The organism is Nocardioides sp. J54 (genome assembly GCF_000519005.1).
Taxonomy (GTDB): Bacteria; Actinomycetota; Actinomycetes; order Propionibacteriales; family Nocardioidaceae; genus Nocardioides.
The window spans coordinates 1-56,372 of record NZ_JAER01000026.1 but is presented as its reverse complement, the minus strand read 5'-3'; the positions used below and the strand labels follow the sequence as shown (position 1 = coordinate 56,372).

Below are 56,372 nucleotides of genomic sequence, written 5' to 3'. Positions count from 1 at the left end.
GTGCGGGAGGCCGGCCCCGACGACGATGAACGGCAGGCCGTTCTGGCTCAGCTCGTGGCACGCGGCGCAGAGCGCGGACACGTCGGCGGCACCGAGGTCCTGCATCTCGTCGACGAAGACCGCGACGCCCTTGCCGGCGTCCGCGGCGAGCCCGCCGACGTCGGAGAACAGCTCGACGAGGTCGATCTCGATGTCGCCGGAGTCGGCGCGGCCGCGGACGGCCGGGACGTCGATGCCGGGGCTCCACCGGTCGCGCAGCTTCGCGTCCGCCCCGGCGTCACGCTGGGCGAAGGACCGGATGACGCCGAGCACCTGGGTGACGTCGTCGGCCTCGGCAGCGTCGAGCGCCGGCCGCCCGAGCTCGCGCACCGCCTGGTGCAGCGCGGACGACAGCGGCCGGCGCAGGGACTGGTCGGGCCGGGCCTCGAGCTTGCCGGTCCCCCAGCCCTTGCGGACGGCGGCCGAGCGCAGCGCGTTGAGCAGGACCGTCTTGCCGACCCCGCGCAGCCCGGTGAGCACCAGCGAGCGCTCCGGGCGGCCACGGGCGACCCGTTCCAGGACCACGTCGAACGCCGCGAGCTGCTGGTCACGGCCGGCGAGCTCGGGCGGGCGCTGGCCGGCGCCCGGCGCGTACGGGTTGCGGATCGGGTCCATGCTCCGACGCTATCCGGGTCTCTAGCGCCCGCCCTAGATTCACCTAGCGTGTCGGAGAAGCCGGGTCAGCGGTGGCGGACCGGGCCCCGGCTGCCGCGCACCAGCGCACCGCCGGCGACCACGCCGGCCACGCCGAGGCCGAGCAGCCACGGCTCGGCGCCGTTGCCGGTCGCCGGCAGCACGGCCGCCGGGCTGGCCACGGTGGCGATCCCGCCGACCTCGCCCTCCTCCTGGTCGACGACCACGTCGCCGTCGAGCAGGTCGTCACCGGTCGCCTCCTCGTAGTCCTCGTCGTCGTCGACGGCACCGTCCCCGTCGTCGCCCGCGTCATCCGCGTCGTCCGCGTCATCCGCGTCATCCGCGTCGTCTGCGTCATCCGCGTCGTCGACCGGCAGCGGGTCGCTCGGGACCACGTCGTCGTCGGAGTCGTCGGAGCCGTCGGGGTCGTCGCCGCCCTCCCCGATCACCGGCTCGCTCGGGCACGGCGTGCCGGGCACCTCGGGACTGACCAGGACCTGCTCGACCCAGGCCTGCTGGTCGACGCGGTCGTGGGCAGCGACGTCGACGACGGTGACCTCGGAGCCGGCGACCTGCGTCCAGCCCTCGCCCTCCGGGGCGGTGGCCGAGGTGCCGGTGGTCTCCTCGTGGCGGGGCGCGGCGGCGCGGGTGGCGCCGGTGGCGTCGTACCCCGCGGGGGCGGCGACGCCCTCCGGCAGCCACCGCCGGTCGACCTCGGCCGGGACGGTCTCGACGAGCTCGTCGGCGACCCAGCCGTCGCCGTCGGGCTCCTCGCCGTCGGGCAGCTCGACGGTCTCCCAGACACTGCCGGCGACGCGGGTCGCTCCGGTGGCGGTCGCGCCGGCGGGCGGCTCGTCGCCGTCGACCACCCAGGTGGTCTCGTCCCGGCGCTGCTCCGGCACCTCCGGCACGGCCGGCGAGGTGGTCACCCAGACCCGCTCGACCGTCGCCTCGGTGACGACCTCGTCGCGCACCTCGCCGGTCGGGGACCAGCCGATGCCGAGCTCACCGGCGTTCCAGCCCGGCACCTGCCAGCGCAGGGCACCGGTCCGGTGGTGGCGGTACTCCCACAGGGTGCGGACCACCGCGGGCTCGGTGACCTGCTCCTCCCAGTGGCCCTGCTCCTCCCGGCCGGGGACGTGCTCCTGCACGACCACGCTGCGCACGTGCTCGCGCTCGATCGTGTCGACCGCCCGGCCCCAGGTCCGGACGTGCTGCGCCGGGGTGACGACGCGGGCGTGCTCGACCTCGGTCACCGGCACCGTGCGTTCCCAGCGCCACTCGAGGTGGGCCTGCGCCGGCACGTGGGTCACGACAGCGGGGTGCTCGACGAGCTCGTAGCGAGCCGGGACCGTCGGCTGCCCGCACACCTCGGCGCTGGAGGCGGCGGGACCGAGGCCGACGACGGCGACGGTCGCAAGGGCGACGGGCGCGAGGACGAGGCGGGGCAGGTGGCGGCGAGACATGGAGGGGCCTTTCGACAGGGGGGTGGGCCGCGTCCCCGAGCCGCGGCACGCCTCCAACCGGGCGAGGCGCCGTCCGGTCACTGCCCGGGGCCGGAAACAGGACAAAGTCCCAGCGCTGCGCCACCGGCGCGTGACCGGCGCCACGGACCGGCCCTGTCACCGGACGTGTCTAGGCTGTCGACGTGCCCGAGCTCCCCGAAGTCGAGGCGCTGGCCCTGGACCTGCGGGGCCGGCTGGACGGCCGCGCGATCACGCGGGTCCACGTCGCCGCGTTCAGCGCCCTGAAGACCTACGACCCACCGCTGTCCGCGATCGAGGGCACCCTCGTCGACGACGTACGACGCCACGGCAAGTTCCTCGACATCGAGGCCAGTGGCCTGCACCTGGTCCTGCACCTGGCTCGCGCGGGGTGGGTGCGCTGGCGCGACGAACTGCCGTCCCTGCCGCCGCGGCCGAGCCCGAAGTCGACGCTCGCGGTGCGGGTGTTGCTCGACGAGCGCGACGACGCGACCGCCGGCCTCGACGTCACCGAGGCGGGCACGAAGAAGTCGCTCGCCCTCTACCTCGTGCGCGACCCGCAGGACGTGCCGGGCATCGCCAGCCTCGGTCCGGACCCGCTCACCGACGACTTCACCCGGGCGCGGCTGGCGGAGATCCTCGCCGAGGCCGGGCGCAAGCAGATCAAGGGCGTGCTGCGCCACCAGGGCACGGTCGCCGGCATCGGCAACGCCTACTCCGACGAGATCCTGCACGCGGCGCGGATGTCACCGTTCAAGCCGGCCGACAGCCTCGACGAGGCCGAGCTCACCACGCTGTTCTCCGCTATCCGCGACACCCTGGGCGACGCGGTCGAGCGCTCCCGGGGCCTGGCGGCCAGTGAGCTGAAGGCCGAGAAGAAGTCGAACCTCGCCGTGCACGGCCGGACCGGTGAGGCGTGCCCGGTGTGCGGCGACACCGTCCGGGAGGTGTCCTTCGCGGACTCGAGCCTGCAGTACTGCCCCACCTGCCAGACCGGCGGCAAACCGCTCGCCGACCGGCGGACCAGCAAGTTCCTGAAGTAGCGCGGCGTCGTCCTCGTCGGCGGGGGACCGCTACTCCGCGTCCCGGACCAGCGGGCTGGCCTCGGCGGCGGCCGAGTAGGCCTCGCTGGCGTAGAGCAGCCATGCGTGCATGCCGGCCGGGCCGCCGGTCGCCCACCCGCGCAGGTTGGACTCGTACTGCGGGCGCAGCGCCAGGTGCGCCGCCTCGGGCACCACGAGCGACTTCTCGTCGACGCCCTTCGCCGCGAGCAGCAGCCGCTCGGCGGCGCGGGCGACGATGCCGTTGTGGGAGCCGAAGGGGGCGGCGGTGACCAGCTCGGCGTGCACCACCGCCGCCACGGCGAGCGCCGGCGCCTGGGTGGGCGCGGTGACCAGCTCGGCGATGCCGCGCAGCCTCGACGCCGCCTCCCCGTCGCGCGGGCGGCCGAGCAGCTCGTCGGGCAGCACGCCGCGCGCGGCGAGGGTGTGCAGGCGGGCGAAGGCCTGGAGCGGCTGGCGGCGCACGACCGGCACCAGCGACAGCAGCTCGGTGGAGACGCGCACGGCGTCCGCGGCGACCTCGTCGCCCGCCCCGGCGCGGACCTCGGCCAGCGTCGACGACGACCCCTCGAGCACGGCGCTCGCGTGGGCGCCGCGCAGCAGCGACTCCCCGGTCAGCTCGGGGCTGGTGCGGCGCAGGCCGCGGTCGCGCAGCACGACGTCGATGCCGTCGCGGGCACCGGCGAAGCCGGAGGGGATGCCCTCGAGGGAGATCAGCCAGGCGTGCGGGTCGGTCGTCACCGGGCCAACGGTACTGACGGCGGCGGTGTGACCTCGGCCCGGCTCAGGCGTGCCTCCGCCACGCGGGGTCGCTGCCGCCGTACCCTCGCCGTGATGGCTACCGACGACACCACCCCACCTCCGGCCGCGCTCTGCTTCGGCGCCGTGGCCGAGGCCTACGACCGCGGTCGCCCCGGCTACCCGCGCGAGGCGGCGGCGTGGCTCACCGGCGACCAGCCCCTGACCGTCCTCGAGCTGGGCGCCGGCACCGGCAAGCTCACCGAGCACCTGGTCGAGCTCGGGCACGACGTGCACGCGACCGACCCCGACCCGCGGATGCTCGACCGGCTCGCCCTGCGGCTGCCCGAGCTCCGGGTCTCGCAGACCAGCGCCGAGGAGATCCCGGCCGCCGACGCGACCTACGACCTCGTCGTGGCCGCGGACTCCGTCGACCTCTTCGACGCCGAGAAGGCGCTGCCCGAGATCGCCCGCGTGCTCAAGCGCGGCGGCACCTTCGCGGTCATCCGCAACGTCCGCGACGAGCGGATCCCTTGGGTCAAGCGGCTCGGCAACCTGATTGGCCACCACGCCCTCGGCACCGGCATCGGCGAGGCCATCGAGTCCTCCCCCTACTTCGGGCCGGCCGAGGACGCGTCCTTCAAGCAGTGGCAGGTCATCGACCGTGCGTCGGTCCAGGACCTCGTCCGCTCCCTCGCCGAGGTCGCCACCCTCGACCGCACCAGCCAGGAGTCGCGGGTGCGCGAGGTGCTCGCGTTCTACGACGACTTCGGCCGCGGCATGGACGGCATGCAGCTGCCGTGGGTCACCGAGTGCTTCCGCGCCGTGGTGGGCATCCAGCCCAAGACCATCCGGCAGACCCCCGCGCCGCAGGAGCCCGAGGACGCCCGGGCCAGCGCGACCGAGGAGGGGGCGGACGACTACGTCGGCGAGCCGACGGTCCCCGTGGCACTCGCTCCCGCGGTCGAGCCGCCGGCCGACGACGACTCGGGCATGCTGCTCATCGACTTCCGCTGACCTCCCGCCGGCCGCCGGCCGGGACCAGGTCCAGCGCGAGGTGCCGCTCCAGGGCCCGCGCGGCCCGGTAGAGGGTCGGCTCGTCGTGATGGCGACCGACCATCATCATCCCGATGGGCAGGCCGTCACTCACGCCGCAGGGCAGGCTGAGCGCGGGGTGTCCGGTCGCGTCGAAGATCGCCGTGTTCACCAGGGTCTCGTAGGCACGCTGGACGACCAGCTCGACCGGCGCGTCGGGCGCGGGCAACGGGGTCGCCTTCATGGGGGTGGTCGGCATGACGAGCAGGTCGTGGCGCCCCAGCGCGTCGTCGTACGACGCCCGGGCGCGGCGCAGGAGGTTCTGTGCCTTGGCGTAGTACCGCCCCCGGTGCCGGGCGTGCATGTGCTGCCCGAGGAGCAGCACCGAGATCACGTTGGGCGGCATCTCGCCGGTGATCTCCCGCCATCCCCCCAGCCGGTCGAGGAAGTCGATCGGGTAGAAGCCCCGAGCCGCGGTGCCGAAGCCGTTGGTGTGGCAGATGGTGCGGAGCGCGCCCTCGGCCGTGATGGGAAGCCACACGGTCGCGCCGGTCGCCTGGACCGGGACCGACACCTCCTCCACGACCGCGCCGAGTCCGCGGAGCTCGTCGAGAGCCGCCCGCACGGCGGCGTCGACGTCCGCCTCGGACCCGGGCAGGCCGAAGCCCTCCTTGACCACGCCGATGCGGAGGCCCTCCACCCCGTCCTCGATGCCGGAGAGATAGTCCCTGACCTGCGGTGCGTGCTGGCGCGGGTCCAGCCCGTCGGAGCCGGCGAGCACGCCGAGGAGAAGGGCGTTGTCGGTGACGGTCGCCGTCATCGGGCCGGCGTGGTCCATGGTCGGGTCGATCGGCGCGATCCCCGTGTAGGGCACCAGCCCGTGGGTGGGCTTCATGCCGACGATCCCGGAGAAGCTGGCGGGGACCCGGATGGATCCGCCCTGGTCGCCGCCCACCGCCATGTCGACCTCGCCGGCGGCGACCAGCGCAGCACAGCCCGACGACGAGCCTCCGGTCGAGTGGGTCGGCCGGTGAGGGTTGCGCACCGGGCCCCACGCACTGGTGTGGCTGGCGCCGGAGCCGCTCATGAACTCGCAGTGCGCCTTGCCCACGATCCGCCCGCCGGCGTCGAGGACCCGGGTCGCGACGGTCGCGTCGCTGTCGGGCACGAAGCCGTCCATCGAGCGCATGCCGTTGAGCAGCGGGGCACCGGCGAGGCTGATGTTGTCCTTCAGGACGACCGTGCGGCCGGCCAGCGGCCCGTCCGCCGCGCCCGGGACGTCGATCCTCGAGGCCCAGGCGTTGTAGGGGTTCTCCTCGTCCTGCGGTCGGTGCGCCGCCCCGCGGGGGTACGACGGCGCGAGGATCTCGTCCTCGATGGCGTCGAGCTGCCGGTAGACGTCGAGGTTCGGCCCCATCAGTGCCCGGAAGGTCTCGAGCGCGGTGTCGTCGAGGTCGAGGGTCAGCGAGGCGGCATGGGCCCGCAGGTCGGCGAGGGTCGGGTCGGGAATGGTCATCAGCACTCCGTTCTGGGAGGCGGCGGCGCCCAGGCCGGGCGCCACCGTGCGGGTCACTTGGCGGCGCGGCGCCGGGCGACGGTGCCCACCCCGACGCCGATGATCAGCACGAGGCCCTGGAAGAAGTACTGCCAGTAGGTCTCCATCCCGAGCAGGGCGATCGCGTTGAAGCCGACGGCGACGGTGATCACGCCGATGACGGTCCCGATGATGTGGAACTGTCCGTCGCGGAGCACGGCGGAGCCGAAGAACGCTGCGGCGAAGGCCGCCAGGAGGTAGGTGTCCCCCGCGGAGACCGCAGCGCTCCCGGTCCGGGTGGCCAGCAGCACGCCGGTGAGGCCGGCCAGCGCCCCGCAGATCACGAAGCCCACGACGCGGACCCGGTCCACCCGGATGCCGGAGAGCTCGGCCGCGGTGGCGTTCCCGCCGGCGGCCTGCATCGAGCGGCCCAGCACGGTGCGGTTGAGGACCACCCAGGCCAGCAGGGCGAGCCCGGCCATGATGTAGACGGGATACGGGATGCCGAGGAAGCGGCCCAGGCTGATCTCCAGGAAGCCGTCCGGGTCGCTCAGCGAGACGGGAGTGCCCCCGGCGATGGCGTAGTTCACGCCGACGGCGAGGGTGCCGACACCCAGGGTGGCGACCAGGGCGTTGACGCCCAGCACGGTCACCACGAAGCCGTTGAGGAGGCCGATGAGGATGCCGACGAGGATCCCGGACAGGATCGCCACGGGGATCGACAGGTCGTGCCGCACGATGACCGTGCACGCGACGACCCCGGCGAGGCTGGCGGTGTTGCCGATGCTGAGGTCGAACTCCCCGGTGACGAGGGTGAAGGTGAGGCCCATCGCGATCACGGCGGACAGGGCGCTCTGGTTGAGGATGTTGACCACGTTGTTGCCGGTGGCGAAGGTGTCGGGCTTGAGCGCCGACATCACCAGCACCAGGGCGGCGAGCATCATCAGGGCGCCGTACCGGCCGAGGAGGAGCCAGAGCTGTGCCGAGCGTGGCTGCTGCACCAGCGCGGGCTGGATGGTCGTCGCGGTCATGACGTCTCCTGTTCGTCGATGGGGGTGAAGCACAGCTCGGTGAGGCGGTTCTTCGTCGCGGCGGTCCGCTCGACCGATGCGACGACGGTGCCGGCACGCACCACGACCACGCGGTGGCAGATCGCGAGCTCGTCGAAGTCGCTGGAGATGACCAGCACCGAGCAACCGGAGGCAGCGAGGTCGCCGATGATCCGGTAGATGTCGGCACGCGCGCCCACGTCGACGCCCACGGTGGGTTCGTCGAGGATCAGCACACGAGGCTCGGTGCGGACGTACTTCCCCAGCACGACCTTCTGCTGGTTGCCGCCGCTGAGCGAGTGGACCGGGTCCCTGGACGACCTGGCCTTCACGCCGAACCGCTTGATGAGCGACCTCGAGACCCTGCGCGCCGACCGAGGCCGGAAGAGGGCAGCGCCGCGCCGAGCCGCGCCCAGCTCAGCCATCTGGAGGTTGTCCTCGATGCTGTCGGACAGCACGAGCCCCTGGCTGCGGCGCTCCTCCGGGACGAGGCAGATCCCGCGCCGGATGGCCTCGTGGGGACTGCGCACGGCGTAGGGCTCCCCGTCGAGCACGACCGTGCCGCTGGTGGCGGCGTCCGCGCCGATCAGCAGTCGCGCGAGCTCGGTGCGGCCGGATCCGACGAGTCCCGCAATGCCGAGGACTTCGCCCTCGTGCAGGTCGAGGTCGATCCCGTTCACCAGGGGCGCCCGCGACAGGCCGCGCACGGCGAGCCGGACCCGCTCCCCGGGCGGGTGCGTGGGGCCCTGGCTCTCGATGGACTCGACCTCTCGCCCGGCGATGTGGCGGGTCAGGGTGTGGACGTCGAGGGTGTCGGACTCGAAGGTCCCGACCAGTCGCCCGTTGCGCAGGACGCAGATGTCGTCGGTGACCCGCAGCACCTCCTCGAGCCGGTGCGAGATGTAGAGGAGGCCCACCCCGTTACCGGTGAGCTGCTCGATGACCGCGTAGAGCCGTTCTGCCTCCTCCTCGGTGAAGGACGCGGTGGGCTCGTCGAGGGCCACCACCTTCGCCGGCCGCATCAGTCCTCGCGCCAGCGACAGCATCCACCGCTCCGCGACGGGCAGCCGGTCGACAGGCACGTCCAGCACCAGCGGGTGACCGAGCATGTCCGCGACCTCTGCGGCCCGCGCACGCACGCGTCGTTCGTCGACCAGGCCCAGTCGGCTGGCGGAGTGACCGAGCGCGAGGTTCTGCACGCCGGTGAACTTCGGCACCAGGTTGAGCTCCTGGTGGACGAAGCTCAGCCCGAGCGCGGTCGCCGCGCGCGGGCTGTCGATGCGGACCTCCCGTCCGTCGAGCAGGATCCGGCCGGAGTCGGCCTGCTCGACGCCTGCCAGGATCCGCACCAGCGTCGACTTCCCGGCGCCGTTGGCCCCGCACAGCCCGAGCACGGTGCCGGGCCGAAGGCGGACCGAGGCGTCCTCCAGCGCGACCGCGCCGCCGAAGCGCTTGGAGATCCCCTCCATCGCCAGGCTCACCCCGTGCGTCACGGGCGCGTCCGACGCGTGCCCCGGCTCGCGCACGGCGAGGTCGTGCATGCCCACCTCGCTCGTCACTGGACCGCGCCCGGGTACTTCTCGGCGAACGACGTGTAGGTCTCCGAGGTGACCAGCACCGCCGGGATGGGGATCACGCTCGGTTCGGCATCGGTGCCCTGCTCGATCACCTCGGGCGTGCGCTCGGCTGCGGTCCTCCCGGCAGCCGCGACGTCGATGAAGGACACCGCCCGGATGTCACCCGACTCGACGGCGTGCAGTGCCGCCGACGTGCCGTTGATGCCGTAGACGAGGACGTCCTGGCGCCGCTCCTGTCGCAGGGCGCTGACCGCGCCCAGTGCCGCCTCGTCCAGGCAGCCGACGACGGCCAGCGGGCCGCTGCCGGCCGGGTGCTCGGCCAGCCAGGCGTGGGTGAACTGCGTGGCCGCCTCCACGTGGCCCGGGATCGGCACCTCCTTGCGGGTGACCTCGATGCCCGTGCCCGCGACCAGCTCCATGAGCTCGGCCTCCCGTCCCATGCACGGCGGGCCCTGGTTGTTGCCGAAGAACAGCAGGTCGCCCTCTCCGTCGAGGTCCTCGAGGAGCATCTCGAAGATCTCGGTCGCGGTCGGGCGACCGGCGTCCATGTCGACGACGACACCGTCCGCGGGCCCGCCGGCGAAGGAGATGACCGGGATGCCCGCGGCACTCGCGGCACGGATCCCGGCGGTCAGGGACTCGCTGGGGAAGACGGTGGCGACGATGACGTCGACCCCCTTCTGGACGAAGTCGTTCATGGCGCTGATCGCCTTGTCGACCGAGCCCTGCGGGTCGACCTTGGTCACCTCCCAGCCCTGGTCGTCGGCGTGGTCGAGGTAGGCCCGGAGCGCTGTCTCGCTCGTCTCCTCGCTCGAGGAGAACTGGACGACGCCGATCGAGTACGCCGGGTCGTCACCCCCTCCGGTGTCCCCGCAGGCCGACGCGACGGTGGGCACCACCGCCAGCAGCGCCACTCCTCGCGCGATTCTCCGAATGATCATCGGTCCTCCTCAGGACTGGTGACGGCCGGGGCCGGTTGTCGGGTCGGCCCCGCGCAGCGGAGCCGACCGGAGGCACGCCCCGAGCACGCCGCATCGGCGCGGCGAGCACGGCGCGGGCGTCGAGCCGGCGTCGCACGCCTCGCCGTCGAGGCTGGCCGGCTTGATCAGCGGTGGGCCGGCGCTCCCTGCGTCGCCGCCGCGGTTGTGTTTCACCGCACATTAGTTGAGACTGGCGTCAACTTCAAGTAATCCTTGGGGGCATCCGAGACCGATTGCGCCGGGCAGCCAGGCGCACCCACTGACAGGGGTCCGTTGTGCCAGGTGCGCTCGACCACCAGGAGACCGTTCTCGCCGAGCGACGGGGCGCCGTCGCAGTGCTCACCCTCAACCGCCCGGCGCGGCTCAACGCGTGGACCGACGAGCTCGAGCGGCGCTACTTCGGGCTGCTCGACGAGGCGGAGGACGACCCCGACGTCCGGGCTGTCGTGGTCACCGGCGCCGGCCGCGGGTTCTGCGCCGGGGCCGACCTGGCCGACCTCACCACCGTCAGCCGGGACGGCGCGAGCGCACTGCCCGAGCCCGCCGCACCCCGGCACCGTCCCCTGCTCCTGCGCAAGCCGCTCATCGCCGCGATCAACGGCGCCGCCGCCGGCCTGGGCCTGGTCGAGGCGCTCTACTGCGACGTCCGTTTCGCCGCCCCGGACGCCAAGCTCACGACGGCGTTCGCGCGCAGGGGCCTGATCGCCGAGTACGGGATCGCCTGGTTGCTCCCCCGCATCGTCGGGCCGGGCCGCGCGCTCGACCTCCTGCTCTCCGCACGGATCGTGGACGGGCGGGAGGCCGCAGCCATCGGACTGGTCGATCGCCTCGTCGAACCGGCCCACCTGCTCGACGCCGCGGTGGACTACGCGCAGCAGCTCGCGGACCACTGTTCGCCCACCTCGATGCACCTCATCAAGACCCAGGTGCACAGGGCGCTCGACAGCGACTTCGAGTCCGCCGCGACCGAGGCCCACCGACTCATGCTCGACTCCTTCGCCGCACCCGACTGCGAGGAGGGCGTGGCCAGCCACCTCGAAGGACGACCGCCCGTCTTCCCCGGCCTGGCGCCGCTGGGCCGCTAGCACCCACCGACCCGACACCCCCGCAACCGCACGCGGTCCGGCCTCGCCGCCCTCCGCACCCATCCCGTCCCGTCCCGTCGAGGAGAGATCCGATGTCACTGCCCACGTTGCTCGAAGGCCGCCTGTCCGTCCCGGTCGTCGCCTCCCCGCTGTTCATCTGCTCCGGTCCGGAGCTGGTGGTCGCGCAGTGCAAGGCGGGGGTGGTCGGTTCCTTCCCCGCCCTGAACGCGCGCCCGGCCTCGCTGCTGGACGACTGGCTGGACCAGATCGAGGAGGAGCTCGCGGCGTACCAGCGGACCCACCCGGACGCCGTCGTCGCGCCGTACGCCGTCAACCAGATCGTGCACCGCTCCAACGACCGGCTGGAGGAGGACATGGCGCGCATCGTGGAGCACCGGGTGCCGATCGTGATCACCTCGCTCGGGGCGCGCCCGGAGATCAACGACGCCGTGCACTCCTACGGCGGGCTCGTGCTGCACGACGTGATCGACGACCGGTTCGCCCGCAAGGCGGTCGAGAAGGGTGCCGACGGCCTCATCGCCGTGGCCGCCGGCGCCGGCGGGCACGCCGGCACGTTGTCGCCGTTCGCGCTCGTGCAGGAGATCCGGCGCTGGTTCGACGGCCCGTTGCTCCTGTCCGGCGCCATCGCCCACGGCAGCTCCGTCCTCGCCGCGCAGGCGGCCGGAGCCGACCTGGCCTACGTCGGGTCCGCCTTCCTGGCCACCGACGAGGCCAACGCCCGCCCCGAGTACAAGCAGATGATCGTCGAGAGCACCGCCGCCGACATCGTCTACTCCAACCTCTTCACCGGCGTGCACGGCAACTACCTGCGCGGCAGCATCGCAGCCGCGGGCCTGGACCCGGACGACCTGCCGGTCTCCGACCCCTCCACCATGGACTGGGGCTCGGGAGGCACCACCGACGCCAAGGCATGGAAGGACATCTGGGGCTGCGGCCAGGGCATCGGCGCGGTCGACCGGACCGTGCCGGTCGCCCAGCTCGTCGAGCGCCTCGCCCGCGAGTACGACGAGGCGGCCGGCCGGCTCGCGATGCTCAGCGCCTGACCACAGCAGTCGGCGGCGACCCATTGCCCCTCACCGCGCCGCTCTCTAAACTTGGCGTCAACTTCAACTTAGGAGAGCGATGAGCACGACCGACCTCTTCACCGACCCACGACTGGCCGCCCGGCTCGCTGAGGAGCTCGCTGCGGACGCGCGCTGGCGTGCAGACGCTCGGTGGCTCGCCGGCACGATCGAGCTGCGCCACGACCACGGCAGTCTGACCGTCCGATCCATCCCCTGCGAGCCCCCGCAGGTGGCGCAGGGCGCTCCCGAGGGCGGCGCCGACTTCGTCGTCGAGGCCGGTGCCGACACATGGTCGTCGCTGCTGGCCGGCGAGGCCGACTTCCTCTCCGGCGGCCCGGCCGGCACGGTCACCACCCACGGTGATCCCGTCGCGACCATGCACGAGCTGCGCACGCTGCACAACACGCTGCTGGCCCTGCGCCGCCTGGCCGGCACACCGACGCCCGCGCCGTCCCCCGCCCCCGAGCCCACCTCGACCGAGGTCCGCGGCCGCTACGTCGACGTGGACGGCCTGCGGGTCCACGTGGAGGAGACCGGCGACGGCGTACCGGTCCTGTGCCTGCACGCCGCCGGCCAGGACACTGTGATGTACCGCCACGTGCTCACCGGGCTGGCCGACCGCTTCCGGGTGATCGCGGTCGACGCGCCGGGCCACGGCAAGTCCCTCCCCCCTCCGGGTGGGCGATTCACCAGCACCACGGAGCTCGCGGCCTTCGCCGAGCGGCTGATCGAGGTGCTCGAGCTCGATCTGCCGGTCGTCCTCGGCTGCTCGATGGCAGGGAACACCGTGCTGGAGCTGGGCGCTCGTCGCCCTGACGCCTACCGTGCGATCGTCTCGGCCGAGGGCGCGGCCCACACGCCCTCGCTGGACGAGTTCACCCTCGACATGATCACCACCCACGCCGCGGTCGTGCTCGAGCCGTTCGCGCGATCGCTCACCGGTCGCCGGACCCCGCCGGACCGCGCCGAGGAGGTCGTCTGGCAGCTGTGCCGGGCAGCGCCGTGGATCGCGCAGGGAGACCTGACCGGCTACGCCGCCTTCGACCTGCGCGACCGGCTCGCCGACATCGCCGCACCCACCCTGCTCCTGCGAGGCAGCGACGACTGGCTGGTCGATGCCGAGAAGGTGGCCGCCACCGCGGCCGGGATCGGCGACGTCGAGGTCGTCACGCTCGACGGCACCGGTCACTACCCGATGATCGAGAACCCGGTCGAGTTCAACGCGGCCGTGCGCGCCTTCCTCGACCGGGTGCTCGACCGGTGAGCACGGGCCCGCACCCGCCGGCCACCCGCGTCGAGCTGGTCGAGACCAACGGCATCCGGCTCAGCACCCTCGTCGCGGGCACCGGTCCCCCGGTCCTGCTCGCCCACGGCTTCCCGGAGCTCGGCCACTCGTGGCGCCACCAGGTCACGGCCCTCGTCGCGGCCGGCTACCAGGTGGTCGTGCCCGACATGCGCGGGTACGGCGACAGCGACCGTCCTGACGACGAGGCGGCCTACGGCGTCGAGCAGGTCGCAACCGACCTGGCCGGGCTGCTCGACGCCCTCGGGCACGAGCGGGCCGTCCTGGTCGGCCACGACTGGGGTGCCGCCGCAGCGTGGGCCACCGCGGTCCTGCACCCGGACCGGGTCCGCGCGGTCGTGGGACTGAGCGTCCCGCACGGACCGCCGGCCGCCGTACCGCCCACGGAGGTGCTGCGCCGGCGGCTGGGCGACGACTTCTACATGATCTGGTACCAGGAGCCGGGGCGGGCCGAGGGTGCGCTCTCGGCAGACCTGCGCCGCACGTTCACCGGCCTCTTCGCGGAGGCGCCCGGTTGCCTGCACGCGCGAGCCCACGACGCCGCCCTGCCCGAGTGGATCGATCCGGACGACCTCCAGGTCTACCTCGACGCCTACGAGCGCACGGGCTTCGCGGGCGGACTGCGCTACTACCGCAACATCGACCGGAACTGGGAGCTCGCCCGCGCCCGGGGCCACCACGTCCACCAGCCCGCGATGTTCGCCACCGGCGCCGACGACCTGGTCCGCCGGTTCCAGCCGGCCGACCGCCTCGCCGAGAGCTGCACCGACCTACGCGGCCACCACGTCGTCCCGCAGGCGGGGCACTGGCTCCAGCAGCAACGCCCGGACGAGGTCAACGCGCTCCTGCTGCGCTTCCTCGAGGGTCTCGACTGAGGCTGGTCCGACCTGCGCCGCAGGGGCCTGCCGCCCGGGGCGCCGCTCGGTCGACCGACGCCCCGGGGGGCTCACGAGAAGTGCCGGCGCACGTTGGCGACGAGCATCGTCTCGAGCTGGGCCTCGGTCACGCCCTTCTCGAGCAGGGCCGGCAGGACGTCACGCGGGATGTGGACGTAGTTCCAGTTCGGCAGCGCGGCAACCAGCTGGTCCTCCGGCACGAAGTCCATGAAGCAGTGCGCGTCGTGCGAGAGCACGATGCTCTCGGCATAGCCGCGCCTGACCAGCTCGACGATCACGTCGATCCGCCGCTCGGTGTCCATCCACGGGTCCAGCCCGAAGCGGTCCATCCCCAGCAGAGAGCCCGCGTCGGCGAGCTGCACGAGGTAGTCCAGGTCGTCGCTGTCACCGGAGTGACCGACGATGACCTTGCGCAGGTCGACACCCTCGTCGGCGAGCACCTTCTGGGCCACGAGACCGGACTGGGTGGCGGCGTTCGTGTGGACCGTGATCGGCGCCCCCGTCTGCACGCTCGCCTGGCCGACCGCCCGCATCACGCGCTCGACCCCGGGGGTGAGACCCGGTTCGTCGATGGCGCACTTGAGGAAGGCTGCTCGCACGCCGGTGTCCGCGATGCCCACGGTGAGGTCCTTGACGAAGAGCTCGGTCAACGGCTCGGGTCCGTCGAACATCAGGCCCGGACCGCGGTAGTGGAACTGGTGCGGCACGTCGTTGAACGTGTAGAGACCGGTCGCGGCGAGGATCTGCAGCGACGTGCGCTCGGCGATCCGCTGGATGCGAGGGATGTAGCGGCCCAGCCCGAGGACGGTCGGGTCCATGATCGTGTCGAACCCGAGGCCACGAAGCTCCTCGAGGGCGGCGACGGCGCGCTCGACCTGCTCCTCCTCGTCCCAGTCGTCCTGGTAGTTGATCCGGTACTCCTCGCCCAGCACGAACACGTGCTCGTGGACCAGCGTCCGGCCGAGGTCGTCGAGGCCGATCTCCCCGGTGATCGTCGGGATGGTGGTCATGCTTCCTCCTGCGTGGTGTGCGGTGCGCGGGGGCCGCGCCCGGTGTGGTCGTCCTTCGGCACGCCGACGGCGTTCAGCCAGAGCTGGGTGATGGTGGCGGCGACGCCATCGAGGTCCCAGTCCTCCTCCAGGGCCAGGGCCAGGTAGGCCATCCGGCTGGTCATGCCGGCCAGCGCCCGGGCCGTCATCAACGGGTCGAGCGTGGGGTCGGCGTACCCGTGGTCCTGCATCCATGCGATCCGCCGGGCGCTGCGCTCGGCGAAGGCGCGCGAGCGGGCGAGGCGGAGCTCGCGGAAGGCCGGGTCGATCGTGGCCACCTGCTCGAGCAGCTTCATCAGCCTCGCGTTGCGGCCGTAGGCGTCCAGGTAGGCGCGGTTGGCAGCGGCGATGATGGCCGCGGAGTTCCCCGGGTCGGCGTCGACGTGCGGCATGCCCGGATGCATCATGTCGTCCTGGGCCGCATGGAGGACGGCCGTGAGCGCCTCCTCCTTGCTCTCGAAGTAGGTGTAGAAGGTCCCGGTGGAGCACCGCGCCTCGCGGGTGATGTCGGAGAGGCGGGCGTCGATGAAGCCGTCCCGCTCGAAGACCCGCCGCGCGGCCGCGACCAGCGCCTCCCGGGTGCGGACCCCGCGAGCGGTGCTGGGCTGCTCGCCGACCTGGCCGTCGCCGACGAGGGGCGGTACCGCACCCTCGTCGGCGGCGTCGTCGTCGATCGTGGTGACGATCTCGCTCACTTGACCGCTTCGGGATGGGTCGTGGCGAACTCGTCGTAGGTGTCCTCGGTGACCAGGAAGGTCGGCAGCGGGACGTCACGGGCGTCGGCGCCCGGGCCGGCCTCGATCACCGCCGGCGTCTGCTCGGCGAGGTCGCGGCCGACCCCGAAGGCGTCGGCGAACGCGGTCGCCCTCATGTCGCCATCCCGGACGGCCCGCACGGCCGCCGGGGTCCCGTTGATGCCGTAGACGAGGACGTCGTCGCGATCGGCCTGGCGCAGCGCGCTGACCGCGCCGAGCGACGGGTCGTCGAAGCAGCCCCAGACCGCGAGTGGCCCGCTCCCCTTCGGCCGGTCGGCCAGCCAGCCCTGGGCGATGCGCGTGCCGGCCTCGACCTGGCCGGGGATGGGCACCTCCTCGCGGGTGACCTCGATGTCGGTCCCGTCGAGGGCGTCCATGAGCTGCTCCTCGCGGCCGACGCAAGGCAGGCCTGCGGAGTACCCGAGCACGAGGACCTCACCCGAGCCGCCGAGGTCATCGATGAGCAGGTCCGAGATCTCCTCCGCGTTGGGGCGTCCGGCGTCGGCGCTCATCGGGACGCCCTCGGCCGTGCCGCCGACGATCGAGATCACGGGGATGTCCGCAGCGCTCGCCGCCCGGACGCCCGCCGTGAGGGAGTCGCTCGGGAAGACGGAGACCACGATCGCGTCCACGCCCTTCTGCACGAAGTCGTTCATGGCGCTGATCGCCCGGTCGACCGACCCCTGCGGATCGACCTTGCTGTACTCCCAGCCCTGCTCCTCGGCGTACTCCACGTAACCGCGGATCACGGTCTCCGTCGTCTCGTCGCTCGACGAGAACTGGACAATGCCGATGGTGTAGCGCTCGTCGGCACCTTCCTCCGCCGACGATTCGCCGCCGCAGGCGGCGACGACCAGCGAGAGCGCCGTCAACGACAGGCCGGCAGCCAGCCTTCGAGACATCATGGGAACCTCCTTCTCAGCGCACGGGGCGCTGTTGTGCGTCGGGCCGCTCGGGTAGGCCCGATCACGTCGTGGACTCCTGCAGGCCGCGCGAGATCGCGTCGCGATCGATCGCCCGCTTCAGGATCTTTCCGGTGGCGCCGCGGGGCAGCTCCTCGACGAACGAGAAGAGCCGCGGCACCTTGTACGCCGAGAGCCGCTCCTTGGCCCAGGTGCGGATGTCCTCGCCGCTGACCCGCGCACCGTCCGCGCGCACCACCACCGCCGCGATCTCCTCGCCGTAGTGGCGGTCGGGCACGCCCACCACCGCGACCTCGACGATGTCGGGGTGCTCGTAGAGGACCTCCTCGACCTCGCGGGGGTAGACGTTGTAGCCCCCGCGGATGATCAGGTCCTTCGCCCGGTCGACGATCGTCAGGTAGCCGTCGGCGTCGAGGTGCCCGAGGTCGCCGGTGTCGAGCCAGCCGTCGCGGAGGTCCGCCGCCGTCGCCTCGGGCCGGTTCCAGTAGCCCTTCATCAGTGTCGGGCCGGAGAGGAAGACCCGGCCGACCTCGCCCGGCGGCACGGGGGAACCCTCGGTGTCACGCACCTCGACCCGGAGCGACGGCAGCGCGAGGCCGACGGTGCCCGGCCGGTGCGGCAGGTGGATGTCGCTGAAGGTGCCGGCTCCCGTGGTCTCGGTCAGGCCGTAGCCCTCGAGGATCGTGCAGGAGAAGCGGCCCTCGAAGGCCTTGATCACCTCGGCGGGCAGGGAGGCCCCGCCGGACCCGGCGAGGCGCAGGTCGGCGAAGTCCTCGGCACCGAGCTCGTCGCTCGCGTGCAGCATCGCGTTCCACATCGTGGGGACGCCCAGGAGCACGCTCACCCGGTCGTCGCGGGTCAGGCGCAGCATCGCAGCAGGATCGAAGGGGGAGAGCAGTGAGAGCGAGGCGCCGGTCGACAGCGTGCTGTTCATGCAGACCGCCTGCCCGAACACGTGGAACAGCGGCAGCGCGGTCGCGACGCGGTCCGCTGCCGTCAGCCCGAGGGCCGGGACGAACGCCTCGACCGTGGCGACCAGGTTGCCGGCCGTGAGCTCGGCGCCCTTGGGGCGGCCCGTCGTGCCGGAGGTGTAGAGGATCAGCGCGGTGTCGTCGGCCGAGTGCTCGTGGGGGCGGGCGACGGCGGGACCGGCCGGCGGACGGCCGGCGGGGAGCTCCCAGAGCGGCAGGTTCCGCTCGGCAGTGGCCTCCCGCGCCGCTTCCGCGCACTCGTGCCACGCGATCACGAGCGAGGCACCGGAGTCGTCGAGCACGTAGCCGATCTCGTGCCCCGTCGACATGGTGTTCATCGTGATGACGGTGATCCCTGCGGCGTGGAGGCCGTAGTAGGTCGGCACGAACTCCGGCACCGACGGCGCGATCAGGACCACCCGGTCGAGCGGCGCGAGACCCGCCTCACGGACAGCGCCGGCCACACGTGCACTGGCCTCCCGCAGCTGACCATAGGTCTGCGCCACGGGGCTGCGCACCGCCAGCCGATCGGGATCGGTGACGGCGTGGCTCCAGACAGCGGCCGCGATGTTGACCATGGGTCTCCTCCGTGTGACGTGGAACACTGGCTCGCCGCACCGTAGTTGAAACCGGACTCAAGTTCAAGGCCGTGCCTGGAATGGCCCCCGACCAGCGAGCGAGGACGTCGGGAGAAATGCGAGGAGCGCCCGCGCCCCAGCGGGGCACGGGCGCTCGGCAGCGCGACCGCGTCAGTCAGCCGCGCTCGGGCTGCTGGAGCTTCAGCGCGTTGATCCAGATCTGGGTCAGGGTGGTGGCCAGCTCATCGGCGTCCCAGTCCTCGCCGAGCACCCAATTCGTGTAGGCGGCCCGGGCCACCATGCCCGAGAGGGCACCGGCGGCGAGCAGCGGGTTGAGGGTCGGGTCGGCGAGGCCTGCCGCCTGGAGGTCCTGGATCGCCCGCGCGTTGCGGCGCATGAAGGCGTCGGCGCGACGCTTGCGCATCTCGCGGAAGTCGTCGTCGATCGTCGCGACCTGCTCGAGCAGTCGCATCAGCTGGGCGTTGCGCTGGAAGGACTCGAGGTAGGCACGATTGCTGGCCTCGATCGCGCCGATCGGGTCGTGCTCGTTCAGCTCACGCACATGGGGGTGGAGCATCTCGTCCTCGAGCTCCTCGAGCACGGCCCGGAAGATCTCTTCCTTGCTGTCGAAGTAGGTGTAGAACGACCCCGAGGCCGTACCCGCCTCGGACGTGATGTCGGCCAGCCGTGCGTCGAGGTAGCCGTCACGCTCGAACACCGTGCGCGCCGCCTGCACCAGGCGGGCGCGGGTACGCGCCCCACGGGCTGTGCGCGGGGGCACGCGTTCCGGCGCCGCAGGGCCCTTACGGGGCGATGCCTCCCGTGCCATCCGTACTCCTCGTCGGCTCGTCGTTCCCGTCGACACGCGTCTGCCGGACCGGCCCGGCGGCCGCCACTTTATCGCTCGACCAGTGTGCCAAGGCGCCGCGCCTGCGAGCCGTGCGACTCGTGGCCCACTCAGCCGACCGGCACGACCCGGGCCACCGACTCCGCGACGCACACCGGCCGGTCGCCGCCCTCGCGCTCGAAGGTCTGTCGCGACCGCAGCTGGATCCCGCCAGCGACCGCGTCCACCTCGAGCAGGCGCCAGGTCATCCGGACCCGCGACCCGACCGGCAGCGGCGCCGGGAAGCGCACCCGGTCGTAGCCGTAGTTGAGCCCGTGGGCGAAGCCTTCCAGCGAGACCAGCTCGTAGAACAGCGCCGGGCCGAGCGAGAGCGTGAACAGGCCGTGGGCGATGGTCCCGCCGAGCGGGGAGGCCGCGGCGCGCACGGGGTCGACGTGGATCCACTGCCGGTCCTCGGTCACGTCCGCGAACACCGTGACCGCCGCCTGGTCGACCGGACGCCAGCCGGTCGGCCCGATCTCCACGCCCACCAACGCCAGCAGGTCGCTGAGGTTGGCCGGTCGGAGCGGGTACGTGTGCTGCGTCATAGTTGCCTCCAACTTGAAATTGAGATTAACTTCAAGTTAGCAACCTGATCCCGCCGCCACCACCCCTGGAGTGCCGATGTCCTTCTACGAGACCTCCGAGCGCGCGAAGAAGTACCAGGAGGAGCTCCTGGACTTCATGGACGCGCACGTCTACCCCGCCGAGTCCGTCTACGAGGAGCAGATGGCGGCGTCCGGCGACCCGCACCACCACCCCCAGGTCCTGGAGGACCTGAAGGCCGAGGCCCGGCGCCGCGGGCTGTGGAACCTCTTCCACCCGGACCCCGCCTGGGGCCCCGGCCTGACCAACTTCGAGTACGCGCCGCTGGCCGAGATCATGGGGCGCTCGCCCCGTCTGGCGCCGGAGGCGTGCAACAGCAACGCACCCGACACCGGCAACATGGAGGTGCTGACCCGGTTCGGGACGCCCGAGCACCAGGAGCGGTGGCTCAAGCCACTGCTGGCCGGAGAGATCCGGTCGGCCTTCGCCATGACCGAGCCCGCCGTGGCGAGCTCCGACGCGACCAACATCGAGCTGCGCATGGTCCGCGACGGCGACGAGTACGTCCTCAACGGGCGCAAGTGGTTCGCGTCGAACGCCCTGCACAAGAACTGCCGCGTCCTGATCGTCATGGGCAAGACCGATCCCGAGGCCGCGCGCCACCGCCAGCAGTCGATGATGGTGGTGCCCATCGACGCCCCCGGCGTCACGCTGGTCCGCAGCCTGCCCGTGTTCGGCTACCACGACCGGGAGGGCCACGCCGAGATCCTCTTCGAGGACGTGCGCGTTCCGGTGACGGACCTCCTGTCCGGCGAGGGCGAGGGCTTCGCGATCAGCCAGGCCCGCCTCGGTCCCGGACGGATCCACCACTGCATGCGGGCGATCGGCACGGCCGAGCGGGCGCTCGAGCTGCTCTGCCGTCGCGCCCTGAGCCGTTCGACCTTCGGCCAGGCGGTCGCCGAACGGGCCAACATCCAGGACTGGATCGCCGAGGCTCGCATCGACATCGAGAAGTCCCGCCTGCTCACCATGAAGGCGGCGTGGATGATGGACACGGTCGGCAACCAGGCCGCCCGGATGGAGATCGCGGCGATCAAGGTCGACGCGCCGAGCATGGCGCTGCGCGTCGTCGACCGGGCGATCCAGGTCCACGGCGGGGGCGGGGTCAGCAACGACTTCCCCCTGGCGGAGTGGTGGGCGAACCTGCGCACCCTGCGCCTGGCCGACGGGCCCGACGAGGTGCACAAGCGGAGCATCGCCCACCAGGAGCTGGGCAAGCACCGCGACGCCAGCACGACCGCCGTCCGCCGGTGACCGGGCTCCGCGGCCGCGTCGCGGTGGTGACCGGGGCCTCTCGCGGCATCGGCCTGGCCACCGTCCGCGCGCTCGCCGGCGCAGGTGCCGACGTCGTCCTGACCTCCCGGACCGCCGAGACCGCCGAGGCAGCAGCCGCAGCCGTCGCGGCCGACCTGCCTCCGGGCGCCGGGACCGTGCTCGGGGTCGGTGCGCACGCCGCGGACGCCGAGGCAGCCCGAGCCTGCGTCGACCTGGTCCTCGAGAGGTTCGGGCGGCTGGACGTGCTGGTGAACAACGCCGGCACGAACCCGGCCCACGGGGCACTCGTCGGCGTCGACCACCAGCGATTCATGAAGACCGTCGATGTCAACGTCTGGGCACCGATCCTGTGGACCACCCTGGCGGTTCGGGCCTGGATGGGTGAGCACGGGGGCTCGGTCGTGCACACCGGCTCCGTGGGTGGCTTGTCCGTCACCCCCGGCCTCGGCGTCTACAACCTGACCAAGGCGGCCCTGCTCCACCTCACCCGGCAGCAGGCCGTCGAGCTCGCTCCGCGGGTCCGGGTCAACGCCGTGGCCCCCGGCGTGATCCGCACCCGCCTGTCGGAGGCGCTCTGGAAGGAGGACGAGTCCGGTGTCGGCGCCGCGACGCCCCTCGGGCGCATCGGTGAGCCGGAGGAGGTCGCCCAGGCCGTCCTCTTCCTCGCCTCCGACGCCTCGTCCTTCGTGACCGGCGAGACCCTGGTCGTCGACGGAGGCGCGCTGCTGGTCCCGAAGGCGACGGCCGATGACTAGCCGGATCCGTCCGTCCGACCCCGCCGGGGTACGCGCCTGGCTGGCTGACCTCGGCCTGGCGCCCGTCGGCGACGTGACGCTCTCGCCGCTGGGCGTCGGGCAGTCCAACCTCACCGTCCGCGTGCACGACCAGACCGGCCGCCAGTGGGTGCTGCGCATGCCGCCGGCCGGGCCCCACCTGGACTCCGCCCACGACGTCCTGCGCGAGGCGCGGATCATGGCAGCCCTCGGGCCGACCCCGGTGCCCGTGCCCCACGTGCACGGCACCCTCGAGGACCCGCCGGCGTTCCTGATGTCCTGCGTCGAGGGCGTCGTGCTCGACAGCAGGGCTGCTCTCGACGCCACCCCGCACGAGGTCCGCCGGACGATCGGGCTCTCCCTGGTGCGCACCCTGGGCGCGGTTCATGCCGTCGACCTCGACGCCACCGGCTTGAGCACGCTGGCCAGCCACGCGCCGTACGCCGAGCGACAGCTCCGGCGCTGGACACGGCAGTGGGAGGCGTCGCGCACCCGGGACCTGAGGACCCTCGACGCTCTCACCGAACGCCTGCGCGCGGCCGTACCATCCCAGCGGGAGACGACGCTGGTCCACGGCGACGGCCACGTCCTCAACGTCGTGACGGCCCCCGGGACCGGCGAGGTGGTGGCCCTGCTCGACTGGGAGCTGAGCACCCTCGGCGAGCCGCTCGCCGACCTCGGCACCCTGCTGGCCTACTGGCCGCACGCCGGTGAGCCGGCGATGCAGCACCTCGCACCCTCCCAGCACCCCGGCTTCGCGCCCCGTGACGACCTGGTCGAGGCCTATGCGACGGCCACCGGTCGGGACGTGGACGGAGTCGGCTTCTGGCACGTGCTCGGACTCTGGAAGGTCGCGATCATCGCCGAGGGAATCCTGCACCGCGCCCAGGCCGAGCCCGCACCCGCTGCGCACCACGAGTTTCCCCGCGAACGCATCGACGTCCTGGTCGAGCACGCCCACCAGGTGGCCACCGACGCGGGATTCTGAGCCGGCCACACGGGCCGGCCACGACGAAGGGAACACCCCTCATGCCCACCACTGCGCGAGTCGCGATCGTCACCGGCGGAGCCCGGGGCATCGGCGCCGCCATCGCCCGCCGACTCTCGCACGACGGCCACGCGGTCGCCGTGCTCGACCTCGACGCCACGGCGGCCCAACCGCTCGTCGACGAGATCTCCGGGACGGGCGGCAAGGCCCTCGCCGTCGGAGCCGACGTCACCGACGAGGCCGCGGTCGCCGCTGCGGTCGCCCAGGTCACCGCCGATCTCGGCGCCCCGACGGTGCTGGTCAACAACGCCGGCATCCTGCGGGACAACCTGCTGTTCAAGATGACGCTCGACGACTGGGACCAGGTGATGTCGGTCCACCTCCGCGGAGCCTTCCTGGCGACCCGCGCGGTCCAGGGCCACATGGTGGAGGCCGGGTTCGGACGGATCGTCAACCTCTCCAGCACCTCCGCCCTCGGCAACCGCGGCCAGTCCAACTACTCCGCGGCCAAGGCCGGCCTGCAGGGGTTCACCCGCACCCTCGCGATCGAGCTCGGCCGGTACGGCGTCACCGCCAACGCGGTCGCGCCCGGATTCATCGAGACCGACATGACCCGTGCCACCGCGGCCCGGATGGGGCTCGACTTCGAGGAGCTGTCCCGCACCGTCGTCGCGGGCATCCCCGTCGCCCGGGCCGGACGACCCGAGGACGTGGCCGCCGCGGTCGGCTACCTCGCCAGCGAGGAGGCCGGGTTCGTGTCCGGCCAGGTCCTGTACGTCGCCGGCGGACCGACGGCCTGAGGGGAGCCGGGACATGCGAGAAGCAGTGATCGTCTCGACGGCGCGCACCCCCATCGGCAAGGCCTACCGCGGCGCCTTCAACGACACCTCCGCCCAGACGCTCGCCGGGCACGCGATCCGGCACGCCGTCGAGCGCGCCGGCCTCGAGGGGCCCGAGGTGCAGGACGTCGTGCTCGGCGCGGCCATGCAGCAGGGAACGACCGGCTTCAACGTCGCCCGGCAGGCCGCCCTGCGCGCCGGCCTGGGCGTCGGCGTACCCGGCATGAGCGTCGACCGGCAGTGCGCGTCGGGCCTGATGGCGATCGCCACGGCGGCACGGCAGATCGTCCACGACGGCATGGAGGTCGTCGTCGGCGGGGGCGTGGAGTCCATCTCCCTGGTGCAGGACGAGCACATGAACCAGCATCGCGCCGAGGATGCGTGGCTGGTCGAGAACGTGCCCGACGTCTACCTGCCGATGCTCCGCACCGCCGAGGTCGTGGCTCGCAGGTACGCCGTGAGTCGCGAGGCCCAAGATGCCTTTGCCCTGGAGTCGCAGCGCCGCACGGCGGCCGCCCAGCTCGGCGGGCTCTTCGACGAGGAGATCGTCCCCCTTCCGACCGTGCAGCGGGTGCGCGAGGCCGACGGCAGCGTCACGATGCGCGAGGTCACCCTCGTCGCTGACGAGGGCAACCGGCCCACGACCAGCGCCGAGGGCCTGGCCGCCCTGAAGCCGGTGCTCGATGTCGGGGCCGCGTCGGTCACGGCAGGCAACTCCTCGCAGCTGTCCGACGGAGCATCGGCCTCGGTGCTGATGGAGGCCGGGGAGGCGTCGCGCCGCGGGCTGGAGCCGCTCGGTGTCTACCGCGGCATCGCCGTCGCAGGCTGCCGGCCCGACGAGATGGGCATCGGCCCGGTCTTCGCCATCCCGCGGTTGCTCGAGCAGCACGACCTCAAGGTCGACGACATCGACCTGTGGGAGCTGAACGAGGCGTTCGCCTGCCAGGTCGTCCACTGCCGCGACGAGCTCGGCATCGACCCCGACCGGCTCAACGTCAACGGGGGCGCGGTCTCCATCGGGCATCCGTACGGCATGACGGGCGCGCGCCTGGTCGGTCACGCCCTCCTGGAGGGGCGCCGCCGGGGGGCACGGCACGTGGTCGTCACGATGTGCGTCGGGGGCGGCATGGGCGCCGCCGGGCTGTTCTCGCTGCGCTGAACGAAGCCACGCCGGAACGCGGCCGGCACTCCGCTGCAGGAGTGCCGGCCGCGTGCGTCTCACCCGGCGCGCTGACGGCGCGGCTGGTGCTAGTCGACGACGGCGGTCGCCAGGATCTCCACGAGCACGTCGGGCTCGAACAGCGAGACCACCTCGATGAGGGACGCGGGGGGCGCCGTCACCCCGAGCTCCTCGGTGGCGCGGTTGATGCCGGCCATGAGGAGCTCGAACTTCTCCGCCGACCAGTCGACGACGTAGAAGGTCAGCCGGACCACGTCGGCGAAGGTCGCCCCGGCTGCCTCGAGCGCCACGGCGATGTTGCGGTACGCCTGCTCCACCTGGCCGGCGAGGTCACCGGTGGCCACCGGCGCACCCGTCGCGTCGCGAGCGATCTGCCCGGCGACGTACACGTGCCGGGTGCCGCTGGCGATCGCGACGTGGTGGTAGGCGCCGGCCGGCGGCTCGGCCAGGCCGGGCGGGTTGATGAGCGTGACGGGCATGGGATCTCCTCGTTTCAGCGGAACTTTCCTCCACTTTAGTTGAGACCGACGTCAAGTTCGACTATGGTGCAGGTCACACCCGTTCCTCTGACGACAGGAAGCGAAACGATGGTCGACGAGAACCTCCGCGACACCGGCGAGACAGACCTGCCGGTCGTCGTGTGCCTGCACTCCCTCTTCCTCGATGCGTCGTCCTTCGACGACCTGGTCGAGGCCGGTCGCGGCCGGTTCCGGTTCGTCCGGCCGACCTTCCTCGGCCAGGGCGAACGCACCGACGAGGCGACCGCGACCGTGACCATGGACGAAGCGGCCAAGGACGTCGTGGCCACCCTCGAGGCGGCGGGCCTGAGCCGGTACGCACTGCTCGGGCAGTCGATGGGCGGCGACGTCGCGGTCCGCATCGCCGCTGCCCAGCCGGACGCCGTACAGGCCCTCGTCCTCGTCGGCAGCTCCGCCCGCCACGAGCCCGACGACCAGCGCGCGGCGTTCGGCGGCGTCTGCGACCAGATCGAGGCCAGCGGCTTCGACGAGGGCCTGCAGCAGGTCGTGCTCGAGATCATGCTCGGGGCCACCACTCGCGCCGACGCCGCCAAGGCGGACCTGGTGGATGCCTTCCGCCGGCAGATCGCCTCCCTGTCCCCCGGGCTGTGCCACGCGGCACGCGGCGTCGTCGAGCGCGAGGACGCCAGCGACCTGCTCGACGGGCTGCAGGTTCCCGCACTGGTCATCAACGGCACCGACGACGTCGCCCGCCCACCCGCCTGGACGGCGGACGTCGTCCGCCGGCTCCCCGACGTGCGGCACCACCAGCTCGACGGTGTCGGGCACAGCCCCACCCAGGAGGCTCCCGAGGTGGTGCAGTCGCTGCTCTTCGACTTCCTCGACGGAGTGCTGCGCAGCTGAGCACGGACCGCGCGGACGGGCACCCCGGACGACCATCTCTGCCACCTCACGTGCCACGGCCTGCCACCTCGCACGCCGAAGCTTGACACTTCGCGTGCCAGAACCTGCCACGTCGTGCGCTTTGATGGACGGGTGAGCAGGCGGCTGTGGCGACGGGGCCACCTCGGCAGCGACGCGGACCGGGCGACCTTCCGCGCGCTGCACCAGGCCTCCCTCGCCTCGCCGGCCCTGCGTGAGGGGCTCACGACAGCCAGCGCGGAGCGGGCGATCCGGCACCTGCGGGCCCTGCTCGGCACGCCGGCGCTGGCGATCACCGACACCGAGGCGGTGCTGGCCTGGGACGGCCTGGGGTCGCACCACCGGGAGCAGGCGGCGGCCGCGGGGGTGGTGGCGATCGAGCGCGGCAGCACCCGCACCCTGGACCGCGGGCAGCTCGGGTGCACCGAGCCGGGGTGCCCGGTGCGCACCGGCGTGGTCAGCCCGCTCGTCGTGGACGGCCGGGTGCTCGGCACGGTGCAGGCGTTCTCGCCGACCCCGACGGCCGGGCTGGTGCGCGCGACCGAGGAGGTCGCCGAGTGGGTGTCGGGGCAGCTGGAGCTGGCCGAGCTCGACGCCCACCGCAACCGGCTGATCGAGGCCGAGGTGCGGGCGCTGCGGGCGCAGATCAGCCCGCACTTCGTCTACAACTCGCTCAACGCGATCGCCAGCTTCGTGCGCACCGACCCCGACCGGGCCCGCGAGCTGCTGCTGGAGTTCGCCGACTTCACCCGCTACTCCTTCCGGCGCCACGGCGAGTTCACCACGCTCGCCGAGGAGCTGAACTCCATCGAGCGCTACCTGCTGCTGGAGCAGGCCCGCTTCGGCGACCGGCTCCAGGTCACGCTCAACGTCGCGCCCGAGGTGCTGCCGGTCGTCGTACCGTTCCTGTGCATCCAGCCGCTGGTGGAGAACGCCGTGCGGCACGGCCTCGAGGGCGCCGACCAGACCGGGCAGCTGACGATCGACGCCCACGACCGAGGCCACGAGGCGGTGATCGAGGTCGAGGACAACGGCGTCGGCGAGGACCCCGAGAAGGTGCGCCGGGCCCTGGCCGGCGACGCGGCCCTCGACTCGGTGGGCCTGGGCAACGTGGACGCCCGGCTGCGCGCGACCTTCGGCGACGACTACGGTCTCGTCGTGGAGACCGCGCCGGGAGCAGGGACGAAGGTGATCGTGCGGGTGCCGAAGTTCGCGCCCGGCGTCAGCGTCAGCGGTGTCGGCGGGGTGCGCTCGTGAGCGGCCTGCGCGTCCTGGTCGTCGACGACGAACGGCCGGCGCTCGACGAGCTGACCTACCTGCTCGACGCCGACCCCCGCGTCGGCGAGGTGGTCTCCTGCCCGTCTGCGACCGACACGCTGCGCATCCTGCGCGAGCGCGAGGTCGACTGCGTCTTCCTCGACATCCAGATGCCCGGCCTGAGCGGGCTGGAGCTGGCCGAGGTGCTCGGGCGCTTCAAGCAACCGCCACCGGTCGTCTTCGTCACCGCGCACGAGCAGCACGCGGTCGAGGCCTTCGACCTGCGCGCCGTCGACTACGTCCTCAAGCCGGTCCGCCCGGAGCGGCTCGCCGAGGCGGTACGACGCGTGCTCGCGGCCGGCGCCCCGCCCGAGCCGGCTCCGGACACCCAGGTCGCCGTGGAGCGCGGTGGGGTGACCCGCTTCGTCGACCGCGGCGAGATCACCCACGTGGAGGCGCAGGGCGACTACGCCCGGCTGCACACCGCCGCCGGCGAGGCCTACCTGGTGCGCGTGCCGCTCACGACGCTCGAGGAGCAGTGGGCCGAGGCCGGCTTCCACCGGATCCACCGCTCCCTGCTCGTCGCGCTCGCGCACGTCACCGAGGTGCGCAGCGACGCCGGGCGCACGACCGTGATGGTCGGCGACACCGAGCTGCCGGTGAGCCGGCGGCACTCCCGTGCGCTGCGCGACGTGCTGGTGCGCCGTGCCCGGGCCGGGGGCCCGGCGCGATGACCGAGCGGGTCCGGGTCACCGGACCGCCCCGGCACACGGCCGCCGGGCGGGCCGCGAGCCGGCTCGGCGACGTGCACGAGCAGACCGCGCTCGGCGACGTCTACCTGCGCTCGCTGCTGCGTGAGCAGCTCGGCCTGGCGCTCGCCGTCCTGGTGGGGCTGGCGCTCACCCTCGGGCTGCTGCCGCTCGCCTTCCACCTGTGGCCCGAGCTCGACGACGTCGCCGTCGCTGGCGTGCCGCTGGCGTGGCTCCTGCTCGGCGTGGTCGTCTACCCGTTCCTGCTCCTGCTGGGGTGGCGCTACGTGCGCAGCGTGGAGCGCAACGAGCGCGACTTCGCCGACCTCGTCGAGGGCCCGGAGTGAGCCGGTGCTGAGCACCGACGCCCTGCCGGGCCTGCTCGCCGTCCTCGCCGTCACCGTGGCGACGGTGGCCATCGGCACCTGGGGGCTGCGGTTCTCGCGCACCACGAGCGACTTCTTCGTCGCCTCCCGCACCGTCCGTCCGCGGCTCAACGCCTCGGCGATCGGCGGGGAGTACCTGTCGGCCGCGTCCTTCCTGGGCATCGCCGGCCTGCTGCTGGTCGGCGGTGCGGACATGCTCTGGTACCCCGTCGGGTGGACCGCGGGCTACCTCGTGCTGCTCGTCCTCGTCGCCGCACCGCTGCGCCGCTCCGGCGCCTACACGCTGCCCGACTTCGCGGAGGCGCGGCTCGGGTCGCGGTGGGTGCGCGCCGCGTCGTCCCTGCTCGTCGTCGGTGTCGGCTGGCTCTACCTCGTGCCGCAGTTCAAGGGCGCCGGGATCACCCTGGAGTCGGCGATCGGCGCGCCGGAGTGGGTGGGCCCGGTCATCGTCGGCCTGGTCGTGGTGGTCAACGTGATGTCCGGCGGGATGCGCTCGATCACGTTCGTGCAGGCCTTCCAGTACTGGCTGAAGCTCACCGCGCTGCTGGTGCCGGCGATGGTGCTGCTGGTCGTGTGGTGGGGCGACGGGCGACCCGCGGGGCACGGGCTCGGCGGCGGGTGGTCCGACCCGGTCGCCGGCGACGGCGCGATCGGCCTCTACTCCACCTACTCGCTGATCATCGCGCTCTTCCTCGGCACGATGGGCCTGCCGCACGTGGTGGTCCGCTTCTACACCAACCCCGACGGCCGCGGCGCGCGACGCACGACGCTCGCGGTGCTGGCCCTGCTCGGGCTGTTCTACCTCTGGCCGCCGGTCTACGCCGCACTCGGCCGGGTGTACGGCGACCCGCTGGTCCGCGACGGCCGGGCGGACGTGCTCGTCCTGGAGCTGCCGCGGCTGATGCTGCAGGGCATCGGTGGCGAGCTGCTGACCGGCCTGGCCACGGCTGGCGCGTTCGCGGCCTTCCTGTCGACCGCGTCCGGGCTGGTGATCGCGGTCTCCGGGGTGCTGACCCAGGACGTGACCAGCCGCTGGGTCGGCGAGCACTCCGGTGCGGGCGGCTCCACCGGCTCCGTCGCGACGGCGTTCCGGCTCGCGGCGGCGGTGGCGGTCGTCGTACCGCTGCTGGTGACGCTGCTGGTCGGCCGGGTCGGGGTGGCCCAGTCGGTCGGCCTGGCGTTCGCGGTGGCAGCGTCGACCTTCTGCCCCCTGCTGGTGCTGGGGATCTGGTGGCGCGGGCTCACCGACGCCGGCGCGATCGCCGGCCTCGCGGCCGGTGGCCTGGGCGCCGGCGGCGCCGCGGTGCTGAACCTCTTCGGGTTCCAGGCCGACGGCTGGGCCGGCGCCCTGCTCACCCAGCCCGCCGCGTGGAGCGTGCCGCTGGCGTTCGCGGTGATGGCAGGCGTCTCGCTGGCGACCGCCGGGCGTGCGCCTGCGCACGCCCGGCGGTTCCTGGTCCGGCTGCACACGCCGGAGACCCTCGGGAGGGGGCCGCTCACTCGAGCGGAGTGACCACCCAGTCGACGTCGATGGTGGTGGAGCCGTCCTTGTGCCAGCTACCCGTGATCTCGCGCTTCGTGCGGTCCCACGGCAGGGTGTCCGGCCCGCCGTTGCTGGCTGCCCAGGCCTGGAAGTACTCGTCGGGAGTCGTCACCGTCCCGGCGCCGCAGCTCTTCGAGTAGGTGCCGAGCCCGCCGGCCACGACGTCGAGCCAGCAGAGGTCGGCGGACGGCACCAGGCCGAGGTCGCCGGTGAAGTCCGCGCCGCCGAACGACCCGACGTGCGTCCAGGCGCAGTTCTCGTCGCTGCCCTTGACGTCGAAGGAGCCGGTGACGCTCTCCTCGCGCCAGAAGGTGGTCGTCGCCGGGTCGCCTGCCCGCTTGAGCACCATCTTCACCGTCCAGCTGCGGACCTCGTACCTCGTGGTCTCGTGGCCGTGCAGCGTGGCCAGCCACCGCTCGGGCAGCTCGTCGCCCCGGCACGAGCGGGTCACCTCGGCAGTGCAGGTGTCCGGGTCGGTCGGCGAGTTCCCGGGCCCGCCGGGCGCACCGCCGTGGCAGTTGTCGGTGCCCGGGCCGCCGTCGCAGGTGTCGGTGCCGAAGCCGCCCTTGAGGTCGACGTCGTCCCCACCACCCGCGGAGATCATGTCGTTGCCGTCCCCGCCGGAGATGACGTCGGCGTACGCACCGCCGTGCAGGCGGTCGTGCCCGGGACCGCCGTCGAGCAGGGTGCCCTCCCACGACGTCTTCATCAGGTCGTTGCCCGGGCCGCCGTAGAGCGCCTGGCCGTCGTCGCCGGTGACGATCGTGTCGTTGCCGGCCTCGCCGAAGGCGAAGCCGCCCCGACCGGGCCCCGGGGTGATCTGGTCGTCGCCCCCGCCGCCGCGCAGGACGTCCGTGCCGGGACCGCCGTAGATCCGGTCGTTGCCGACACCGCCGGTGACGAAGCGGTCGGCGCCGCCGTTGGCCAGGACGTGGTCGTTGCCGGGCCCGCCGTCGATCACGTCGGGGAACCTGCTCCCCTCGATCCGGTCGTTGCCGCGGCCGCCGTCCAGCAGGGTGTCGCTCCTGCTGGTGCGCAGCACGTCGTCGCCGTCGCCGCCGTAGACCCCGATGTCGGGCGCCTGGGCGATGACCAGGTCGTGCCCGGCCTCGCCGTGGAGGAGGCCGCCGGCCCCGGCGCCCGAGCGGATGGTGTCGTTGCCGGCGCTGCCGCAGATGACGTCGGGTCCGCCCCGGCCGTCGACGACGTCGTTGCCACCGCGGGCGACGATGACGTCGCGGCCGCTGGTCCCGTTGATCTTGTCGGCCGCGTCGGTGCCGACGATGGTCGCCTTGAGGCCCGCACACCTGGGCGTGGCGGCGTCGGCGCCCTCGGCGAGGCCGACGCTCACCGGGCCGAGCAGCGCGGCGGCGAGGAGGAGGGAAAGCCTCCTGTTCACCCTCCGAGGGTCGGCGTCCCCGCTTGCAGCCGGCTTGGGACCGGCTTGCGGCTCCCCGTGCGGCCCGCTCGCGACACCCGGGACGTTGGTCCCGATGCCGGCCCGGCTGTCGTGACCCGCAACCCCGGCGCCCGTTGGACGGGCGGCCTGCCCGACCAGCACCCGGAGACCGTACACATATGTACGGTTTTGGGCTAGGGTGCGGCAGGGTCACGCAGGCGGCCGGCGATGGCAGGAGGCACGATGTCCGGAGGGGCAGCATGAGCGCGGCTGCGCGCACGGCCGTGCTGACCCGTCCCCTGGTCCCGGTCGGTGAGCTGCTCGTCTTCGCCCTCGAGGTGCTGCGCGGGATGTTCCGGCGTCCGTTCGCGTGGCGCGAGCTCTCCGACCAGGCGTGGTTCGCCACCCGGGTCTCCCTGCTCCCGGCCTGCGCGATCACGATCCCGTTCGGCGCGGTCCTGGCCCTGCAGATCGGCTCCCTCTTCGACCAGCTCGGCGCGCGGTCGTTCACCGGCGCCGTCGCCGTGGTCGGCATCGTGCAGCAGGCCGCCCCGATCGCGACGGTGGTGATCGTGGCAGGTGCCGCCGGAACAGCCGTCGCTGCCGACCTCGGCTCCCGCAAGATCCGCGAGGAGCTGGACGCGCTGGAGGTCCTCGGCCTCAACGTCGTCGACCGGCTCGTCGTGCCCCGCGTGCTGGCGATGGGCGTGGTCGCCGCGCTGCTCAACGCGATCGCCACCAGCGTCGGCATCATCGGCGCCTACGCCTTCAACGTGCTGGTGCAAGGCGGCTCCCCCGGCGCCTACCTCGCCAGCTTCAGCGCCCTCGCCCAGCTGCCCGACCTCTACGTCGGCGAGCTCAAGGCGTTCCTCTTCGGCATCCTCGCCGGCATCGTCGCGACCTACCAGGGCGTGCGCGCCAAGGGCGGCGCCCGCGGCGTGGGCGACGGCGTCAACCAGTCGGTCGTCATCGCGTTCGTCGTGCTCTTCCTCGCGAACGCGCTGCTGACGGCGCTCTACTACGAGCTCGTCCCGCCGAAGGGGCTCTGAGGTGGCACCCACGACCCGCAGCGCCGAGCGGCGCCCGCTTCCCGGCTACGCCGTCCTCGCCGACCTCGGTCGCCAGGTCGCCTTCTACGGCCAGGTCCTGCGCGGCGTCCCGCACGCCGTGCGCCACCACCGCGGCGAGGTGCTGCGCCTGCTCACCGAGGTCTCCTTCGGCCGCGGCGCCCTCGTGCTGGTCGCCGGCACCGTCGGCATCCTCGTCTTCGAGGTGGTCGCCGTCGGCAGCGTGGTCGGCCTCGTCGGCTACCAGGGCCTGCAGCAGGTCGGGATCGAGCCGTACGTCGGCTTCCTGTCGGCGTACTTCAACACCCGCGAGGTCGCGCCCCTGATCGCCGGCAACGCGCTCGTCGCCACCGTCGGCGCCGGGTTCACCGCACAGATCGGCGCGATGCGGATCAGCGAGGAGATCGACGCCCTCGAGGTGATGTCGATCCGCTCGGTCCCCTACCTGGTCACCACCCGGATGATCGCCGCGTTCGTCGCCGTCATCCCGCTCTACCTGATCGCGCTGGTCGGTACCTACGCCTCCACGCAGGCGGTCTCGGTGCACTACTACGGCCTCACCGGCGGCACCTACGACCACTACTTCAGCCTGTTCCTGCCGCCCGTCGACGTCGCCTACTCCTTCGGGAAGGTGCTCGTCTTCGCGGTCATCCTGACCCTCGTCTGCTGCTACTACGGCTACTCCGCGAGCGGCGGCCCCGCCGGCGTGGGGGTCGCGGTGGGCCGCGCGGTCCGGCTCTCCATCGTGATGATCATCGTGGCGGACTTCTTCCTCAGCCTCGCGCTGTGGGGGTCCACGACGACCGTCAGGCTGGCGGGTTAGCGACGTGCCCGCCCCCACCGCCTGGCAGCAGCACCGGCACGCCCTCCTGGGTGTCGGCTACCTCGTCGTCCTCGCGCTGCTCGTCTCGGTCAGCATCGCGGCCTACAACAAGGACCTGCCCTGGCAGCGCACCGCGCACGTCGAGGTCCTCACCACGCGCGCCGGCCTCGAGCTCAACAAGTACGCCGACGTGAAGCTGCAGGGGCGCGTCGTCGGGGAGGTCCGCGACATCCGCTCCCGCGACGGCCGCACGGTGATCGAGCTCGGCATCCAGCCCGACGAGCTGGAGCGGATCCCCGCCGACGTCGACGCGGCCATCGTGCCGAAGACCCTGTTCGGCCAGAAGTACGTCGACCTGCTCCCCCGGACCACCGGCCCCGCCGGACGGGGCGCCAGCGGCACGGCCGCCGCCAGCGCGTCCGGTCCCCGGCTCACCGACGGGGCGACGATCGAGCAGACCGCGACCGCGACCGAGATCGGCGACGTCTACGACAAGCTCGTGCCGGTGCTGCGCGCGATCGACCCCGCCCGCCTCTCGACGGTCCTGACCACGCTCGCGGCCACGCTCGAGGGCCGCGGCGGCCAGGTGCGCGACACCCTCGACAACCTCGACACCTTCCTCGCCGAGCTCGACCCCCACCTCGACACCCTCGACACCGACCTGCGGCTGCTCGCCCGCACCCTCGACGGGTACGACGCCGCCGCACCCGACGTGCTGACCAACCTCGCCAACGTCACCGCCCTCACCGAGGACCTGCTGGTGCCGGCCGAGAAACGGCTCGGCCGGTTCCTCGCCACCCTGACCGACCTGTCCGACACCGCCCGCGAGGTGCTGGCGGAGAACCGCGACGACCTGGTCCGGCTCGTGGTCCGCGGCGAGCCCCTCACCGCGCTCCTCGCGGAGTACTCCCCCATGCTCGCCTGCTCCATCGACGGCCTGCGCCGCGTCGACCTCCACGGCAACCAGACCACCGGCGCCCGCGGGCCCTACGTGCTGCTGAGCATCGACATGTTCATCGTGCGCCAGCCCTACTCCGCGCCCGCCGACCTGCCGTCCAACCCGGAGAGCGACGCCGCGCTCGACACCCTGCCGGCACCGATCCGGTCGTGGGAGCCGCACTGCCCCCGCTTCGGCCAGCAGGTCCACGAGGCCGTCGACGCGCTGCCCCGCAGCCTGCCGGCGCTGCCCAACCAGGTCATCACCAGCGAGCACGGCGACGAGCGCACCCCGCAGCCGCAGGCGGGCTCGTCGGCCCGCAGCCGCGCCGTCGACGTCGAGGGTCGTCGCCTCGCGGTCGCGACGGCACTGGCGCGCGACCTGCTCGCCCGCCTGGACGGCTCGGCCGGCGAAGACGGCGAGGGCGAGGAGCGCGGCGACGCCGAGCTCGGCGGCCTGCTCATCGCCCCGCTGCTGGGCGGCGACCCGCTGGAGGTGCCCTGATGGCTGACGTCCGCATCCCCGCGCCCGAGGTGAAGAGGCAGCCGCGGATCCCCACCTCCGCCTACAAGATGCTCGTCTTCGCGACGGTGACCATCGCGCTGTTCGGCCTGCTCGCGACGATCGTCGGCAACATCTCCTTCGCCCCGACCCGGACCTTCCACGCGAACTTCACCGACGCCACCGGCGTGACCGTGGGCGACAAGGTCCGGCTGTCCGGCGTCGAGGTCGGCCGGGTCACCGGGGTCGAGCTCGACGGCGAGCTGGACGCCCGGCACGCCCGGATCACCTTCACCGTCGACGAGGACGTGCCGCTCCACGACTCGGCGACACTGGCGCTGCGCTACGAGAACATCGTCGGCCGGCGCTACCTGGCGATCAGCCAGGAGCCCGGGGCCACCCAGCTCGAGGCCGGCACGACCATCGACGTCGGCCGGACCTCGCCGGCGCTCAACCTGACCGTGCTCTTCAACGGCTTCCAGCCGCTCTTCCGCGCGCTCGACCCCGAGCAGACCAACCGCCTCGCCGACCTGATGGTCCGCACGCTGCAGGGCGAGGGCACGACGTACGCCTCGCTGCTGCGCAGCACCGCTAGCCTCACCTCCGAGCTCGCCGACCGCGACCAGGTCATCGGCAACGTCGTCGACAACCTCGGCGCCGTCCTGTCGACGATCGCGGACCGCGACGCCCGCCTGACCCGGCTGATCGTCACCTTCCGGGACCTCATGCAGGGCCTCGCGAAGGACCGCGACGCCATCTCCACCGCCCTGCCGGACCTCTCGGACCTGCTCACCGTCTCCACCGGGCTGATCCGCGACGTGCGCGGACCGCTGCGCAAGGACGTCGCGCACCTGTCCGACATCGTCGCGGTGCTCGACAAGGACCGACCCCTGATCGAGGAGTCCCTCCAGCGCCTGCCGCGGCGCAACCGGGCCCAGACCCGCACCGGCTCCTACGGCTCGCAGTTCAACTTCTACATGTGCGGCATCGAGCTCAACGTGCGCCTCCTGGGCGGGGAGTACCTGCTGTCCTCGCCGGGGATCTCGGCCAACGAGCGCTCGACGATCTGCGCCGGCACCGAGGAGGGGAACCTGCAGTGAAGGTCCCCTCGCTCATCCGCTTCGGGCGCCGCTACCCGGTGCTGCTGGCCCTGCAGGGCATCGTGCTGTTCGTCGCCGCGACCCTGCTCGTGTTCAACCTCGACCGGGTGCCGCTGTTCGCCGGCACGCCCTACCGCGTGGTCTTCAGCGACGCGTCCGGACTCCAGGGCGGCGAGGAGGTGCGCATCTCGGGCATCAAGGTCGGCAAGGTGACCGACATCGAGCTGGTCCGCGACACCGTCGTGGTCGACCTCGAGCTCGACGACGTCGAGATCGGCGACCGCACCTCCGCGAGCATCGAGATCCGGACCCTGCTCGGGCAGCACTACGTCGCGCTCACCCCCGCCGGCACCGAGCCGCTGCGGGCCGGCGCCACCATCCCGCTCGAGCGCACCACCACGCCGATGAACATCGTGCCGACCCTCCAGCAGGCCACCGGCACGCTCGCCGGGATCGACACCGACCGGCTGGCCGAGGCGTTCGACTCGCTCGCCGAGGTGGTCGAGGCGGCCGCCCCCGAGGCGCAGGGCGCGCTGGACGGGCTCAGCCGGCTCTCCACGACGCTGGCCAGCCGGGACGCCCAGGTCCGCCGGCTGTTCCGCGACGCCGAGCAGGTCACCGAGGTGCTGGCCGCGCGCGACTCCGAGCTCGCCGAGCTGCTGGGCGACACCTCCGCGGTGCTGGAGATGCTGGACCGGCGCAAGGAGGTGGTCTCCGCGATCATCAAGGACACCAGCGCCTTCGCCACCCAGCTGCGCAGCCTGGTGACCGACAACAAGGCGGCGCTGGAGCCGACGCTCACCAGGCTGGACCGGGTGCTCGACGTGCTCCGCGAGCACGAGGAGCAGCTCGGCGAGTCCATCGAGGGCACCGTGCGCTACGGCAAGACCTTCACCAACGTCGGTGGCACCGGGCCGTGGTTCGACGGCACGATCAAGCTGCCCGCCGGGTACGCCGTGTGCGCCTCCGACGAGCGCACCATCGTCAACCAGCTGCTCGACCCGGTGCTCTCCCAGCTCAACGAGGCCCTCAACGGCAGCACCTCGCCGTGCCTGCCGCTGGGACCGGCCGCGACCTCGGCCGTGGAGGCGAAGCAGTGATGGCAGCGACGAGGCGGTCGAAGGCGGCCCGGGTGGTCCTGGGGCTCGCCGTGGTGCTCGCGGTGGTGGCCGGCGTGCTCGCGTGGGACCGCGCCAGCACCCCGCCGGACCGCACCCTGGTCGCCACCTTCCCGCGCACCACCAGCCTCTACGAGGGCGCCCCGGTCAAGGTCCTCGGCGTCCGGGTCGGCACCGTCACCGACATCGAGGTGAAGGGCACGGCGGTCGAGGTGACCATGACCTACGACCCCGACGTGCGGCTGCGCCCCGACGTGACCGCCGCGATCGTCCCGCCGTCGATCGTGGGCGACCGCTTCGTCCAGCTCGCCCCGGCCTGGGCCGGCGGCGAGGTGCTCGCCGACGGCGCCCGCATCGGCCAGGACCGCACCGCCGTGCCCCTCGAGCTCGACGAGACCTTCCAGCAGCTCGACGACCTCGCCGTGGCACTCGGCCCGGACGGTGCCGACCGGGACGGCGCCCTGTCCCGGCTCACCGCCGCCGGCGCGAAGGCACTGGAGGGCAACGGCCGTCGGCTCAACACCACCCTGCACCAGCTCTCCCGCGCGCTCGGCACGCTCGCCGAGGTCGACGGGGACGCCCAGGACGTCGTCGCCGACGCCGCCCGGCTGACCCGCACCCTCGCCGAGAACGACGACCAGGTCCGGCGCCTGGTGCTGAGCCTCGCCGAGGTCAGCGCGCAGCTCTCGGCCCAGCGCACCGACCTCACCCGCGCGGTCGAGGGACTCTCCGAGGCCCTCGGCGAGGTCCGGGAGTTCACCCGCACCAACCGCGCCACCATCACCTCCAGCATCAAGGGGCTGACCGTCGTCTCGCAGACGCTGGACGACCACCTCGACGACCTGACCGATCTGCTCGACCTGGTCCCGGTCGGCTTCGCCAACGCGATGGCGATCTACGCGCCGAACAACTGGGACCCCGAGCACCCCGAGGACAGCGTCGTCGGTGGCCGCACCGGCTCGCTGGCCCTGCGCGGCAACTTCACCGAGGACCTCGGCGTGCAGCTGTCCTACACGCTCGGTGCGGTGTGCACCCAGGCCACCGGCGCCGAGGCCGCCCGGCTGCTGCCCTTCTGCGCGGCCCTGCGCGCCGCCGGCAACAGCATCGGCACTTTGCTCACCGCCATCGCGAAGGGGCAGCAGACCGGCAGTCTCGACGGCCCGCTCGGTGACATCGTGGCCGCGGTCCAGGCGGCCCTGCGGGCGGCAGGGGGCGGGCAGTGAACCGGCGGACGTCCCCGGCCGCCGGACTGCTCGGGCTCGCGCTGGTCGCCACCGCCTGCGGCTACGAGGGCCCCCAGAGCATCCCGCTGCCCGGCGGCGCCGGTGCCGGCGGCTACGAGGTGGTGGTGACCCTCGAGGACGCCACCAACCTCGTCGCCAAGGCGACCTGCCGCTCGGGCGACACCGTCGTCGGCAGCATCGCCTCGGTCGAGCTCGACGAGAACCTCGACGCGCGCGTGGTGTGCCGCATCGACCAGGACGTCGAGCTGCCTGCGAACGCGGTCGCCACCCTGCGCGAGACCAGCCTCCTCGGCGAGCGGTACGTCGCCCTCGACCCGCCGACCGACGAGGAGCCCACCGGGCGCCTGGCCCCCGGCGCGGAGATCACCGCCAGCCGGACGGCCGCGCAGCCCGACACCGAGATGGTGCTCGGCGCGCTGTCCCTCGTGCTCAACGGCGGCTCGCTCGGCAGCATCGAGACCATCTCCCGCGAGCTCAGCACCGCCCTCGAGCAGCCCGGCGACGTCCGCACCACCACCCGGCGGCTCGAGGCGCTGGTGAGCACCCTCGACGGCCGGCGCGACAGCCTCGTGCAGGCGCTCGAGTCCCTCAGCCGGCTCAGCGCCACGCTCGCCGACCAGCGCTCGGTGATCGGTCAGGCGCTGGACGCCGTGCCCGACGGCCTGGCCGCCCTCGACCGGCAGCGGCCCGCGCTGACCCGCACCCTGCGCCGGCTCTCGCGGCTCTCGCGCACCGCCGTCCCGCTGATCCGGGACACCCGGGCGGCCACGGTGCGGGACCTGGAGAACCTCGAGCCGGTGCTCGCCCAGCTCAACCTCGCCAAGCGGGACCTGTCGCAGACCGTGGAGCGGCTGGCCTCCTTCCCGTTCTCGCGCAACGCACTGTCGACGATCAAGGGTGACTACGCCGGCATGTACGGCCAGGTGCTGATCGACGTCGACACCGTCAACGCCCTGCTTGCCTCGCTGGCCGAGCTGGCGCCCGGCGGGGCCGGCAGCCGCGGGCAGTCCCCGGCCCGCACCGGCGGCGACGCGGGCAGCCCGGCCGGCGCGGGGACGACGGACGGCGGGCGGAGGAAGCCCGCGACGGTGGCCGAGCTGCTCGAGTCGCTGGACCTGTCCACGATCGTCGGCGAGGTCACCGAGGGGCTGACCGGCGCCCTCGACCTCTCCTCCCTGCTCAAGCCGACCGGAAGCGCCGCGAAGGGTGCCCCGCCGAAGGACCTCGGCGAGCTGCTCACCGGGGGTGGCCGATGACCTCCACCATTCGGCTCAAGCTGGTCGCCTTCCTCGGCGTGATCGCGGTGACGCTCGCCTACGGCACCACCCAGTTCTTCGACGTCACGAGCCTGCTCCACGGCCCCGACCGGGTCGAGATCCAGTTCAGCGACCCGGGCGGGATCTACCGGCGCGCCGACGTCGAGCTGCTCGGCACCCGCGTCGGCTCGGTCGTCGAGGTGCTCCCCGGCCCCGGCACCGCGTCGACGGTCGTCGTCGAGCTGCGCCACGACGCCGAGGTCCCCGTCGACGTCGCCGCGGTGGTGAGCAGCAAGTCCGCCATCGGTGAGCAGTACGTCGCCCTCACGCCCGGCTCCGCCGGCGGGCCGCGGCTCGACGACGGTGACGTCGTCCCCCTCGAGCGCACCAGCGCGCCACCCGACCTGGCCGCGCTGGTCAGCAACCTCGACGCGCTCGCGGGATCGGTCGACCCCGACGACCTCGACGTCATCCTCACCGAGGCAGCTGCAGGCCTCGAGGGCGTCGGCCCCACGCTGCAGTCCGTGCTCGACGACGCCGACCAGCTCACCCGCAGCGCGGTCGAGAGCGCCGACGACCTGACCGCCCTGATCGACGGTGCCCAGCGGGTGCTGGACACCCAGGTCGACCTGCTCGGCGAGACGCGCGCCGGGCAGTCCGACCTCGCCGCGCTGACCACCCGCCTGCGCGAGCTCGACGACACCTTCGACGACGTCTTCCGCCAGGGCATCGCGGCCGGGGGCGACCTCAGCGGCCTGCTGCGCGACAACCAGGACGCCCTCCCCGTGCTGCTCGGCAACCTGGTCGCGATCACCGACATCGCGGCCGACCGGCTCCCGCACCTGCGCAAGGGGCTGGTGATCTTCCCGCACATCCTCGAGCAGAACATCCAGACGCTGCGGCACTGCGACAGCCTCGACCCCGTCACCGGCAAGGCGATCGAGTCGACCTGCCACTACGACGAGGACGGCAACCCGATCTACAGCGCACACATCGCGATCGTCCTGCCGACGGTCCCCCTCGCGCCGCCGTGCACGAAGGGCTACGAGTCGAAGAAGCGCTACAACCCCGACGGCACGCCGGTCGACGGCAAGGGCCCGAACCAGCCCGACGACGCCCCGGTCCCCGAGGACATCACGTGCACCTCGTCGCCGTACGACCCGACCGGGCCGAACGTTCGCGGCTTCCAGAACGTGCCGAGGGGCGGTGCGCCGCTCCACCGGGCCGCACCACAGTGGGGCCGTGCGATCTACAACCCGACGAGCGGCATCATGGTGACGCCCGACGGCCGCTCGACGCAGGTCACCAGCCCGACGGCGCCGACCGGGTCGGACGGGCTCGGCTGGCTCCTGACCCGCAACCTCGAGGACTGACGTGGAAGAGGACCTTCAGGAGGGCGGGACGGACCGCCGCGAGCAGCGCGACAAGGTGGTCTCCCTCGGCCTGGCCGTGGTGCTGGCCGCGCTGCTCGTCGCCGCCGGCTGGCTGTGGTGGTCGCAGCGCGACGACGGGTCCCCGGCCGGTGCGCTGAGCAGTGCCCGCACGGCCGTCACGACGTTCTTCGACATGGACCACGAGACCATCGAGGAGGACCTCGACGCGATGGCCGCGCTGAGCACCGGCGAGTTCGCGAAGGCGTACGGCGCCGAGCGCGAGAAGCTCGCCGAGCAGGTGACCACGAAGGAGCTGGTCATCACCTCGACCATCGTCGAGCAGGGCACGGCCGTGGAGTACCTCCACGAGGACCACGCGCAGGTCCTCGTCGCCGTCGACGCCACGACCGAGGACAGCGGGGGCGCGGCCGAGACGGCGCACTACCGGATGCGGGTCGTGCTCGACCGCACCGACGACACCTGGCTGGTCTCGGGCCTGGAGCAGGTCGGATGAGCCGCCGCGTCGTCGCCCTGCTCGTCGCGGTCGCCCTCGCCGCCGGCCTGGTCGGCTGGCTGGCGACCCGCCCCGACCCGCGGCCCCAGCGCCCGTCGCTGGCCGAGGACGCGTCGTACACCGCCGGCACGGTGCCGACAGCGCCCGAGGGCTCGCTGCAGGCCGTGGCGGACCTGCTCCCCACGGCGCTGTCCTACGACCACGGCGACCTCGACGCCTCCCTCGCCGCGGCCACCGCCACGATGACCTCCGCCTTCGCGAAGGACTACACGACGACCTTCGAGGCCACCGTGCGCCCGCTGGCGACGTCGAAGGGCGCCGTCTCCGAGGCGCACGTGCGGGCCGCCGGGCTGGTCCGCTCCGCCGACGACGACCAGGCGGTGGCGCTCGCCTTCGTCGACCAGGTCCTGGTCTCGAGCAAGGGCCAGGCGGCCGACCAGCCGGTCAAGGTCAGCCAGGTCCGCGTCCTCGTCGGCGTGCGCAAGGTCGACGGCGAGTGGCGCATCGACAGCGTCGACCCGGTCTGAGCCCCGTCCGGCCTGAGCCGGGCCCGGCGCCCGTCAGCGGGTGACCAGGCGGAGCAGCTCCTCGATCTCCTCGGCCGTCGGCTTGGGCAGGCCCGACTGGCCGTGGGCGAAGCCGATGCCGGCGTAGACGAGCAGGCCGGCGAGGACGCGGGCCTCTGCGGCGTCACCGCGCAGCTCGAGCAGGGCGCCCTCGACGAGCGAGAAGACGAAGCTGTCGCCCTCGGCGATCATCTCCGCGACCCGCGGCTCCGAGCGCGCCCACTCCCGCAGCGCCCGCTCCACGCCCCAGTTGGAGTCGTCGACCAGGTGCATGGTCATCGCGTGCAGCCGCTCCCGGGCAGGCAGCTGGTCGAGCTCGGCGAGCTGCTCGAGGACGGTGCGGGTCTCGGCGATCCAGCGCTCGGCCATCGCGGCGTGCAGGGCACCGAGGTCGGAGAAGTGCCAGTAGAAGCTGCCGCGGGTGACGCCGGCGTGCTTGCACACCGTGTTGATGTCGACGCCGGCGATGCCCTCGGCGACCAGCACCTCGAGCGCGGCCGCGGCCCAGTCGTCGGCGGTGAGCCGGCTGCCGCGGGAGCGGCGTACCGAGGTCGTCACGACCGCTCCTTCCTTCGTCCGTGCTGCGGTCACCGCAGCGCCGCCCGGACGAGGCCCTGGACCACGGGGTCGCGCGGCAGCGCGAAGTGGGAGGACCGGGCAGCCGGGTCGTGCTCCTGCACCACCAGCGTAGACACGCCGTCGCGCACCCCCGACGTCCAGGGCACGACCAGGCCGTCCGTGCGCGAGACGACGTCGACCTGCTGGAGGCCGGCCGGGCGCAGCCCTGCGGCCTGCAGGCCGCGCAGGAAGTCCGAGCCCTTGATGAGCTCGCGGCACGACGCGCAGGCGCCATCCATCAGCAGCTTCTCGACGCCGAGCACGAGGTCGTAGGTGCCCGCGTCGCGGCTGAGCTGCTCGAGGTCGCCGAGCCCGGCGAGGTTGGTGCCGTCCCACAGGGAGCCGACGGAGACCAGCCGGCGCACCGGCAGGCCCGGCGTGAGCTGGACCGAGCGCAGCGCGAGCAGCGACCCGGCACCGACCGCGACCACGTCGACCTCCCGCGCGGGGGCGGTGGCAGCGGTCGCGGCCACCCGGCGGGACAGGGCGGGGGCGGCCTGCTCCATCGAGGCGAGCCCGCCGGGCAGGTTCGAGACCACGGCGGGGAGCAGGTTCGAGAGCAGCGGCAGCACGGGGGCGAGGGCCGGTGCCGGACCCCACGCCTCGGCGACCACGCAGCGCCCGTCTGCGGCGAGGACCGCGGCCAGGCCCGACACCGACGCCGGGGTGCCCAGCAGGTCGTGCACCAGCACGACGGGCGGAGCGGTCGTCGTACCGCGGCAGGGGGTGGTGTCCGCGCGGGCCGCCGGCCCCGGCAGGCCGAGCACCAGCGCGGCCGCGAGCAGCACCGCCAGCAGCACCGTGAGCGGGGCCCGGGACGGGGCGCGAAGTCGGGGCACGGGAAGAAACCGTACACAAATGTACGGTTTTGGGATAGTGTCCCGGTCGTGACCTCCCTCGGCCGCCGCGCCTTCATCACCGGTGCCGGCATCGTGGGCGCCAGCTCCGTGCTGCGCTCGGCGACCGCCCGCCCGAGCGCCGCCGAGGTGTCGGCGCTGAAGTCTCCCCTCCTCTTCCACTCGCCGAAGGTCCAGCCCTTCCGCGACGTGCTGCCGGTGCCGCCCGTCATCGACAGCACGGACGTGACCCTGTCCGCGCGCACGACGCTGCACCGCTTCCACCGCGACTGGGACGCGGTGCCGAGCTTCGGGTACGGCGACCAGACCTACCTCGGGCCGACCCTGGTCAGCCACCGCGACCAGCCGTGGACCCTGCGCACGCGCAACGAGCTCGGGCTGCACCCGTTCGCCAGGGACGTCGACCACTCGCTGCATGACGTGGCGGCCGACTTCGGCACCCGTCCGCGCACGACCACCCACCTGCACGGCGGCATCACCCCGGCCTCGCAGGACGGCCACCCGCTCGACTTCGTCGTCCCGGGCGAGGAGCTGGTCTACCGGTTCCCGACCCGCCAGGAGGCGACCCACCTCTGGTACCACGACCACTCGATGGCGACGACCCGCCTCAACGTGGCCGCCGGCCTCGCCGGGATGAACATCGTCCGCGACGAGTTCGACACCGGGCGACCCGACAACCCGCTCGGCCTGCCGGCCGGCGACTTCGAGGTCCCGCTGGTGCTGCAGGAGAAGATCTTCGGCGCCGGCGGCCGGCAGAACATCCGCTCGACCTGGATCGTCCCGCAGGGCAAGTGGGAGGGCGGTGCCGTCGGCGACGTCGGCCTCGTCAACGGCGTGGTCTGGCCGGAGATGCAGGTGGCCCGCGGGCTCTACCGGTTCCGGGTGATCAACGCCGGGTCGTTCAGCGTGTGGCGGCTGTTCTTCTCCAACCAGATGAAGTTCTGGGTGATCGGCAACGACGGCGGCCTGCTCGACGCCCCCGTGCAGACCACCAGCGTGCGGCTCTCGCCCGCCGAGCGCGTCGACATCCTCGTCGACTTCGCGGGCCTGGCCGCGGGCGAGACCGTCGAGCTGCGCAACGACGAGAAGCCGCCCGGCCAGGCCGCCGTCCTGGGCGAGGTCACCATGCCGCTGTTCTGCCGGTTCCGGGCGACCGCCGCACGCGGTTTCGCCGGTCCGGTGCCGACCCGGCTGCGCGGCGGCCGCGGACTGCCCGAGGCGCTCCCACCGGTCCTCCGGCCGACCCGCCGGCGCGTCGTGAGCATCCTGCAGGACACCGACCTGCGCATCCCGCCGGCCCTGATGAGCCTCAACAACCTCGGGTTCACCACGACCGACGTCGAGAAGCCGGTCCAGGGAACCACCGAGGTCTGGGACATGGTCAACGTGACCCCGGACCCGCACGCCATGCACGTCCACCTCGTGCACATGCGGATCCTGGACCGCCAGCGGATCAACAACGCCGCGCTGCGTGCCGCCAACCCGCGGCCGCGCCACGGCAGGCGCTGGACCCCCTCGCCCGACCGCTACCTCCAGGGCGCGCCCACCGGGCCCGCGCCGTGGGAGGCCGGGCTCAAGGACACCGTCCTCGCCCACGGCCACTCCGTCACCCGCGTCGTGGTGCGCTGGCCCACCGCCGAGGAGCTCGGCTTCGACCCCGACCTCGCCTACGTCCCGCAGGGCGCCACGGCCCGCGCGGCGCTGGCCGGCCACGGCGGTCATGGCGGTCATGACGGTCATGGCAGCCACGACGGGCACAACGGCCACGACGCCCCCGCGGCCGGTACGACGACCGCCGCCACCGGCGAGCACGGTCCCGGCGGCGGGTCCACCACGGCCGACGGCAAGGTCCGCGGCTACGTGTGGCACTGCCACATGCTCGACCACGAGGACCACGACATGATGCTGCCGCTGCACGTGGTGGCCCCCTGACCCCCGACCCGACCCTTCCCGAGGAGCACCCGTGAGCACCGACGTCAGCACCGCCCCCGCCCCCACCGGCGCGCCGGGCGAGGTCTGCCCGACCCGGTTCAAGTACTGGGAGCGCAAGGACCTGCCGCACTGGCAGCGTCGCCGCCGCATCTTCCAGAAGCTGACCGGCCACGACCTGTTCCCCACCGACGAGCAGGCCCGGATGCTGTGCGAGGACCAGTTCGCCGGCGACCCGCTCGCCGAGGAGTTCGTGGCCGAGGTGTTCTTCGGCAAGGAGTACGGCCACGCCAGGGGCCGCAAGCTGCTCGACCAGGCGCTCGACCACGGGATCGAGTCGATCCCGGACGCCCCGGAGTCGATGAAGGCGCTGTTCGCCGACATGGAGACCGTGCCGGACTGGGTGGACCGCGAGCTGGTGGAGCTCGGCGCCGCCACCTGGCGCCGCTGGGGCACGATGCTGTTCAGCGTCGCCGGCGCCATCACCCTCGAGATCTACACCGAGGGGGCGGTCGCGATGCCGCTGTCGCTGGCCGGTGGGTACGCCGGCGACAACGCCCTGCGCCGGTTCCTGGAGACCAACAAGTTCTGGATCGACGTCTCCCAGCCGGGCCAGCTCTTCGAGAAGAACTCCCAGGCCCGCAAGACCGCCATGCAGGTGCGGGTCATGCACGTCGCGGTCCGCAAGCGGGTCAAGGACCACCCGGAGTGGAACTTCGAGGGCTGGGGCCTGCCGATCAGCCAGACCTACGAGCAGATGACCCAGATCGGCGGCGCCGTCGCGCCGGCGCTCAGCCTGTGGCTGGCGGGCGTGCAGACCACGCCGAAGGAAATGCGGGCACTCATCCACTTCAACCGCTACATGGGGCACCTGCTCGGCGTGAAGCCGCGCTGGGCGCCGGACACCATCATCGAGCAGGTCCAGACGCTGATGATGACGACCGCGGCCCGCAGCTACGACTCGGGCAAGGCCGGCAAGGAGCTCATCGAGTCCTTCCCTGCGGCCTTCGCCCCGCGACCGGGCCAGACGGGCCTCAAGCGGCTGCGTGCGGCGTACAACTACCGCATCTACTCGGCGTACTGCGCACTGTGGATGGCACCGGAGACCCGCCGGCTCTACGACATGCCGTCGGCGTTCCCGTGGATCCTGCTGGTGTTCGCCCGCTGGCCGCTGATGACGGTCGTCGAGCTGCTGCGCCGGCTGCCGGTGCTCAAGCAGCTGCACGGCGACGTCATGGACTGGCACCGCAAGTCCTGGTGGGAGGCCCAGATGGAGGGGCGTCGCGCCGAGTTCGACGCCAGCAGCGCGCTGCGCCGCTGACGTCCTGCACCAGAGCCAACCCACTCCATCCCGCTCCCCACCCGACTGCACCCGCAGCACCAACGCACCGACCGCACCGACCGCACCGACAGGCAAGGACAACCCGTGGCCATCACGATCACCGAGGGCTGGAACGGCCCCGGCAGCAAGGACGGCAAGCTCACCGTCGTCGAGCCCAGGGACAACGCGCTCCACCCGAGCGACTCGAAGTGGTCCTTCGAGCACTGGTACTTCGACGCCCGCCTCGACACCGGCCACACGGTCGTGGTGTTCCTGCAGAAGCGCCGCCCCGAGGAGCCGCCGAACAGCAAGCCGGTCGTGGAGGTCGTCGTCTACTTCCCCGACGGCACCCGGCGCCAGATCATCAAGCACTACCCGCGGATGGCGTTCGAGGCGTCGGCCGAGAAGTGCCAGGCGCGCGTCGCGCACAACACCTGCGAGCTGGTCAGCACCGACCCGCTGCCGGTGCACCGGGTCCAGGTCGCCGAGGACGGCGTCGAGTTCGACTTCACCTTCACCAACGAGCTCCCCTCGTGGATGCCGGGCGAGGGCTACACGAAGTACGGCGACACCGACTTCTTCGCGTGGGTCGTCCCCGCGCCGCGGGCGAAGGTCACCGGCACCCTGTCGATCGACGGCCAGGACATCCCCGTCGACGGCCTGGGCTACGCCGACCACAACTGGGGCGTCGGCAACATGACCCGCGTCATCGAGCGCTGGCACTGGGGCCGGCTCTACACCGACCGGTTCTCCCTGATCTACGCGATGGTCGGCACCCAGAAGCGCTTCGACCACCACCAGTCGCAGCCGCTCATGCTGGCCAAGGACGGCGAGATCATCCTGTCGACCGGCGAGCTCACCCTCACCGAGGGCCCGACGGCCTACAACGCCGACGCCCGGCGCAGCTACCCCACCTGGATCCGGATGGAGACCGAGGCCTCCGCCGACGGCGTCACCGACGCCCAGGTGACGCTGCAGATGAACGTCCGGGACGTCATCCACGGCCACGACCTGCTCAACGACATCCCGGTCGTCGGCACGAAGATCGGCGGGGCGCTCCTCAAGCCGATCATCCACAAGGTCGTCGGCCAGCCCGGCTACTTCCGGTTCCTCTCCGACTTCGAGCTCACGGTGACCGTCGACGGCGAGACCATCGTCGAGACCGGCACCACGCTGCACGAGCTCGTCGCGCTGACGTAGGCCACCACGGCTCCCACCGGCCCCGGACGCCGTACTTGTCGGCCGGTTCCCGGACTTGTTGGCTGCTGCAGCGGCCAACAAGTTCGGGAATCGCCGCCTAGGCGGTGATTCCCGGGCCGCGGCGACGTGCCTGCCCCCGGGCCGCCAGCACGCCACTACCAGACTCCAAGCGAACTCCAAGCGCGGCTTCCTAGCGTCCTCGGCGAACCGGCCGGCGGCGCCTTGTGGGGGTGCCGCCCGCCGGGCAGACCACCGATCCGCACGCCGACCGCGGCGGGTCCGTCCGACGAGGAGCAATCCGTGCACCACCCTGCCCGCTTCGCCGCACCTGCCGTGCTGGTGCTCGCCCTGGGCATCGCCGCCTGCGGCGGCGACGATCCCGGTCCGCGCAAGGTCGCCAGCCCGTCCGTGCTGTCCGAGGTCCCCGACGCCACCCCCGACGTCGAGGAGACCCCGACCGACCAGCCGACCGACCAGCCGACCGACCAGCCGAGCGACGAGGGCGACGCGACGACGCTCGTCGACTACTTCGCCGCCGAGGGCATCGGGCAGACCGCGCTCGGTCCCGACGACGACGGCCCGGTCATCGACCTGCCGCAGCCGGAGGGCTGGAGCCCGAGCGACGACTACAGCGCCGAGGCGCCGTACGGCGCGCTGGTCTACGACGCCGCCACCGAGCCGACCGACCCGCCGCGGGTGCTGGCCCTGCTGGTGCGCATCGAGGGCGAGGCCGACCCGGGCAAGATCCTGGAGCTGGCGCCCGGCGAGCTGGAGCAGCTCGAGCACTTCACGCCGAACGGTCCCGGCACGCCCAGCACCCTCGGCGCCTACGACGCCGTGCAGGTCAGCGGCAGCTACTCCAACGGCGGCCACGAGCTCGTCATCGCCCAGAAGACCGTGGTGATCCCGGACGGCGACGACCTCTACGTCCTGCAGCTCAACGCCTACGCCTTCCCCGAGGAGGCCGACCAGCTGGCCGTGGCGCTGCGCGCGATCGACGCCAGCACGACCATCCAGGTCTGAGGACGGGCGTCCCCCGCGATTCCTAGCCCGCCAGGAGGCGGCCGCGCCCCGTCCCGACCAGGGCGGTGGCGCGGGCGCAGACCAGGTCGACGAGGCGCGGGTGCGGCCCGATGACGTCCGCGACGACCGATGCACCGGCGGCGAGGCTGTCGTGGCGCGCCTTGCGGTGGAAGTGCCCGGTCGCGAGGAGGTACGGCGAGACCGCGTCCCCCGGCCGGACGACGTGCTCGGGACGCGTGCCGAGCGCGGAGAGGGTGGCGAGCCGCACCGGTGCCCCCCACGCAGCAGCGAGGAGCGCCGCGGCCGCCTCCAGGTCGTCGGTGGCCAGCGGGTCGGAGGACCCGGCCGCGACCATCACCACCGGCTGGCCCGGCGTGGCGCCGGCCTCGCGCAGCCGGTCGACCTGCGCCGCGGCGAGCAGTGGGTCGGGGCCGAGCGCGCCGCCGAGGCGCACGAGCTCGGGCCGCTGCGCAGCGGCGACCGACCCGGGCAGGTCGTGGCGCAGGTGGTAGCCGGTCGACAGCAGGAGCGGCACGACCACGGTCGGCCGGTCGGTGGTCGCGACCACGTCGGTGAGGAGCGGCTCGCACAGCTCGACGTACGACGTCGTGGCCTCGACGCCGAGGCGCTCCCCCGCGGCAGCGGTCAGCTCGGCGGCGACCAGGTTGCCGGCGGTGGTGCGGGTGCCGTGCGCGACGGTGACCAGCCGGAGCCCCTCGAGCGGGGCGGTCACGGGGTCACCGCCAGCCGGTAGCCGCGCTTGACCACGGTCTGGATGCAGCGGGTGCCGAGTGCGGCGCGGAGCCGGGCGACGGCCATCTCGACGGCGTGCTCGGAGCCGGCGGTGCCGGACGGCAGCGCGCCGAGCAGGTCGTGGCGCGACACGACGGTGCCCGGGTTGACGAGCAGCGCCTGGAGCACGGCGTAGGGGGCGGGCGAGAGCTTCACCTCGACCCCGTCGAGCAGCACGTCGTCGCCGTGCAGGAGGAGGGTGTGGCCGGCGACCTCGAGCGAGGTGCCGGCGGCCCGGGACGGGAGCTCGACCTCGAGCTGCTTGACCATCGCGGCCAGCCGCGAGCGCTCGGGGTAGATCGAGGGCACGCCCCACATCTCGAAGGCGGCCGCGGTGACCGGTCCGACGCAGGAGGCGACGACGTCGGCCTGGAAGGCGGTGACCACCTCGTCGCGGTGCCCGGTCGATGCGGCGGCCTGCATGACCGCGGCGACGGCCGGTGCGGCGGTGAAGGTGACGGCGTGCACCCGGCGGGCGGCGATCTCCTCGATCAGGCCGAAGAGCGGCTCGGGGTCGGCGGCGCCCTCGACGCGGTAGACGGCGACCGTCGTCACCTCGGCGCCGAGGCGGCGCAGCGCGTGCGCGGCCATCGACAGCGACTGCCCGTGCTCCTGCACGACGATCCGCAGGCCCTGCAGGTCGCGGCCGCGCAGGTGGCCGAGCACGTCCTCGAACTCCTCGGACTCCGGCGCCCACAGCTCGCGCAGGCCGAACCGGCGCAGCGCACCGACGCTCTTGGGGCCGCGGGCGAGGATCTCGGCGCGGCCGAGGTGGCCGGTGAGCTCCTCGAGCATCCCCCACCGCTCGGCGGCGGAGAACCAGGACTTGAGCCCGATGCCGGTGGTGGCGACGAAGATGTCGACCGGCCGGGACAGCACGTCCTTGGTCGCGTCGAGCAGGGCGACCTCGTCGATCCGGTTGGGGTCGACTGACAGCGCCGGGGCGTGCAGCACCTCCGCGCCGCGCCGCTCCAGGAGCGCGACCTGCTCCTCGGCACGGCGCGCAGCCGTCACCCCGATCCGGAAGCCCGAGAGCGGCTGGTCGCTGGTCACCACGCTCACAGTGTCTCTCGTCGGCCACCCACGACGACAATCCCGTCGACGACGTGGACGTCCCAGGTCGGTACGGCGACCGCCGGGTCGTCGAGGCACACGCCTGTGCGCAGGTCGAACGCCTGCTTGAGCAGCGGGCTGGCGACGAACGGCACCTCCTCCTCGCCGGCGGCGGTGCGCACCGTGCGCGAGCCGACGATGCCGCGGGCCAGGACCGAGGCCTTGCCGAACGGGTCGAAGTTCGACAGCGCGAACACCTCGTCGTCGTACGTGCGGAAGACGGCGACGGCCTCGCCGTCGACGAGGGCGGCGACGCCGGCCTCGCGGCGGACCTGGTCGAGCCGGCACACGGCCGTGCCGACACCGGTCTGGGTCTCGATCGTCATCGGGCGCCTCCGACCGGGATCGTGGACCCGAGCGACACGGGTCCGTCGTTGGCGGCGGCCTGGACCTGGCCGCGCTCCTCGCGGAAGGTGATGTTGGGGTCCGGGGTGTCCGGGGCGTTGACGAAGGACACGAAGCGGGCGAGCTTCTCCGGGTCCTCCAGGGTCGCCTTCCACTCGTCGAAGTAGGAGTCGACGTGGCGCGCCATCGCCGCCTCCAGCTCCGCTCCGAGCCCCAGGCTGTCGTCGACGACGACCTCGCGGATCCGGTCCAGGCCGCCGATCGCGTCCATCCAGTACGACGTGCGCTGCAGCCGGTCGGCGGTGCGGATGTAGTACATGAGGAACCGGTCGAGGTAGCGGATCAGCGTCTCCCGGTCGAGGTCGCCGGCGAGCAGCTGGGCGTGGGCCGGGATGGCGCCGCCGTTGCCGCAGACGTAGAGGTTCCAGCCCCTCTCGGTGGCGATGATGCCGAAGTCCTTCGACCGCGCCTCCGCGCACTCGCGGGCGCAGCCCGAGACGCCGCCCTTGAGCTTGTGCGGCGAGCGGAGGCCGCGGTAGCGCATCTCCAGCTCGATCGCGAGGCCGACGGAGTCCTGCACGCCGTACCGGCACCAGGTGGAGCCGACGCAGGACTTCACGGTGCGCAGCGACTTGCCGTAGGCGTGGCCGGACTCCATGCCGGCGTCCACCAGCTTCTTCCAGATCTTCGGCAGGTCCTCCATCCGGGCGCCGAAGAGGTCGATCCGCTGGCCGCCGGTGATCTTCGTGTAGAGGCCGAACTCCCTGGCGACCTCGCCGATCACGATCAGCTTGTCCGGGGTGATCTCGCCGCCCGGGATGCGCGGGACGACCGAGTAGGTGCCGTTCTTCTGCAGGTTCGCGAGGTAGGCGTCGTTGGTGTCCTGCAGCGTCGCGTTGCTGCCGTCGAGCACGTGGTGGTTGAGCAGGCTGGCGAGGATGGAGGCGACCGTGGGCTTGCAGATGTCGCAGCCGCGACCGCGGCCGTGGCCCTCGATGATGTCGTCGAAGCGGTTGTAGCCGTGCACGGCGACGACCTCGAAGAGCTCCTGGCGGGGCATCGCGAAGTGCTCGCACAGCGACTTGTCGACGGTCTTGCCGGTGGCGGCGAAGTGGTCCTCCACGATCTTCTTCACGACCGTCTTGCAGGAGCCGCAGGTGGAGCCGGCCTTCGTGCAGCGGGTGACGCAGCCGGCGTCGGTGCAGGGGCCGCCGTCGTTGAGGGTGGCGTCGTCGGAGACCGCAGCCTTGATCTGCGCCTTGGTGACGTCGTTGCAGGAGCAGACCTGCGCCTCGTCGGGGAGACCGAGCTCGACGCCGCCACCGCGACCGGCGGGGAGGATCAGCTCCTCCGGGTTCTCCGGCAGCGCCATGCCCGAGCCGACCATCGGCCGGAGCACGCCGTAGGCCGAGGCGTCGCCGACGAGGATGCCGCCGAGCAGCTCGAAGCCGCCGTCCGCGTTCTCGGTGACGACCAGCTTCTTGTAGATCCCGGCGACCGCGTCGGCGAAGACCAGCTCGAGGCAGTCGTCGGCGGTGCCGAACGCGTCGCCGAAGGAGGCGACGTCGACGCCGAGCAGCTTGAGCTTGGTCGACATGTCCGCGCCGGTGAAGGCGCCGGCCCCGCCACCGAGCAGGGTGTCGACGACGACCTCCGCCATCGTGTAGCCCGGCGCCACCAGGCCGTACATCCGCCCGCCCGGCGCGGCGCACTCGCCGATCGCCCAGACGTGCTCGTCGGAGCTGCGGCACTGCTCGTCGACCAGGACCCCGCCGCGCTCGGCGACCTCGAGCCCGGCCTCGCGGGCCAGCGCGTCCCGGGGCCGGATGCCGGCGGAGAAGATGACGATGTCGAGCGGCATCGTCTCCTCGTCCTTGAACTTGATCCCGGAGACCTTGCCGTCGTCGTCGCCGTCGATGAGCTCGGTCATCACGCCGGTGTGGACGGTGAGGCCGAGCTCCTCGATGTGGCGCTTGAGCACCGCGCCACCGGCGTCGTCGACCTGGACCGCCATCAGCCGCGGCGCCATCTCCACGACGTGGGTCTGCACGCCCAGCTGGTGCAGCGCGTTCGCGGCCTCGAGGCCGAGCAGGCCACCACCGATCACCGCACCGGCACGGGCGCCCCTGCTGGCCTCGCGGATCGCCTCGAGGTCCTCGATGGTGCGGTAGACGAAGACGTTGTCGAGGTCCTTGCCCGGCACCGGCGGCACGAAGGGTGCCGCGCCGGTCGCCAGCACCAGCTCGTCGTAGTGGACGACCTCGCCGCCCGCCAGCGCGACCTGCCGGGCCTCCCGGTCGATGCCGGTGACCACGGCGCCGGTGCGCAGCGTGACCCGCGGGTCGTCGTACGCGCCCTCGGGGAGGAAGGAGAGGGCCTCGGCACCGACCTCGAAGAAGGACGTCAGCGCGACCCGGTCGTACGCCGGGCGCGGCTCCTCGCCGAGCACGACCACGTCGTAGGTCTCGGTGAGGCCGCGCTCGATGGCGGCCTGCACGAAGCGGTGGCCGACCATGCCGTGGCCGACGACCACCAGCTGCTTGCGGAGGTGCGGTGCCATGTCAGGACCCCTTCCTGGAGGTCGCCAGGTCAGCGCTGCTCGTGGTCGCGAGCAGCTCCCTGACGGTGGAGGCGCAACCACCGCAGCCGGTGGTCGCACGGGTGGTGTCGCGGACCTGCTCGAGGGACGAGCAGGCGCGGATCCGGCCGGCGGTGACGCCCGCGCAGGCGCACACCTCGGCGTCGTCGGGGAGCGCCCGGGCGACGTTGCCCGCGCTGTCCTCCTCGGTGCGCTCCGGCATGAGGAGGTTCCCCGGCTCGCGTGCGCCGAGGACCGTCTGCCGGTCGAAGTGCTGGGTGATCAGGCCGACCCGGGACAGGTCGCCGACCAGGGCGGCCGCCACGATCCGGCCGTCGCGGACGACGAGCCGGCGGTGCGAGCCGGAGATCGGGTTCGACACCTCGACGACCTCGCCACCGGCCGCGACCTCGCGCTCCGCGTCGCCGAGCACGGCGACGTCGAGGTCGGTGGCCCGCAGCCGGGCGACGACCCGCGCTCCGTCGTACCTCGCCGGCTCGCCACACAGGGCGGCGGCGAGGATGCCGGCCTGCTCCCAGGCCGGCGGGACGAATCCGGTGGTCCGCCCGGCGTGCTCGACGCAGTCGCCGAGCGCGTGGACCGACGGGTCGGTGACGCTGGCGAGCCGGTCGTCGACGACGATGCCGCGCCGGACCTCGAGGCCGGCCCCACGGGCGAGCGCGGTGGAGGGGCGCCCGCCGGCGGTGAGCACGACCAGGTCGGTGTCGAGGGTGAAGCCGTTGTCCAGGCGCAGCGCGACCCGGCCCGGGTTGCGCGGCAGCGGGTCGAGCACCCGCACCTGGCCCTGGCCGAGGACGCCGCCGGGGGCGTCGGCGGCAGGAGCGCCGTCCCTGGCGGGGTCGTGGACGTGGGCGTGGTCGTGGGTGTGCAGCCGGATCGCGCGGGCGCCGGTGTAGACGGCGACGCCGAGCTTCTTCAGGTCGCGGGCGAGAATCCGTCCGGCGGCCGTGCTGATCTGCTGGTGCAGCAGGTGCTCGGCGCCCTCGACGATCTCGGTGTCGAGGCCGCGGGTGCCCAGCGCCCGCGCGACCTGCAGGCCGAGCAGGCCACCGCCGACGACGACCGCGCGTCGGTTGGCCGGCCGGCCGTCCGCGTCGGTGGCCCCGAGCGCGTCGAGCAGCCGCTCGCAGTCGGCGAGGCCCCGGAAGGCGTGCACCGCATCGTGCATCGAGCCGTCCATCCGGACCAGGCCGCGGATCGGCGGGAGCGTGGGGATGCTGCCGGTGGCGAGCACGAGCACGTCGTACTCGACGAGGGTGCCGTCGACGAGCATCACGTCGCGGTGGTCGCGGTCGACCCCGAGCACGCGGGCGCCCAGGCGCAGGTCGATGCCGTGCTCGGCGTACCACCCGGGCGAGCGCAGGGTGATCGACTCGACCCGGTGGGTGCCCTCGAGGACGGCGGAGAGCAGGATCCGGTTGTACGGCGCCACCGGCTCGTCGCCGAGCACCGTGATCGCGTAGCGCTCGGTCGCCCGGCGGGCCACCAGCTCCTCCACCAGGCGGGTCGCCGCCATGCCGGAGCCGACGACGACGAGCCGCTCCAGCGGCTGGTCGGGGCGGTGGCTCTCGGTCATGTCTCCATCGTGGAGTCGTGAGATTTCGCCTCCGCCGCGCGTCGTGGACCTCGACGTCAACTACTCCTCACAACCTCACCGGCCTCACGGGATCACCGTGTGGCCACGGTCACGGACGGGTTAGCGCGACCGGCTTCAAGCCGCCGGTGGTTGAGGTGCGAGGCCGCCCGCGGCCGAGCCTCGAAACCACCGGCACCGGCGCACCGGACTGTGCCCACCGCAGTCCGCCCAGAAGGCCCGGAGGTTTCGAGGCTCCTCGCTGGCGCTCGTCGCACCTCAACCACCGGGAGTCCGGCGAAGAGCCCAGGCCTGCCGCCAGGCGGACTGAGCCACCCTCCGGAGGCAACCGCGGCGCGGCAGCGTGGCGCCCGCGCCGGAGGCGCGTCGAGGGCAAGTGCGGGCCGAGCGCCAGCGAGTGCCTGCGCGCAGCCCTCGACAGGCGAC

The 56,372-nt window shown here is 72.9% G+C and carries 52 protein-coding genes (1 of these 52 running past the window's edge); 30 read left to right on the top strand and 22 right to left on the bottom strand.

Going from position 1 to position 56,372, the window contains the following annotated elements:
- Together NOCJ54_RS0115915 and NOCJ54_RS28425 are read right to left on the bottom strand one after the other, a co-directional pair.
- Positions 1–654, bottom strand: the 5' portion of a protein-coding gene (locus NOCJ54_RS0115915) for an ATP-binding protein (RefSeq protein WP_028656278.1). 555 nt of this gene lie to the left of the window's left edge; only the first 654 of its 1,209 coding nucleotides appear in the window; its start codon is at positions 652–654; its stop codon lies off the left edge, out of view.
- 65 nt (positions 655–719) lie between these two features.
- The gene (locus NOCJ54_RS28425; protein ID WP_028656277.1) at positions 720–2,138 is read right to left on the bottom strand and encodes a hypothetical protein; all 1,419 of its coding nucleotides are present in this window, start codon (positions 2,136–2,138) and stop codon (positions 720–722) included.
- 182 nt (positions 2,139–2,320) lie between these two features.
- Between NOCJ54_RS28425 and NOCJ54_RS0115905 the strand changes: the two genes are divergently transcribed.
- Positions 2,321–3,199, top strand: coding sequence for an Fpg/Nei family DNA glycosylase (locus tag NOCJ54_RS0115905; RefSeq protein WP_028656276.1), 879 nt, complete (start codon positions 2,321–2,323; stop codon positions 3,197–3,199).
- Positions 3,200–3,229: 30 nt separating this feature from the next.
- Here the strand turns inward: NOCJ54_RS0115905 and NOCJ54_RS0115900 are convergent, their stop codons facing one another.
- Positions 3,230–3,958, bottom strand: coding sequence for a hypothetical protein (locus NOCJ54_RS0115900; RefSeq protein WP_028656275.1), 729 nt, complete (start codon positions 3,956–3,958; stop codon positions 3,230–3,232).
- A 93-nt stretch (positions 3,959–4,051) separates the two neighbouring features.
- Here NOCJ54_RS0115900 and NOCJ54_RS0115895 point away from each other — a divergent pair, with 93 nt between their 5' ends.
- Complete coding sequence (locus NOCJ54_RS0115895; protein ID WP_028656274.1) at positions 4,052–4,972, top strand: class I SAM-dependent methyltransferase; 921 nt, start codon at positions 4,052–4,054, stop codon at positions 4,970–4,972.
- Here the strand turns inward: NOCJ54_RS0115895 and NOCJ54_RS26265 are convergent.
- From NOCJ54_RS26265 to NOCJ54_RS0115875, 4 genes are read right to left on the bottom strand one after another with little or no spacing between them, the layout of a single operon-like run.
- Complete coding sequence (locus NOCJ54_RS26265; protein WP_051485943.1) at positions 4,956–6,506, bottom strand: amidase; 1,551 nt, start codon at positions 6,504–6,506, stop codon at positions 4,956–4,958. The genes NOCJ54_RS0115895 and NOCJ54_RS26265 overlap by 17 nt on opposite strands.
- 53 nt (positions 6,507–6,559) lie before the next feature.
- Entirely contained in the window at positions 6,560–7,555 is a 996-nt protein-coding gene (locus tag NOCJ54_RS0115885) for an ABC transporter permease (protein ID WP_051485938.1), read from the bottom strand.
- Positions 7,552–9,114, bottom strand: coding sequence for a sugar ABC transporter ATP-binding protein (locus tag NOCJ54_RS26260; protein WP_051485941.1), 1,563 nt, complete (start codon positions 9,112–9,114; stop codon positions 7,552–7,554). The genes NOCJ54_RS0115885 and NOCJ54_RS26260 overlap by 4 nt, the downstream gene beginning before the upstream one ends.
- A gap of 14 nt (positions 9,115–9,128) precedes the next feature.
- Positions 9,129–10,091, bottom strand: coding sequence for a sugar ABC transporter substrate-binding protein (locus tag NOCJ54_RS0115875; RefSeq protein ID WP_084255318.1), 963 nt, complete (start codon positions 10,089–10,091; stop codon positions 9,129–9,131).
- A 314-nt stretch (positions 10,092–10,405) separates the two neighbouring features.
- Here NOCJ54_RS0115875 and NOCJ54_RS0115870 point away from each other — a divergent pair, with 314 nt between their 5' ends.
- From NOCJ54_RS0115870 to NOCJ54_RS0115855, 4 genes are all read left to right on the top strand, one after another.
- Positions 10,406–11,215 carry an enoyl-CoA hydratase-related protein gene (locus NOCJ54_RS0115870; protein WP_028656271.1) on the top strand — a complete coding sequence of 270 codons (810 nt, stop codon included), beginning with the start codon at positions 10,406–10,408 and terminating at the stop codon, positions 11,213–11,215.
- Between the two features lie 92 nt (positions 11,216–11,307).
- Positions 11,308–12,279 (top strand): NAD(P)H-dependent flavin oxidoreductase, encoded by a 972-nt coding sequence (locus NOCJ54_RS0115865; protein ID WP_028656270.1) that lies wholly within the window; start codon positions 11,308–11,310, stop codon positions 12,277–12,279.
- Positions 12,280–12,358: 79 nt separating this feature from the next.
- The gene (locus NOCJ54_RS0115860; RefSeq protein WP_036518288.1) at positions 12,359–13,564 is read left to right on the top strand and encodes an alpha/beta fold hydrolase; all 1,206 of its coding nucleotides are present in this window, start codon (positions 12,359–12,361) and stop codon (positions 13,562–13,564) included.
- Complete coding sequence (locus NOCJ54_RS0115855) at positions 13,561–14,478, top strand: alpha/beta fold hydrolase (RefSeq protein ID WP_028656268.1); 918 nt, start codon at positions 13,561–13,563, stop codon at positions 14,476–14,478. Before NOCJ54_RS0115860 ends, NOCJ54_RS0115855 begins: the two co-directional genes overlap by 4 nt.
- 71 nt (positions 14,479–14,549) lie before the next feature.
- On the opposite strand, the gene NOCJ54_RS0115850 is transcribed toward NOCJ54_RS0115855, so the two are convergent.
- The 6 genes from NOCJ54_RS0115850 to NOCJ54_RS0115825 form a co-directional block, all read right to left on the bottom strand.
- Positions 14,550–15,509, bottom strand: coding sequence for a phosphotriesterase family protein (locus tag NOCJ54_RS0115850; RefSeq protein WP_028656267.1), 960 nt, complete (start codon positions 15,507–15,509; stop codon positions 14,550–14,552).
- Positions 15,506–16,243, bottom strand: a complete 738-nt coding sequence (locus NOCJ54_RS26255) for a TetR/AcrR family transcriptional regulator (RefSeq protein WP_084255316.1) — start codon at positions 16,241–16,243, stop codon at positions 15,506–15,508. Before NOCJ54_RS26255 ends, NOCJ54_RS0115850 begins: the two co-directional genes overlap by 4 nt.
- Positions 16,240–17,208 carry a sugar ABC transporter substrate-binding protein gene (locus NOCJ54_RS0115840; protein WP_028656266.1) on the bottom strand — a complete coding sequence of 323 codons (969 nt, stop codon included), beginning with the start codon at positions 17,206–17,208 and terminating at the stop codon, positions 16,240–16,242. Before NOCJ54_RS0115840 ends, NOCJ54_RS26255 begins: the two co-directional genes overlap by 4 nt.
- Positions 17,209–17,269: 61 nt before the next feature.
- Complete coding sequence (locus NOCJ54_RS0115835; protein WP_028656265.1) at positions 17,270–18,775, bottom strand: long-chain-fatty-acid--CoA ligase; 1,506 nt, start codon at positions 18,773–18,775, stop codon at positions 17,270–17,272.
- Positions 18,776–18,950: 175 nt separating this feature from the next.
- Positions 18,951–19,604, bottom strand: a complete 654-nt coding sequence (locus NOCJ54_RS0115830; protein WP_084255314.1) for a TetR/AcrR family transcriptional regulator — start codon at positions 19,602–19,604, stop codon at positions 18,951–18,953.
- Between the two features lie 128 nt (positions 19,605–19,732).
- Positions 19,733–20,209 (bottom strand): MaoC family dehydratase, encoded by a 477-nt coding sequence (locus tag NOCJ54_RS0115825; RefSeq protein WP_028656263.1) that lies wholly within the window; start codon positions 20,207–20,209, stop codon positions 19,733–19,735.
- Positions 20,210–20,285: 76 nt separating this feature from the next.
- On the opposite strand from NOCJ54_RS0115825, the gene NOCJ54_RS0115820 reads away from it, so the two are divergent.
- The 5 genes from NOCJ54_RS0115820 to NOCJ54_RS0115800 are packed head-to-tail and all read left to right on the top strand — an operon-like array spanning position 20,286 to position 25,301.
- Positions 20,286–21,521: an acyl-CoA dehydrogenase family protein gene (locus NOCJ54_RS0115820; RefSeq protein ID WP_028656262.1), complete on the top strand. Its 1,236-nt coding sequence runs from the start codon at positions 20,286–20,288 to the stop codon at positions 21,519–21,521.
- Complete coding sequence (locus tag NOCJ54_RS0115815) at positions 21,518–22,297, top strand: SDR family oxidoreductase (protein WP_028656261.1); 780 nt, start codon at positions 21,518–21,520, stop codon at positions 22,295–22,297. The genes NOCJ54_RS0115820 and NOCJ54_RS0115815 overlap by 4 nt, the downstream gene beginning before the upstream one ends.
- Positions 22,290–23,303, top strand: coding sequence for a phosphotransferase family protein (locus NOCJ54_RS0115810; RefSeq protein WP_028656260.1), 1,014 nt, complete (start codon positions 22,290–22,292; stop codon positions 23,301–23,303). Before NOCJ54_RS0115815 ends, NOCJ54_RS0115810 begins: the two co-directional genes overlap by 8 nt.
- 41 nt (positions 23,304–23,344) lie before the next feature.
- Entirely contained in the window at positions 23,345–24,103 is a 759-nt protein-coding gene (fabG, locus tag NOCJ54_RS0115805; RefSeq protein WP_028656259.1) for a 3-oxoacyl-ACP reductase FabG, read from the top strand.
- A 13-nt stretch (positions 24,104–24,116) separates the two neighbouring features.
- The gene (locus tag NOCJ54_RS0115800; RefSeq protein ID WP_028656258.1) at positions 24,117–25,301 is read left to right on the top strand and encodes an acetyl-CoA C-acyltransferase; all 1,185 of its coding nucleotides are present in this window, start codon (positions 24,117–24,119) and stop codon (positions 25,299–25,301) included.
- A gap of 89 nt (positions 25,302–25,390) precedes the next feature.
- On the opposite strand, the gene NOCJ54_RS0115795 is transcribed toward NOCJ54_RS0115800, so the two are convergent.
- Positions 25,391–25,801 (bottom strand): RidA family protein, encoded by a 411-nt coding sequence (locus NOCJ54_RS0115795; protein WP_028656257.1) that lies wholly within the window; start codon positions 25,799–25,801, stop codon positions 25,391–25,393.
- Positions 25,802–25,909: 108 nt separating this feature from the next.
- On the opposite strand from NOCJ54_RS0115795, the gene NOCJ54_RS0115790 reads away from it, so the two are divergent.
- The 5 genes from NOCJ54_RS0115790 (at position 25,910) to NOCJ54_RS0115770 (ending at position 30,627) form a co-directional block, all read left to right on the top strand.
- A complete protein-coding gene (locus NOCJ54_RS0115790; protein ID WP_051485937.1) occupies positions 25,910–26,704 on the top strand; it encodes an alpha/beta fold hydrolase in 795 nt (264 codons plus the stop codon).
- A 132-nt stretch (positions 26,705–26,836) separates the two neighbouring features.
- Complete coding sequence (locus NOCJ54_RS0115785) at positions 26,837–27,979, top strand: sensor histidine kinase (protein ID WP_028656255.1); 1,143 nt, start codon at positions 26,837–26,839, stop codon at positions 27,977–27,979.
- Complete coding sequence (locus tag NOCJ54_RS0115780; RefSeq protein ID WP_028656254.1) at positions 27,976–28,713, top strand: LytR/AlgR family response regulator transcription factor; 738 nt, start codon at positions 27,976–27,978, stop codon at positions 28,711–28,713. Before NOCJ54_RS0115785 ends, NOCJ54_RS0115780 begins: the two co-directional genes overlap by 4 nt.
- Positions 28,710–29,075, top strand: a complete 366-nt coding sequence (locus NOCJ54_RS0115775) for a hypothetical protein (protein WP_028656253.1) — start codon at positions 28,710–28,712, stop codon at positions 29,073–29,075. Before NOCJ54_RS0115780 ends, NOCJ54_RS0115775 begins: the two co-directional genes overlap by 4 nt.
- A 4-nt stretch (positions 29,076–29,079) precedes the next feature.
- Positions 29,080–30,627, top strand: a complete 1,548-nt coding sequence (locus tag NOCJ54_RS0115770) for a sodium/solute symporter (RefSeq protein WP_332248997.1) — start codon at positions 29,080–29,082, stop codon at positions 30,625–30,627.
- Here NOCJ54_RS0115770 and NOCJ54_RS28420 read toward each other — a convergent pair.
- Positions 30,611–32,056, bottom strand: coding sequence for a calcium-binding protein (locus tag NOCJ54_RS28420; RefSeq protein ID WP_051485936.1), 1,446 nt, complete (start codon positions 32,054–32,056; stop codon positions 30,611–30,613). The two genes, NOCJ54_RS0115770 and NOCJ54_RS28420, sit on opposite strands and share 17 nt — an antisense overlap.
- 260 nt (positions 32,057–32,316) lie before the next feature.
- On the opposite strand from NOCJ54_RS28420, the gene NOCJ54_RS0115760 reads away from it, so the two are divergent.
- The 10 genes from NOCJ54_RS0115760 to NOCJ54_RS0115715 are packed head-to-tail and all read left to right on the top strand — an operon-like array spanning position 32,317 to position 42,516.
- Complete coding sequence (locus NOCJ54_RS0115760) at positions 32,317–33,105, top strand: MlaE family ABC transporter permease (protein ID WP_198020243.1); 789 nt, start codon at positions 32,317–32,319, stop codon at positions 33,103–33,105.
- 1 nt (position 33,106) lies between these two features.
- Positions 33,107–33,946 (top strand): MlaE family ABC transporter permease, encoded by an 840-nt coding sequence (locus NOCJ54_RS0115755; RefSeq protein WP_028656250.1) that lies wholly within the window; start codon positions 33,107–33,109, stop codon positions 33,944–33,946.
- Positions 33,947–33,950: 4 nt separating this feature from the next.
- On the top strand, positions 33,951–35,387 hold the full coding sequence (locus tag NOCJ54_RS28415) for an MCE family protein (RefSeq protein ID WP_051485934.1): 1,437 nt from the start codon (positions 33,951–33,953) through the stop codon (positions 35,385–35,387).
- Positions 35,387–36,484 carry an MCE family protein gene (locus NOCJ54_RS26240; RefSeq protein ID WP_051485932.1) on the top strand — a complete coding sequence of 366 codons (1,098 nt, stop codon included), beginning with the start codon at positions 35,387–35,389 and terminating at the stop codon, positions 36,482–36,484. The genes NOCJ54_RS28415 and NOCJ54_RS26240 overlap by 1 nt, the downstream gene beginning before the upstream one ends.
- Positions 36,481–37,584: an MCE family protein gene (locus NOCJ54_RS26235; protein ID WP_051485931.1), complete on the top strand. Its 1,104-nt coding sequence runs from the start codon at positions 36,481–36,483 to the stop codon at positions 37,582–37,584. Before NOCJ54_RS26240 ends, NOCJ54_RS26235 begins: the two co-directional genes overlap by 4 nt.
- Complete coding sequence (locus tag NOCJ54_RS26230) at positions 37,584–38,825, top strand: MCE family protein (RefSeq protein WP_084255310.1); 1,242 nt, start codon at positions 37,584–37,586, stop codon at positions 38,823–38,825. Before NOCJ54_RS26235 ends, NOCJ54_RS26230 begins: the two co-directional genes overlap by 1 nt.
- Positions 38,822–40,102 (top strand): MCE family protein, encoded by a 1,281-nt coding sequence (locus NOCJ54_RS26225; RefSeq protein WP_051485929.1) that lies wholly within the window; start codon positions 38,822–38,824, stop codon positions 40,100–40,102. The genes NOCJ54_RS26230 and NOCJ54_RS26225 overlap by 4 nt, the downstream gene beginning before the upstream one ends.
- On the top strand, positions 40,099–41,475 hold the full coding sequence (locus NOCJ54_RS0115725; RefSeq protein WP_028656249.1) for an MCE family protein: 1,377 nt from the start codon (positions 40,099–40,101) through the stop codon (positions 41,473–41,475). Before NOCJ54_RS26225 ends, NOCJ54_RS0115725 begins: the two co-directional genes overlap by 4 nt.
- A gap of 1 nt (position 41,476) precedes the next feature.
- Positions 41,477–41,989 (top strand): hypothetical protein, encoded by a 513-nt coding sequence (locus tag NOCJ54_RS0115720; protein WP_028656248.1) that lies wholly within the window; start codon positions 41,477–41,479, stop codon positions 41,987–41,989.
- Entirely contained in the window at positions 41,986–42,516 is a 531-nt protein-coding gene (locus NOCJ54_RS0115715; RefSeq protein WP_028656247.1) for a hypothetical protein, read from the top strand. The genes NOCJ54_RS0115720 and NOCJ54_RS0115715 overlap by 4 nt, the downstream gene beginning before the upstream one ends.
- A gap of 33 nt (positions 42,517–42,549) precedes the next feature.
- On the opposite strand, the gene NOCJ54_RS30030 is transcribed toward NOCJ54_RS0115715, so the two are convergent.
- Both NOCJ54_RS30030 and NOCJ54_RS30025 read right to left on the bottom strand, forming a co-directional pair.
- Positions 42,550–43,113, bottom strand: a complete 564-nt coding sequence (locus NOCJ54_RS30030) for a TetR/AcrR family transcriptional regulator (protein ID WP_028656246.1) — start codon at positions 43,111–43,113, stop codon at positions 42,550–42,552.
- Positions 43,114–43,142: 29 nt separating this feature from the next.
- On the bottom strand, positions 43,143–44,012 hold the full coding sequence (locus NOCJ54_RS30025; RefSeq protein WP_186449706.1) for an esterase/lipase family protein: 870 nt from the start codon (positions 44,010–44,012) through the stop codon (positions 43,143–43,145).
- Between the two features lie 48 nt (positions 44,013–44,060).
- Here NOCJ54_RS30025 and NOCJ54_RS0115700 point away from each other — a divergent pair, with 48 nt between their 5' ends.
- From NOCJ54_RS0115700 to NOCJ54_RS26210, 4 genes are all read left to right on the top strand, one after another.
- Positions 44,061–45,962, top strand: coding sequence for a multicopper oxidase family protein (locus NOCJ54_RS0115700; RefSeq protein ID WP_051485927.1), 1,902 nt, complete (start codon positions 44,061–44,063; stop codon positions 45,960–45,962).
- A 31-nt stretch (positions 45,963–45,993) separates the two neighbouring features.
- Positions 45,994–47,280: an oxygenase MpaB family protein gene (locus tag NOCJ54_RS26215; protein ID WP_051485926.1), complete on the top strand. Its 1,287-nt coding sequence runs from the start codon at positions 45,994–45,996 to the stop codon at positions 47,278–47,280.
- 105 nt (positions 47,281–47,385) lie between these two features.
- On the top strand, positions 47,386–48,480 hold the full coding sequence (locus NOCJ54_RS0115690) for a lipocalin-like domain-containing protein (RefSeq protein ID WP_028656244.1): 1,095 nt from the start codon (positions 47,386–47,388) through the stop codon (positions 48,478–48,480).
- Positions 48,481–48,780: 300 nt separating this feature from the next.
- On the top strand, positions 48,781–49,503 hold the full coding sequence (locus NOCJ54_RS26210) for an LpqN/LpqT family lipoprotein (protein ID WP_051485925.1): 723 nt from the start codon (positions 48,781–48,783) through the stop codon (positions 49,501–49,503).
- A gap of 22 nt (positions 49,504–49,525) precedes the next feature.
- On the opposite strand, the gene NOCJ54_RS30020 is transcribed toward NOCJ54_RS26210, so the two are convergent.
- Genes NOCJ54_RS30020 through NOCJ54_RS26200 form a run of 5 tightly spaced genes read right to left on the bottom strand, consistent with a single transcriptional unit; the run spans position 49,526 to position 55,928 of the window.
- Positions 49,526–50,236 (bottom strand): sirohydrochlorin chelatase, encoded by a 711-nt coding sequence (locus tag NOCJ54_RS30020; protein ID WP_036518286.1) that lies wholly within the window; start codon positions 50,234–50,236, stop codon positions 49,526–49,528.
- A complete protein-coding gene (locus NOCJ54_RS0115675) occupies positions 50,233–51,348 on the bottom strand; it encodes a uroporphyrinogen-III synthase (RefSeq protein WP_051485940.1) in 1,116 nt (371 codons plus the stop codon). The genes NOCJ54_RS30020 and NOCJ54_RS0115675 overlap by 4 nt, the downstream gene beginning before the upstream one ends.
- A 5-nt stretch (positions 51,349–51,353) precedes the next feature.
- Positions 51,354–51,734 carry a nitrite reductase small subunit NirD gene (gene nirD / locus NOCJ54_RS0115670; RefSeq protein WP_028656242.1) on the bottom strand — a complete coding sequence of 127 codons (381 nt, stop codon included), beginning with the start codon at positions 51,732–51,734 and terminating at the stop codon, positions 51,354–51,356.
- Positions 51,731–54,313, bottom strand: a complete 2,583-nt coding sequence (gene nirB / locus NOCJ54_RS0115665) for a nitrite reductase large subunit NirB (RefSeq protein WP_028656241.1) — start codon at positions 54,311–54,313, stop codon at positions 51,731–51,733. The genes nirD and nirB overlap by 4 nt, the downstream gene beginning before the upstream one ends.
- Position 54,314: 1 nt before the next feature.
- Positions 54,315–55,928: an FAD-dependent oxidoreductase gene (locus NOCJ54_RS26200; protein ID WP_051485924.1), complete on the bottom strand. Its 1,614-nt coding sequence runs from the start codon at positions 55,926–55,928 to the stop codon at positions 54,315–54,317.
- Positions 55,929–56,372: the final 444 nt, after the last annotated feature.

What these genes read in the sequence shown, in the direction of transcription:
- NOCJ54_RS0115865 (WP_028656270.1), top strand. Translation starts at nt 11,308, where the DNA reads ATGTCACTGCCCACGTTGCTCGAAGGCCGCCTGTCCGTCCCGGTCGTC.
- fabG (WP_028656259.1), top strand. Translation starts at nt 23,345, where the DNA reads ATGCCCACCACTGCGCGAGTCGCGATCGTCACCGGCGGAGCCCGGGGC.
- NOCJ54_RS0115810 (WP_028656260.1), top strand. Translation starts at nt 22,290, where the DNA reads ATGACTAGCCGGATCCGTCCGTCCGACCCCGCCGGGGTACGCGCCTGG.
- NOCJ54_RS0115830 (WP_084255314.1), bottom strand. Translation starts at nt 19,604, where the DNA reads ATGGCACGGGAGGCATCGCCCCGTAAGGGCCCTGCGGCGCCGGAACGC.
- NOCJ54_RS0115800 (WP_028656258.1), top strand. Translation starts at nt 24,117, where the DNA reads ATGCGAGAAGCAGTGATCGTCTCGACGGCGCGCACCCCCATCGGCAAG.
- NOCJ54_RS0115795 (WP_028656257.1), bottom strand. Translation starts at nt 25,801, where the DNA reads ATGCCCGTCACGCTCATCAACCCGCCCGGCCTGGCCGAGCCGCCGGCC.
- NOCJ54_RS0115790 (WP_051485937.1), top strand. Translation starts at nt 25,910, where the DNA reads ATGGTCGACGAGAACCTCCGCGACACCGGCGAGACAGACCTGCCGGTC.
- NOCJ54_RS0115895 (WP_028656274.1), top strand. Translation starts at nt 4,052, where the DNA reads ATGGCTACCGACGACACCACCCCACCTCCGGCCGCGCTCTGCTTCGGC.
- nirB (WP_028656241.1), bottom strand. Translation starts at nt 54,313, where the DNA reads ATGGCACCGCACCTCCGCAAGCAGCTGGTGGTCGTCGGCCACGGCATG.
- nirD (WP_028656242.1), bottom strand. Translation starts at nt 51,734, where the DNA reads ATGACGATCGAGACCCAGACCGGTGTCGGCACGGCCGTGTGCCGGCTC.
- NOCJ54_RS26240 (WP_051485932.1), top strand. Translation starts at nt 35,387, where the DNA reads ATGGCTGACGTCCGCATCCCCGCGCCCGAGGTGAAGAGGCAGCCGCGG.
- NOCJ54_RS0115860 (WP_036518288.1), top strand. Translation starts at nt 12,359, where the DNA reads ATGAGCACGACCGACCTCTTCACCGACCCACGACTGGCCGCCCGGCTC.
- NOCJ54_RS0115840 (WP_028656266.1), bottom strand. Translation starts at nt 17,208, where the DNA reads ATGATGTCTCGAAGGCTGGCTGCCGGCCTGTCGTTGACGGCGCTCTCG.
- NOCJ54_RS0115850 (WP_028656267.1), bottom strand. Translation starts at nt 15,509, where the DNA reads ATGACCACCATCCCGACGATCACCGGGGAGATCGGCCTCGACGACCTC.
- NOCJ54_RS0115835 (WP_028656265.1), bottom strand. Translation starts at nt 18,775, where the DNA reads ATGGTCAACATCGCGGCCGCTGTCTGGAGCCACGCCGTCACCGATCCC.
- NOCJ54_RS0115825 (WP_028656263.1), bottom strand. Translation starts at nt 20,209, where the DNA reads ATGACGCAGCACACGTACCCGCTCCGACCGGCCAACCTCAGCGACCTG.
- NOCJ54_RS0115885 (WP_051485938.1), bottom strand. Translation starts at nt 7,555, where the DNA reads ATGACCGCGACGACCATCCAGCCCGCGCTGGTGCAGCAGCCACGCTCG.
- NOCJ54_RS0115715 (WP_028656247.1), top strand. Translation starts at nt 41,986, where the DNA reads ATGAGCCGCCGCGTCGTCGCCCTGCTCGTCGCGGTCGCCCTCGCCGCC.
- NOCJ54_RS0115725 (WP_028656249.1), top strand. Translation starts at nt 40,099, where the DNA reads ATGACCTCCACCATTCGGCTCAAGCTGGTCGCCTTCCTCGGCGTGATC.
- NOCJ54_RS26265 (WP_051485943.1), bottom strand. Translation starts at nt 6,506, where the DNA reads ATGACCATTCCCGACCCGACCCTCGCCGACCTGCGGGCCCATGCCGCC.
- NOCJ54_RS0115775 (WP_028656253.1), top strand. Translation starts at nt 28,710, where the DNA reads ATGACCGAGCGGGTCCGGGTCACCGGACCGCCCCGGCACACGGCCGCC.
- NOCJ54_RS0115875 (WP_084255318.1), bottom strand. Translation starts at nt 10,091, where the DNA reads ATGATCATTCGGAGAATCGCGCGAGGAGTGGCGCTGCTGGCGGTGGTG.
- NOCJ54_RS26230 (WP_084255310.1), top strand. Translation starts at nt 37,584, where the DNA reads ATGGCAGCGACGAGGCGGTCGAAGGCGGCCCGGGTGGTCCTGGGGCTC.
- NOCJ54_RS26260 (WP_051485941.1), bottom strand. Translation starts at nt 9,114, where the DNA reads ATGCACGACCTCGCCGTGCGCGAGCCGGGGCACGCGTCGGACGCGCCC.
- NOCJ54_RS0115760 (WP_198020243.1), top strand. Translation starts at nt 32,317, where the DNA reads ATGAGCGCGGCTGCGCGCACGGCCGTGCTGACCCGTCCCCTGGTCCCG.
- NOCJ54_RS26200 (WP_051485924.1), bottom strand. Translation starts at nt 55,928, where the DNA reads ATGACCGAGAGCCACCGCCCCGACCAGCCGCTGGAGCGGCTCGTCGTC.
- NOCJ54_RS0115820 (WP_028656262.1), top strand. Translation starts at nt 20,286, where the DNA reads ATGTCCTTCTACGAGACCTCCGAGCGCGCGAAGAAGTACCAGGAGGAG.
- NOCJ54_RS28425 (WP_028656277.1), bottom strand. Translation starts at nt 2,138, where the DNA reads ATGTCTCGCCGCCACCTGCCCCGCCTCGTCCTCGCGCCCGTCGCCCTT.